Source organism: Pseudorhizobium halotolerans, from assembly GCF_902153235.2.
Taxonomy (GTDB): domain Bacteria; phylum Pseudomonadota; class Alphaproteobacteria; order Rhizobiales; family Rhizobiaceae; genus Neorhizobium; species Neorhizobium flavum.
On the sequence record NZ_CABFWE030000004.1, the window covers coordinates 223,169 to 280,839 of the forward strand.

General features: G+C 62.5%; 48 protein-coding genes and 3 tRNA genes (2 of these 51 running past the window's edge). 34 read left to right on the top strand and 17 right to left on the bottom strand.

Annotation, left to right across the window (positions count from 1 at the left end; genetic code table 11):
• Positions 1 to 1,572, top strand: the 3' portion of a protein-coding gene (locus FN060_RS04405) for an esterase-like activity of phytase family protein (RefSeq protein WP_142587023.1). It extends 618 nt beyond the left edge of the window; the window shows 1,572 of its 2,190 coding nt (coding positions 619–2,190); its start codon lies off the left edge, out of view; the stop codon is at positions 1,570 to 1,572.
• A 71-nt stretch (positions 1,573 to 1,643) separates the two neighbouring features.
• Here FN060_RS04405 and FN060_RS04410 read toward each other — a convergent pair whose 3' ends face one another.
• Positions 1,644 to 2,630, bottom strand: coding sequence for an aldo/keto reductase (locus FN060_RS04410; protein ID WP_142587024.1), 987 nt, complete (start codon positions 2,628 to 2,630; stop codon positions 1,644 to 1,646).
• 108 nt (positions 2,631 to 2,738) lie between these two features.
• Between FN060_RS04410 and FN060_RS04415 the strand changes: the two genes are divergently transcribed.
• The 3 genes from FN060_RS04415 (at position 2,739) to FN060_RS04425 (ending at position 8,523) form a co-directional block, all read left to right on the top strand.
• Positions 2,739 to 3,977 carry a metallophosphoesterase family protein gene (locus FN060_RS04415; RefSeq protein ID WP_142587025.1) on the top strand — a complete coding sequence of 413 codons (1,239 nt, stop codon included), beginning with the start codon at positions 2,739 to 2,741 and terminating at the stop codon, positions 3,975 to 3,977.
• Complete coding sequence (locus FN060_RS04420; protein WP_142587026.1) at positions 3,977 to 7,417, top strand: ATP-binding protein; 3,441 nt, start codon at positions 3,977 to 3,979, stop codon at positions 7,415 to 7,417. Before FN060_RS04415 ends, FN060_RS04420 begins: the two co-directional genes overlap by 1 nt.
• A gap of 95 nt (positions 7,418 to 7,512) precedes the next feature.
• The gene (locus tag FN060_RS04425) at positions 7,513 to 8,523 is read left to right on the top strand and encodes an NAD-dependent epimerase/dehydratase family protein (RefSeq protein ID WP_142587027.1); all 1,011 of its coding nucleotides are present in this window, start codon (positions 7,513 to 7,515) and stop codon (positions 8,521 to 8,523) included.
• Between the two features lie 207 nt (positions 8,524 to 8,730).
• Here the strand turns inward: FN060_RS04425 and FN060_RS04430 are convergent.
• Positions 8,731 to 8,806: transfer RNA gene (locus FN060_RS04430), tRNA-Val, on the bottom strand.
• Between the two features lie 258 nt (positions 8,807 to 9,064).
• On the opposite strand from FN060_RS04430, the gene FN060_RS04435 reads away from it, so the two are divergent.
• From FN060_RS04435 to dnaE, 25 genes are all read left to right on the top strand, one after another.
• Positions 9,065 to 9,141 (top strand) — tRNA-Asp (locus FN060_RS04435).
• A 61-nt stretch (positions 9,142 to 9,202) separates the two neighbouring features.
• Positions 9,203 to 9,279: transfer RNA gene (locus tag FN060_RS04440), tRNA-Asp, on the top strand.
• Between the two features lie 448 nt (positions 9,280 to 9,727).
• Positions 9,728 to 10,093 (top strand): NADH-quinone oxidoreductase subunit A, encoded by a 366-nt coding sequence (locus FN060_RS04445; RefSeq protein WP_052637905.1) that lies wholly within the window; start codon positions 9,728 to 9,730, stop codon positions 10,091 to 10,093.
• A complete protein-coding gene (locus FN060_RS04450; protein ID WP_052637906.1) occupies positions 10,084 to 10,665 on the top strand; it encodes a NuoB/complex I 20 kDa subunit family protein in 582 nt (193 codons plus the stop codon). The genes FN060_RS04445 and FN060_RS04450 overlap by 10 nt, the downstream gene beginning before the upstream one ends.
• 16 nt (positions 10,666 to 10,681) lie before the next feature.
• Complete coding sequence (locus FN060_RS04455; protein ID WP_142587028.1) at positions 10,682 to 11,284, top strand: NADH-quinone oxidoreductase subunit C; 603 nt, start codon at positions 10,682 to 10,684, stop codon at positions 11,282 to 11,284.
• A 78-nt stretch (positions 11,285 to 11,362) separates the two neighbouring features.
• On the top strand, positions 11,363 to 12,553 hold the full coding sequence (locus FN060_RS04460; RefSeq protein ID WP_142587029.1) for an NADH-quinone oxidoreductase subunit D: 1,191 nt from the start codon (positions 11,363 to 11,365) through the stop codon (positions 12,551 to 12,553).
• Between the two features lie 73 nt (positions 12,554 to 12,626).
• Entirely contained in the window at positions 12,627 to 13,574 is a 948-nt protein-coding gene (gene nuoE / locus FN060_RS04465) for an NADH-quinone oxidoreductase subunit NuoE (RefSeq protein WP_142587030.1), read from the top strand.
• Between the two features lie 87 nt (positions 13,575 to 13,661).
• Positions 13,662 to 14,966 (top strand): NADH-quinone oxidoreductase subunit NuoF, encoded by a 1,305-nt coding sequence (gene nuoF, locus FN060_RS04470; protein ID WP_077547170.1) that lies wholly within the window; start codon positions 13,662 to 13,664, stop codon positions 14,964 to 14,966.
• 5 nt (positions 14,967 to 14,971) lie between these two features.
• A complete protein-coding gene (locus FN060_RS04475; RefSeq protein WP_142587031.1) occupies positions 14,972 to 15,619 on the top strand; it encodes a 5' DNA nuclease in 648 nt (215 codons plus the stop codon).
• 53 nt (positions 15,620 to 15,672) lie between these two features.
• Positions 15,673 to 17,754, top strand: a complete 2,082-nt coding sequence (gene nuoG, locus FN060_RS04480) for an NADH-quinone oxidoreductase subunit NuoG (protein WP_142587032.1) — start codon at positions 15,673 to 15,675, stop codon at positions 17,752 to 17,754.
• A 7-nt stretch (positions 17,755 to 17,761) separates the two neighbouring features.
• Entirely contained in the window at positions 17,762 to 18,808 is a 1,047-nt protein-coding gene (gene nuoH / locus FN060_RS04485) for an NADH-quinone oxidoreductase subunit NuoH (RefSeq protein ID WP_142587033.1), read from the top strand.
• 37 nt (positions 18,809 to 18,845) lie between these two features.
• Positions 18,846 to 19,337, top strand: coding sequence for an NADH-quinone oxidoreductase subunit NuoI (gene nuoI, locus FN060_RS04490; RefSeq protein WP_052637913.1), 492 nt, complete (start codon positions 18,846 to 18,848; stop codon positions 19,335 to 19,337).
• 120 nt (positions 19,338 to 19,457) lie between these two features.
• On the top strand, positions 19,458 to 20,072 hold the full coding sequence (locus FN060_RS04495; protein ID WP_052637914.1) for an NADH-quinone oxidoreductase subunit J: 615 nt from the start codon (positions 19,458 to 19,460) through the stop codon (positions 20,070 to 20,072).
• A gap of 24 nt (positions 20,073 to 20,096) precedes the next feature.
• Positions 20,097 to 20,405, top strand: a complete 309-nt coding sequence (nuoK, locus tag FN060_RS04500) for an NADH-quinone oxidoreductase subunit NuoK (RefSeq protein ID WP_052637915.1) — start codon at positions 20,097 to 20,099, stop codon at positions 20,403 to 20,405.
• 7 nt (positions 20,406 to 20,412) lie between these two features.
• Positions 20,413 to 22,413, top strand: a complete 2,001-nt coding sequence (gene nuoL / locus FN060_RS04505) for an NADH-quinone oxidoreductase subunit L (RefSeq protein ID WP_142587034.1) — start codon at positions 20,413 to 20,415, stop codon at positions 22,411 to 22,413.
• Entirely contained in the window at positions 22,413 to 23,924 is a 1,512-nt protein-coding gene (locus tag FN060_RS04510) for an NADH-quinone oxidoreductase subunit M (protein ID WP_142587035.1), read from the top strand. Before nuoL ends, FN060_RS04510 begins: the two co-directional genes overlap by 1 nt.
• Before the next feature lie 18 nt (positions 23,925 to 23,942).
• Positions 23,943 to 25,385: an NADH-quinone oxidoreductase subunit NuoN gene (gene nuoN / locus FN060_RS04515; RefSeq protein WP_142587036.1), complete on the top strand. Its 1,443-nt coding sequence runs from the start codon at positions 23,943 to 23,945 to the stop codon at positions 25,383 to 25,385.
• A gap of 2 nt (positions 25,386 to 25,387) precedes the next feature.
• The gene (locus FN060_RS04520) at positions 25,388 to 26,158 is read left to right on the top strand and encodes a biotin--[acetyl-CoA-carboxylase] ligase (RefSeq protein WP_142587037.1); all 771 of its coding nucleotides are present in this window, start codon (positions 25,388 to 25,390) and stop codon (positions 26,156 to 26,158) included.
• A 7-nt stretch (positions 26,159 to 26,165) separates the two neighbouring features.
• Positions 26,166 to 27,833, top strand: coding sequence for a ribonuclease J (locus tag FN060_RS04525; protein WP_142587038.1), 1,668 nt, complete (start codon positions 26,166 to 26,168; stop codon positions 27,831 to 27,833).
• A gap of 9 nt (positions 27,834 to 27,842) precedes the next feature.
• Positions 27,843 to 28,247 carry a methylmalonyl-CoA epimerase gene (gene mce, locus FN060_RS04530; RefSeq protein WP_142587039.1) on the top strand — a complete coding sequence of 135 codons (405 nt, stop codon included), beginning with the start codon at positions 27,843 to 27,845 and terminating at the stop codon, positions 28,245 to 28,247.
• A gap of 76 nt (positions 28,248 to 28,323) precedes the next feature.
• Positions 28,324 to 28,593, top strand: a complete 270-nt coding sequence (locus FN060_RS04535) for a DUF1467 family protein (protein ID WP_142587040.1) — start codon at positions 28,324 to 28,326, stop codon at positions 28,591 to 28,593.
• Positions 28,594 to 29,027: 434 nt separating this feature from the next.
• Entirely contained in the window at positions 29,028 to 30,350 is a 1,323-nt protein-coding gene (proS, locus tag FN060_RS04540) for a proline--tRNA ligase (protein WP_142587041.1), read from the top strand.
• Between the two features lie 47 nt (positions 30,351 to 30,397).
• A complete protein-coding gene (locus FN060_RS04545; RefSeq protein ID WP_142587042.1) occupies positions 30,398 to 31,705 on the top strand; it encodes a lipoprotein-releasing ABC transporter permease subunit in 1,308 nt (435 codons plus the stop codon).
• Between the two features lie 13 nt (positions 31,706 to 31,718).
• The gene (locus FN060_RS04550) at positions 31,719 to 32,402 is read left to right on the top strand and encodes an ABC transporter ATP-binding protein (RefSeq protein WP_142587043.1); all 684 of its coding nucleotides are present in this window, start codon (positions 31,719 to 31,721) and stop codon (positions 32,400 to 32,402) included.
• 316 nt (positions 32,403 to 32,718) lie between these two features.
• Positions 32,719 to 36,207 (top strand): DNA polymerase III subunit alpha, encoded by a 3,489-nt coding sequence (gene dnaE / locus FN060_RS04555; protein WP_142587044.1) that lies wholly within the window; start codon positions 32,719 to 32,721, stop codon positions 36,205 to 36,207.
• A gap of 6 nt (positions 36,208 to 36,213) precedes the next feature.
• Here dnaE and FN060_RS04560 read toward each other — a convergent pair whose 3' ends face one another.
• From FN060_RS04560 to FN060_RS04570, 3 genes are all read right to left on the bottom strand, one after another.
• Positions 36,214 to 37,530 (bottom strand): L,D-transpeptidase family protein, encoded by a 1,317-nt coding sequence (locus FN060_RS04560; protein ID WP_142587045.1) that lies wholly within the window; start codon positions 37,528 to 37,530, stop codon positions 36,214 to 36,216.
• Between the two features lie 108 nt (positions 37,531 to 37,638).
• Positions 37,639 to 38,931 carry a DNA polymerase IV gene (locus tag FN060_RS04565; protein ID WP_142587046.1) on the bottom strand — a complete coding sequence of 431 codons (1,293 nt, stop codon included), beginning with the start codon at positions 38,929 to 38,931 and terminating at the stop codon, positions 37,639 to 37,641.
• Positions 38,932 to 39,022: 91 nt separating this feature from the next.
• Positions 39,023 to 39,331, bottom strand: coding sequence for a DUF3572 domain-containing protein (locus FN060_RS04570; RefSeq protein ID WP_142587047.1), 309 nt, complete (start codon positions 39,329 to 39,331; stop codon positions 39,023 to 39,025).
• 131 nt (positions 39,332 to 39,462) lie between these two features.
• Between FN060_RS04570 and FN060_RS04575 the strand changes: the two genes are divergently transcribed.
• Positions 39,463 to 39,834, top strand: coding sequence for a response regulator (locus FN060_RS04575; protein ID WP_077547187.1), 372 nt, complete (start codon positions 39,463 to 39,465; stop codon positions 39,832 to 39,834).
• A 16-nt stretch (positions 39,835 to 39,850) separates the two neighbouring features.
• Positions 39,851 to 41,221, top strand: coding sequence for a PleD family two-component system response regulator (locus tag FN060_RS04580; protein WP_142587048.1), 1,371 nt, complete (start codon positions 39,851 to 39,853; stop codon positions 41,219 to 41,221).
• 422 nt (positions 41,222 to 41,643) lie between these two features.
• Here FN060_RS04580 and rpmG read toward each other — a convergent pair whose 3' ends face one another.
• The 6 genes from rpmG to topA all read right to left on the bottom strand — a co-directional run bounded on the left by rpmG (position 41,644) and on the right by topA (position 49,231).
• Positions 41,644 to 41,811 carry a 50S ribosomal protein L33 gene (rpmG, locus tag FN060_RS04585; RefSeq protein ID WP_052637931.1) on the bottom strand — a complete coding sequence of 56 codons (168 nt, stop codon included), beginning with the start codon at positions 41,809 to 41,811 and terminating at the stop codon, positions 41,644 to 41,646.
• Between the two features lie 92 nt (positions 41,812 to 41,903).
• Entirely contained in the window at positions 41,904 to 43,088 is a 1,185-nt protein-coding gene (locus FN060_RS04590; RefSeq protein WP_142587049.1) for an MFS transporter, read from the bottom strand.
• 9 nt (positions 43,089 to 43,097) lie between these two features.
• Positions 43,098 to 43,784 carry an NUDIX hydrolase gene (locus FN060_RS04595; RefSeq protein WP_425312139.1) on the bottom strand — a complete coding sequence of 229 codons (687 nt, stop codon included), beginning with the start codon at positions 43,782 to 43,784 and terminating at the stop codon, positions 43,098 to 43,100.
• Positions 43,781 to 44,233, bottom strand: a complete 453-nt coding sequence (locus FN060_RS04600) for a DUF983 domain-containing protein (protein ID WP_142587051.1) — start codon at positions 44,231 to 44,233, stop codon at positions 43,781 to 43,783. The genes FN060_RS04595 and FN060_RS04600 overlap by 4 nt, the downstream gene beginning before the upstream one ends.
• 10 nt (positions 44,234 to 44,243) lie before the next feature.
• On the bottom strand, positions 44,244 to 46,574 hold the full coding sequence (rnr, locus tag FN060_RS04605; RefSeq protein ID WP_142587052.1) for a ribonuclease R: 2,331 nt from the start codon (positions 46,572 to 46,574) through the stop codon (positions 44,244 to 44,246).
• Positions 46,571 to 49,231, bottom strand: coding sequence for a type I DNA topoisomerase (gene topA / locus FN060_RS04610; RefSeq protein ID WP_142587131.1), 2,661 nt, complete (start codon positions 49,229 to 49,231; stop codon positions 46,571 to 46,573). Before topA ends, rnr begins: the two co-directional genes overlap by 4 nt.
• A gap of 233 nt (positions 49,232 to 49,464) precedes the next feature.
• On the opposite strand from topA, the gene FN060_RS04615 reads away from it, so the two are divergent.
• Positions 49,465 to 49,683 carry a hypothetical protein gene (locus FN060_RS04615; protein ID WP_142587053.1) on the top strand — a complete coding sequence of 73 codons (219 nt, stop codon included), beginning with the start codon at positions 49,465 to 49,467 and terminating at the stop codon, positions 49,681 to 49,683.
• On the opposite strand, the gene dprA is transcribed toward FN060_RS04615, so the two are convergent.
• Genes dprA through FN060_RS04635 form a run of 4 tightly spaced genes read right to left on the bottom strand, consistent with a single transcriptional unit; the run spans position 49,636 to position 53,647 of the window.
• Positions 49,636 to 50,787, bottom strand: a complete 1,152-nt coding sequence (gene dprA / locus FN060_RS04620; protein ID WP_142587054.1) for a DNA-processing protein DprA — start codon at positions 50,785 to 50,787, stop codon at positions 49,636 to 49,638. The genes FN060_RS04615 and dprA overlap by 48 nt on opposite strands.
• Positions 50,788 to 50,789: 2 nt before the next feature.
• Complete coding sequence (plsY, locus tag FN060_RS04625) at positions 50,790 to 51,407, bottom strand: glycerol-3-phosphate 1-O-acyltransferase PlsY (protein WP_077547194.1); 618 nt, start codon at positions 51,405 to 51,407, stop codon at positions 50,790 to 50,792.
• Positions 51,408 to 51,419: 12 nt separating this feature from the next.
• Positions 51,420 to 52,709 carry a dihydroorotase gene (locus FN060_RS04630; protein ID WP_142587055.1) on the bottom strand — a complete coding sequence of 430 codons (1,290 nt, stop codon included), beginning with the start codon at positions 52,707 to 52,709 and terminating at the stop codon, positions 51,420 to 51,422.
• Positions 52,706 to 53,647, bottom strand: a complete 942-nt coding sequence (locus FN060_RS04635) for an aspartate carbamoyltransferase catalytic subunit (protein WP_142587056.1) — start codon at positions 53,645 to 53,647, stop codon at positions 52,706 to 52,708. The genes FN060_RS04630 and FN060_RS04635 overlap by 4 nt, the downstream gene beginning before the upstream one ends.
• Positions 53,648 to 53,768: 121 nt before the next feature.
• Between FN060_RS04635 and FN060_RS04640 the strand changes: the two genes are divergently transcribed.
• The gene (locus FN060_RS04640) at positions 53,769 to 55,421 is read left to right on the top strand and encodes an acyl-CoA dehydrogenase family protein (RefSeq protein ID WP_142587057.1); all 1,653 of its coding nucleotides are present in this window, start codon (positions 53,769 to 53,771) and stop codon (positions 55,419 to 55,421) included.
• Here the strand turns inward: FN060_RS04640 and FN060_RS04645 are convergent.
• Positions 55,403 to 56,338: an AEC family transporter gene (locus tag FN060_RS04645; protein ID WP_142587133.1), complete on the bottom strand. Its 936-nt coding sequence runs from the start codon at positions 56,336 to 56,338 to the stop codon at positions 55,403 to 55,405. The genes FN060_RS04640 and FN060_RS04645 overlap by 19 nt on opposite strands.
• A gap of 156 nt (positions 56,339 to 56,494) precedes the next feature.
• Between FN060_RS04645 and FN060_RS04650 the strand changes: the two genes are divergently transcribed.
• Positions 56,495 to 57,139, top strand: coding sequence for a TetR/AcrR family transcriptional regulator (locus tag FN060_RS04650; protein ID WP_142587058.1), 645 nt, complete (start codon positions 56,495 to 56,497; stop codon positions 57,137 to 57,139).
• 82 nt (positions 57,140 to 57,221) lie between these two features.
• Here FN060_RS04650 and FN060_RS04655 read toward each other — a convergent pair whose 3' ends face one another.
• Positions 57,222 to 57,671, bottom strand: the 3' end of a protein-coding gene (locus FN060_RS04655; RefSeq protein WP_425312140.1) for a Bug family tripartite tricarboxylate transporter substrate binding protein. The gene runs 516 nt beyond the window's last position; only the last 450 of its 966 coding nucleotides appear in the window; its start codon lies beyond the right edge, outside the window; it ends in the stop codon at positions 57,222 to 57,224.

The following is a 57,671-nucleotide window of genomic DNA, read 5'->3' on the forward strand; positions in this document are numbered from 1 at the left end:
GAAGATCCTGAGCCGGAATTCGTCAACATCAATGCTGACGGCGAGATCGCCGTAACACTGCAGGAAAACAACCACATCGTCATCGTCGACAGCAGGACGGCAACGGTCAGCGGTCACTTCACCGCCGGTACGGTCGATCTCGACGGCATCGATACCAAGAGCGATGGCGCACTGGAGTTTACCGGCAGGATCGATGGCGTGCCGCGTGAGCCGGATTCGGTTAAGTGGCTGGGGACCGACCGTCTGGTCGTCGCCAATGAGGGCGACTACAAGGGCGGTTCGCGAGGCTTCACGATCTTCGACCGCTCCGGCAAGGTGCTCTATGACGCCGGTACCTCCCTGGAGCGCGAAGTCGCACGCCTCGGCCATTTCCCGGACAAGCGAGCCAAGAGCAAGGGCATAGAACCCGAAGGCATGGAAGCGGCCAAGTTCGGCGACCAGCAGTATTTCTTCGTCCTGCTGGAGCGTGCCTCCCTCATGGCGGTCTACAAGGATACAGGCGGCGAGCCGGAACTGGTGCAGCTTCTGCCGTCCGGCATTTCGCCGGAAGGTGCTGTCGCCATCCCGGCCCGTAACCTGGTCGCCTCCGCCAACGAGGTTGATCTCGGCGAGGATGGCGGTGCCCGCTCGCACGTGATGATCTACGAACTGGCTGAAGCCGAGAACGCATACCCGACCATCGTGTCCAACGACGTCGACGGCACGCCCATCGGCTGGGGCGCGCTCTCCGGTCTCGTCGGCGATGCGGAGAAGGACGGGATCCTCTATGCCGTCAGCGACAGCGTCTATGGCATGCAGCCTTCCATCTTCACCATCGATGCCAGCAGGAAACCGGCCGAGATCACCGGTGTCACCCGCATCACGCGCGGCGGCCAGCCGGCCCAGAAGCTGGACATCGAAGGCATCGCGCTCGACGGGAAGGGCGGCTTCTGGCTCGCTTCCGAGGGTGACAGTGCCAAGTTCGTCGGCCACGGCATCTACAACGTCAATGCGATGGGCGAGATCAAGTCGGAGATTGCCTTGCCTGTCGAATTGCTTGCAGGCCAGACCCGGTTCGGGCTGGAAGGGATCACGACGATCGGCGAGGGCGACGAGCTGACACTCTGGATGGCCGTCCAGCGGGAATGGAAGGACGACGAGAAGGGCACCGTCAAGCTGCTTTCCTACAAGCCGTCGTCAAAGGAGTGGGGTGCTGTGCGTTATCCGCTCGAGAAGACGGAAGAAGGCTGGGTCGGCCTGTCGGAGATGACCGCCCATGGCGACCATGTCTACATCATCGAGCGCGACAACCTGATCGGCGACAAGGCGAAGCTCAAGAAGCTCTACCGCGTCGCCATCGCCGACCTGAAGCCGGCCAAGCTCGGCGAGGCGTTGCCGCTGGTTGCCAAGGAAGAAGTCCATGACTTCATTCCGGAGCTTAAGTCTGCGACCAGCGGATATGTCGTCGACAAACTTGAAGGCTTCGCCTTCGACAAGTCGGGCAAGGCTTTTGCCGTGACGGACAATGACGGTGTTGACGATTCTTCGGGTGAGACGCTGTTCTTCCCGGTGACCATTAATGCCATCAACTGAAGGCCGCGAATAACAGAAAAGGCCGGGCTTGCCGCCCGGCCTTTTTCCATTTTCGATTTCTCCCGGCTGAGCTACCAGCGCTGGTGGACGTGCGGAGCGATGAGCCGGGCATAGATTTCCTTGGTTGCGGTGATCACGTCATCCGATATGGCCGCAAGCTTCGCGGCCGCTGCATTGGCGCGCGCTTGCTCCGCGTTGCGGGCGCCTGGAATGACGACGGTCACTGCCTCGTTCATCAGGATCCACTTGAGCGCGAAAGCGGCCATGGACGCGCCCTGCGGCACCAGCTTTCGGACCTCTTCCACCGCCTGCAGGCCCACTTCCAAGGGCACTCCGGCAAAGGTCTCGCCCACGTCGAACGCCTCGCCATGGCGGTTGAACTGGCGATGGTCGTCACTGGCGAATGTCGTGTCCCTGGTGATCTTGCCGGACAAGAGGCCGCTCGCAAGCGGCACGCGGACGATGACCGCGACGTCCTTGCGCTTTGCTTCCTTGAAAAACAGGTCGGCCGGCCGCTGGCGGAAGATGTTGTAGATGATCTGGATACTGACGACATCCGGATATTCGATCGCCTTCAGCGCCTCCTCCACCTTCTCCACGCTAACGCCGTAGTTCCTGATCTTGCCGGCCCGGCGCAGGTCGTCCAGCGCACCGAAGACCTCCGGCCGGTAGAGAACTTCCGTCGGTGGGCAGTGAAGCTGCACCAGGTCGAGGCTGTCGACGCCGAGGTTCGAGAGGCTGCGGTCGATGAAGGCTTCGAGGTTCGCCTTGGTGTAGCCGTCGGCATTATGCGGATCGAGCCGCCGCCCGGCCTTGGTGGCGATCATCGGCCGTTCGCCGCCGCGCGCCTTCAGAACACTCGATATGATCTTCTCCGAGCGTCCGTCGCCATAGACGTCAGCCGTGTCGATGAAGGTCACGCCGGCATCGAGAGCTGCTTCAAGTGCTGCCCGGCCATCGGCTTTGCTGACATCGCCCCAGGAGCCGCCGATCTGCCAGGCGCCGAACCCGACTTCGCTGACGGTGAACGATGTGCGGCCGAATGCGTGCTGTCTCATTGTCTTCCTCCGATGCCTATCCACAGGCCTGTCCGGCGGATGCTTCCGCCATGCCTGCGCTTTGCCTAAAACACCTGCTCAGGTGACACAACAAAAGCAAGCGATTCGATGTCCTCCTTTTCCTTCATCCATGCCGCCGACCTGCATCTCGGCAGCCCGTTCCAAGGGCTGGCGATGAAGGATGCCGCGGTGGCCGAAATGTTTATGGAGGCAAGTCGACGCGCCTTCACCGCCTTGGTAGACCAGGCGATAGAGCGGAACGTCGATTTTCTCCTGGTTGCCGGCGACGTCTATGATGGCGACTGGAAGGACAACAAGATCGGTCTCTTCTTCAACCGTGAGTTGGCGCGGCTCGATCGGGCGGGAATCCCCGTCTTCCTGCTGAAGGGCAATCACGATGCGGAAAGCGTCATCACCAAGACCATCACGCTGCCGCCGAATGTCCGCGAGTTCCCCGTCAACAAGCCGGGCACGTTCACGCTCGATCACCTGAAGGTCGCGCTGCACGGACAGGGCTTTGCGGAACGCTCCGCGACGGAGAACCTGGCGCTGGCCTATCCGCCGCCGCAGCCAGGCTGGTTCAACATCGGCGTCCTGCACACCTCGCTGACGGGACGCGAGCCCCATGCGCCCTACGCCCCTTGTTCGGTCAAGGACCTGCGCTCGCGCGGCTACGACTATTGGGCGCTGGGCCATGTCCATGACTACGAGGTCGTCTCGGACAACCCGCCGATCATCTTTCCCGGCAACCTGCAGGGACGCTCGGTCCGCGAGCAGGGCGCCAAGGGGGCAGTCCTTGTCTCCGTGGAGGATGGGACAGTCACCCATGGGCGGATGATCACCGACAGCGCCCGCTTTGCGCAGAAGTCGGTAGCGGTAGAACCCGAGGACGACCTGACGGCTATCCTCCGGCGCATCGAGGCGGCGCTGGAGAATATTGCGGATGAGATGGAGGGGCGGCCACTGGCGCTGCGTATCCGACTGACGGGCAGAAGCAGCTATCGTCGCGAGCTGCTTGCCCGCGCGCAGGATTTCCGGGACGAGGCGCAGGCTGCCTGCCACCGTTGCCACGAGGATGTCTGGCTGGAAAAGGTCGAGGTTCGGGTGGAGGATGCAAGCGGGACAAGGAGCGGGGGTGATCCGCAATCACTGGGGCTCGACGGGCTGCTTGCGCTCGAAACGCTGCCGGTCGAACTGCTGGCGGAGGCTGAGGCAAGGATCGCGGAGATTGCGGCGCGGCTGCCCGGCGGCCTCGGCGCACAGGACGTGGCGCTTGGGGACGACGCCGAGATCCTCCTCGCCGAGGCGCGGGATCTTCTGCTCGCGCGGGCAGGAGTATCCCGCTGATGCGCTTCGACCGTCTGGACATCCTCCGCTATGGCGCTCTCGCCGATCGAAGTCTTGTCTTTCGCCCGGATGCCCGGCTGCACATCGTCTACGGTCCGAATGAGGCAGGCAAGTCGTCCGCCCTCTCTGCAATCTCCGATTTGCTGTTCGGTTTCCCGGAGCGGACGCCCTACGGCTTCAAGAGCGACGCCGCCAGCCTTCGGATCGGCGCACTCATTTCGTCGCGTGGGGGCGCATCGCTTGAGTTCCGCCGACGCAAAGGCCGCAAGGGGACGCTTCTTGCCGCGAGCGATCCGGAGGAAGCCCTGGCCGACGACGCGCTGGCGCCTTTTCTCGGCACCCTGTCCCGCGACATCTTCGAGCGCGCCTTCGGTTTGAACTCGTCGTCACTGCGCGCCGGCGGCGACAACATGCTGAAGAGCGGCGGCGAGATCGGCAATCTGCTTTTCTCGGCCGCCTCCGGCCTCACCGGATTGGCCGACATGCGGAAGGGCCTGGAGGCCGAGGCCGAAGCGATCTACGCGCCGCGCCGCTCCCGGGACCGGCTTTTCTACCAGGTGCTCGACGCCCACGAGGAAGCGCGCAGGGCAGAGCGCGAGAACGAGCTGAAATCAGGCGACTGGAAGAAGCTGGTTGCAGAGCAGAACGACCTGGAGACCGAACTAGCCAGTGTGCTGGCGGCGCGGCAGGAGAACATCCGCCGGCTCGAGCACTTGCGCATGCTGCAACGGCTGGACCCGATCATTCGTGAAATCGATCGTGAGCGAGAACAGATTGCGCAGTACGAATGGCTGGCGCGCCAGCCGGCGGACCTCGAGCCGCAGCTTGCCTCGCTGCTTGAGCGCATGCGCGAGAACGAGGCGGCCCTCCGGCGCGGGGAGGGCGATCTTGCACGGCTCCGCGACGAGATCGCCGCCATCCATGTCGACGATGCGCTGCTTGCCGCGTCGGCCGCCATCATGTCCGCCCACTCGGACAAGGGCGTTTACGCCAAGGCGCGCGAGGACATTGCCCGTGTTCGGGGCGAGGCGGATGACTACGACCAGCGGCTTGCGGATGCGGCCCGACGTCTCGGCCTTGCCCTTTCCGACCTGGAAGGCCGTCAGCCACCCGATGCCGAGCTTGCACGCCTGCGTTCGCTGCTGGACGAGGGGACGGACCTCGACCGCATGCTACGGGATACCCGCCAGCGGATGGAAGAGCATCACGACGAATTGCGGGACATGCGAAAGGCGGCAGGGACGACGCATCTCGTTGATCCGAAACCATGGGCCGATCAACTGGCTGCGCTGCAGCCGGATCTGGTCGAACTCCAGCGCCTGGAGGCGCTACAGGTGAAGCTTGCCCGCTTTGAAGCCGATCTGGTCACTGGCACGGCTCGCCTCAATCCCCCTGTCTCCGACCTGCGGACGCTTGCTTCCGCGCCGCTGCCCGATGCAGCTGAAATCTCCGCCCACCGGCGCATGCTCGATGCGGCTCGGGTCGAGGCGCAGGAGGTCGAGGGACGTCTCGCCACCCTCGACGGAGAGGCCGCACGAGCCCGCCGCGAGATGGCGGCGCTGGAAGTCGCGGGACCCGTCGTTTCTCGGGAGGAAATCGCGACAAGCCGGGCCGAGCGCGACCGTCAGTTCGACATCGCCCGCAAGACATCCGATGCGGTCAGCTTTGATAGCCTGGCAGCCGGTATCGCGCAGGCGGACCGGCTTGCCGATGCAGCTCTTGCCGATGCCGAGCGGGTCACCCGGCATGCGCAGTTGACGCTGCGGCAGGCGGAGCTGGAACGGGAACTCACGGAGGCACGCAACGCGCTGCGCCTTGCCGAGATCGTGCTCTCCGATTCCGTGACCGCCTACGAGGATGCCTTCCGCGCGTCGGGTATCCAGCCAGCCGCGCCTGAACGCATGATCGATTGGCGCCGGGCGGTGGAGGATTGTTTCCGGCAACTCCGCGAGATCGATCTTCTCCGTGACGAGATGGAGGTGTTGCGGCTGAGGGAGGAGGTGGTGCGGCCGGCCCTCCTGTCGATTGCGGATGCAGTGGCGCTCGCAGCAGTGGCCCTCCCGACCGTGGCGCTTGGCCGTGGGCTGGAGCGCAGGTTGTCGGAGATCGGCCAGGAATGGCTGGACAGTCGCAGTAGCGAGACGAAACGGGCAATGGCAGAGGAGGCGATCGGCCGGCTTGAGGAGCGCGAACGCGAATTGATGGACAATGTCAGTGCTTGGCAGCGCAAATTCTCTGCCGCAGCCGTTGCTGTCGGTCTGTCCGAGGATGCCGATCCGCCCATGGTACTGGCCGCACTGGAGGCATGGCGCACGGTGCCGGGACTTCTTTCCGAACGCGAGAACCGCCAGCGGCGCGTTCGCGGGATGGTGCGCGATATGGAGGCCTTCGAGACATCAGTCGGCAGGGTGGTGGCCTCGGCCGCGCCCGACCTTGCCGCCATTCCCGCCGATGTTGCAGCCGGCCTGCTACATGAGCGGGTCCTGGAGGCAACGAACGAGAACAAGCGGCGCGAATCGCTGTCCGATCAGTTGGAGCGGCTTGAACTTTCCCTCGTGCGGCTGGCAGCCGAGGAGGCGGAACTTGCGACCGAGGCTGCGGCGGTGGCCGCGGACCTGGGCCGCCAGGTGTCCGAATTCCCGCAGGTGCTGGAGGATCTGCACGAGCGCCACCGCCTACAAATCGCGCTCAGGCAATGCCGCGACCGTTTCGCCGAGCATGCCGATGGAGCATCGGAGGATGAGATCCGCGTCGCCCTGGCCGATTTTGATCGCGTGGAGGCAGTGCTCGAGATCGAGCGCCTTGGACGCGAGGAGGATCAACTGATCGAACGCATGAACGGGCTCGGCATTGCCAAGGCCGACAATGAGCGCCGGCGCCGAGAATTGGAAACCGGGGTGGGCGCCGAGCGCGCCGTCTTCCAGAAGCTTGCGGCCGAAACCGAGGCCAAGGAACTTGCCCGCCGCTGGGTGGTGCTGAAGCTGGCCGCGAGCCTCCTCTCCTCCTCCATGGAGGCTTATCGTGAGCGGCAGGCGGATCCGGTGATGAAGCGGGCAGGGGAGCTGTTTTCAGTCCTGACGGGTGACCGTTTCTCGCGCCTTCTGCAGCTCTACGACGAGCAGGACGAACTGCAGCTCGCCGTCGAGCGTCAGACGGGCGAGCAGGTGCCGCTATCGGGCCTCAGCGAAGGGACCAGTGACCAGCTGTACCTCGCGCTGCGTCTCGCCTTCCTGGAGGACTATTGCCGCCGCAACGAACCTGCGCCGCTCGTTCTCGATGACATCTTCCAGACCTTCGACGACGAACGCACCGCAGCCGGCCTTCGCACGCTGGCGGCTGCAGGGGACACGCACCAGACGCTGCTCTTCACCCACCATGACAGCGTGGTGCAGGCAGCGCGCCGCGAACTGGGAGAGGGCGTTGATCTCGTAACCTTGTGAAGCCTGACGGTTGCGGCGGCGGCACAAACCTGCCTATTGGTGGCAACCGCAGATCCCGAGGGATCGGCAACACGAATGGAAAGGGTAGCGCGGGCATGCGTTATTTCATCACCGGAACCGCAGGCTTCATCGGCTTTCACCTGGCTCGCCGCCTGCTGGAACAGGGGCACGAGGTGGCCGGGTTCGACGGCATGACGGCATATTACAGTCTCCGGCTCAAGGAGGCTCGCAACGCGGCGCTGGCGCAGTTTCCGGCCTTCCAGGGCACCATCGCCATGCTCGAGGATCGCGCCGCGCTGGAGGCGGCCGTGGCAGCCGCAAATCCGGACGTAATCGTCCACCTCGCGGCCCAGGCCGGCGTGCGCTACAGCGTGGAGAACCCGAAGGCCTATCTCGATTCGAACCTCGTCGGCTCCTGGAATATTCTTGATATCGCCCGTACGATCGGCGTCGGCCACCTGATGCTCGCCTCGACCTCCTCCGTCTATGGCGCCAGCCCCACCATCCCGTTTCGGGAAACGGACAAGACGGACGAACCCCTGACCTTCTACGCTGCCAGCAAGAAGGCGGTGGAATTGATGGCGCATTCCTATGCGCATCTGTATCAAGTGCCGACGACTGCCTTCCGCTTCTTTACAGTTTACGGCCCCTGGTCTCGGCCGGACATGGCGCCATTCAAATTCGTCAAGGCGATCGTCGAGGATCGCGAGATCGAGATCTATGGCGAAGGCCAGATGAGCCGTGACTTCACCTATGTCGACGATCTGGTCGACTCGATCATCGACCTGTCGGCAATAGCGCCGTCGGAGACGAATCGGGTGGAGGGGATCGACACGTTGTCGCATCAGGCGCCGTTCCGCGCGGTCAATATCGGCGGCGGACAGCCTGTAGGGCTCCTTGATTTTATCCGGACGATAGAAGAGGCGTTGGGAAAGACGGCCAAACGAAAAATGCTGCCAATGCAGCAGGGCGACGTTCGACGCACATTTGCCAGTGCCGACCTGCTCGTCGCCCTGACCGGCCGAAAGCCTGAGATCAGGCTCGATCAAGGCATCAGGACTTTCGTGGACTGGTATCTCCAGCACCGGGAAGAGCTGGCGCTGTGAACCAATGAGCGGGCGAAATCCGGATCGCGGCCGATTGGAGACGAGAGTGTCGCGATCTGGCTGCGTGGGTGGCTAGGTGGCGCAGTCGACTGGCGCGCTAACCGGATGATGATCGGCACCGACAGCTCTCAGCTGGAACAGGTGCCAGCGACCTGATGCAGATCATTCTCTGCCTCAGAAGCGTTGTCGATGTGCAGGCTGAGGGAATGGTGGGCGATGAGAGACTCGAACTCCCGACATCCTCGGTGTAAACGAGGCGCTCTACCAACTGAGCTAATCGCCCTTTCGCGTCGCGGACCATGTCCGCCGCGTCGGTGGCCGTGATCTATGCGGATCACGCTCAAACCGCAAGAGGCTTTTGTGGAAATTCCGAAAATTTTGGCAGCTGAAGGCGACGGGCGGCGGGCGGCCGGGGAAAGGTTGACGGCTTCATCCTTTTGTCTTGAATGTTGCTTGACACCTGTTCGCGAACCTCTTAGTTAGCCGCTCAACCGAGGCGGTCGAGGCTGCTCCGGCGAGGGTCTTGACCCTTACGAAATGCGCGGGTGTAGCTCAGTTGGTTAGAGTGCCGGCCTGTCACGCCGGAGGTCGCGGGTTCGAGCCCCGTCACTCGCGCCATTCGTTTCCTCGAACTTTTCTGATATTCCTTGGAATGTCGGATCGCCGCAAGGCATCATGCGCGGGTGTAGCTCAGTCGGTTAGAGTGCCGGCCTGTCACGCCGGAGGTCGCGGGTTCGAGCCCCGTCACTCGCGCCACTTCTCTTCCCCTCTACTTTCGCTGTTCAAGCCGTTGAGGCATGGAACGATTTAGCTTCTCCTAAAATATTTCCTTGCCGCCCTTGCGGCACATGTCCAACGACTTAAGTAGGGGTACGATCCGTCGCGGCTGAGGATCGATCATTCCCTGGCTCCCGCCAACACTCTACCCGTTCCGGTTCGCCGGCACGTACCCCGTGTTTTGCTGAGATGTTTCGGTTTCTTCGTCCGGTTTTCGCCGTCTTGGCGGTGACCTTTGCTGTTCGTCAAGAGCGTCGAGCGCGCGCAGTCGCGCCTGTGCCATTTCGGTACGGAATCGCGAGTCTAAAAGTCTTGCGCCAAGGCGTGGGCTGGGGTAGTCACGGGCCGATTGCAATGCACGCTCGCTTTGCCCGCGCATTGCTGACAGAGCGCCGTCCCGCGCTCCCGGCAAGCAGGATCGATTAATATGAGTGAACTCCTCAGTTCCTACCTTCCGATCGCAATCTTCATCGGAATCTCCCTCGTGATCGGGCTGGCTCTGCTGATTGCCCCCTTCGCTGTCGCCTACAAGGCTCCCGACTCCGAAAAGCTTTCAGCCTACGAATGCGGCTTCAATGCGTTCGATGACGCCCGCATGAAGTTCGACATCCGATTCTATCTCGTGTCGATCCTGTTCATCATCTTCGATCTCGAAGTGGCCTTCCTCTTCCCCTGGGCGGTGTCCTTCGGCGAGATCGGCTGGTTCGGCTTCTGGTCGATGATGGTGTTTCTGGCCGTCCTGACGATCGGCTTCATTTATGAATGGAAGAAAGGAGCGCTGGAATGGGAGTAGTCGATACCGGCAACACCCTGGTCGCGCCGCAGCCCAAGGGCATCATCGATCCGAACACCGGCAAGCCGATCGGCAGCGATGACCGCTTCTTCGGAGAGATCAACAACGAGCTCGCCGACAAGGGCTTCCTCGTCACCTCGACGGACGAGCTGATCACCTGGGCCCGGACGGGCTCTCTCATGTGGATGACCTTCGGTCTCGCCTGCTGCGCAGTCGAGATGATGCAGATGTCCATGCCGCGCTACGATGCCGAGCGCTTCGGATTTGCGCCCCGCGCTTCACCGCGCCAGTCCGACGTGATGATCGTCGCCGGTACGCTGACCAACAAGATGGCCCCCGCGCTCCGCAAGGTCTACGACCAGATGCCGGAGCCCCGCTACGTTATCTCCATGGGTTCCTGCGCCAATGGCGGCGGCTATTACCACTATTCCTATTCCGTAGTGCGGGGCTGTGACCGCGTCGTACCGGTGGACATCTATGTGCCCGGCTGTCCCCCCACGGCCGAGGCGCTGCTTTACGGCGTGCTTCTGCTGCAGAAGAAGATCCGCCGCACCGGCACGATCGAGCGCTGAGGGCAAGGACGAGAACATGAGCGAAGCCCTGAGAGAGCTTTCATCCTACATCGCCGAAATCCATCCGGAGTTCATTCCCAGCTCGAAGATCGAGCATGGCGAACTGACGCTGGTGACGGCGCCGGAGAATATCGTCGCCCTGCTGACCTTCCTGCGCGACGACGTGCAGTGCGGCTTCGTCAACCTGATCGACATCTGCGGCGTTGACTGGCCGCAGCGCGCGAAGCGGTTCGACGTCGTCTACCACATGCTGTCGCCGCGGCAGAACACGCGTATCCGCGTGACGGTCATGGTGGGCGAGGACGAGCCGGTACCCTCGGCCTGTGCCGTCTATCCGGGCGCGGACTGGTTCGAGCGCGAAGCCTGGGACATGTACGGTATCCTCTTTACCGGGCACCCGGACCTGCGCCGCATCCTGACTGACTACGGCTTCGAGGGTCACCCGTTGCGCAAGGACTTCCCGACGACAGGCTTCGTTGAGGTTCGCTACGACGATGCTGCAAAGCGCGTCGTCTACGAGCCGGTGGAACTGCGCCAGGAGTTCCGGAGCTTCGATTTTCTTTCGCCCTGGGAAGGGACCGACTACGTCCTGCCGGGCGACGAAAAGGCGAAGGTCTGATCCACCGGCGTTTCGGGGCCGGTTGCTGCTTTTCATTCCGCCCGTTGCGGCTTGGCCGCTCGGCATGGAGCTGACAGAATGAACGAACACAACGTCCGCAACTTCAACATCAACTTCGGACCGCAGCATCCGGCGGCGCACGGCGTGCTTCGTCTGGTGCTGGAGCTTGACGGCGAAATCGTCGAGCGCGTCGATCCTCATATCGGCTTGCTGCATCGCGGCACCGAGAAGTTGATCGAGACGAAGACCTATCTCCAGGCGCTGCCCTATTTCGATCGCCTCGACTACGTCGCGCCGATGAACCAGGAGCACGCCTACTGTCTGGCGGTCGAAAAGCTGCTCGGCATCGAGGTCCCGATCCGCGGCCAGCTGATCCGCGTGCTCTATTCCGAGATCGGTCGTATCCTGTCGCACCTTCTCAACGTCACGACGCAGGCGATGGACGTCGGTGCGCTGACGCCGCCGCTATGGGGGTTCGAGGAGCGCGAGAAGCTGATGGTCTTCTATGAGCGTGCCTCCGGTTCGCGCATGCATGCCGCCTACTTCCGCCCCGGCGGCGTTCATCAGGACCTGCCGCCCGAGCTGGTGGAGGATATCGGGGCCTGGTGCGATCCCTTCCTTGGGACGCTGGATGACATCGACGACCTGCTGACCGGCAACCGCATCTTCAAGCAGCGCAACGTCGATATCGGTGTCGTCAGCCTTGATGACTGCTGGGCCTGGGGCTTCTCCGGCGTGATGGTTCGTGGTTCGGGTGCGGCTTGGGACCTGCGTAAGTCGCAGCCCTACGAGTGCTACGCGGACATGGACTTCGACATTCCGATCGGCAAGAACGGTGACTGTTTCGATCGGTACCTGATCCGCATGATCGAGATGCGCGAGTCGGTGAAGATCATGAAGCAGTGCGTCAACCGCCTGCTGGGCGATGCCAGGGTCGGTCCCGTGTCGTCGCTGGACGGCAAGGTCGTGCCGCCGAAGCGCGGCGAGATGAAGCGCTCGATGGAAGCGCTGATCCACCACTTCAAGCTCTACACGGAAGGCTATCACGTCCCGGCCGGCGAGGTGTATGCGGCTGTCGAGGCGCCGAAGGGCGAGTTCGGCGTCTACCTTGTCGCCGACGGCACCAACAAGCCGTACCGCCTCAAGATCCGGGCTCCGGGCTACGCGCACCTGCAGGCCATGGACTTCATCTGCCGCGGGCACCAGTTGGCCGACGTTTCCGCGATTCTCGGCTCGCTCGACATCGTGTTCGGTGAGGTCGATCGCTGATGGCTTCCGCAACCGCAATCACCGGCGCCGGTTTCCGGCGGCCTGCTTCCAAGACTGATAAGGCGTAAGAAGAATGTCTGTTCGTCGACTGGCCGAAGACAATGTGCAACCCGCTGCGTTCGCCTTCAACGAGGAAAACGCTGCCTGGGCTGAGGCCACCATCCGCAAGTATCCGGAAGGCCGCCAGCAGTCAGCCGTGATCCCGCTCCTCATGCGGGCGCAGGAACAGGACGGCTGGGTAACGCGCGCGGCGATCGAATTCGTCGCCGAGAAGCTCGGCATGGCCTATATCCGTGTGCTCGAGGTCGCGACCTTCTACACGCAGTTCCAGCTGAAGCCGGTCGGAACCCGGGCGCATGTGCAGGTCTGCGGCACCACGCCCTGCATGCTGCGCGGCGCCGAAGACCTCATCAAGGTCTGCAAGTCGAAGATCCATGCCGAGCCCTTTGAGCTCAACGAGGACGGCACGCTGTCCTGGGAAGAAGTCGAATGTCAGGGCGCCTGCGTCAACGCGCCGATGGTGATGATCTTCAAGGATGCCTACGAAGACCTGACGCCGACGCAGCTCGAGCACATCATCGACCGCTTTCACGCCGGCAAGCCCCACGAGATCACGCCTGGTCCGCAGATCGATCGCCAGTTTTCCGCTCCTGTCGGAGGCCCGGTGACGCTGACCGAGGAGATCAAGCCTGCGCAGAAAGATCTCGAACCCAAGCCGGAACCGGCAGAAGCCGCGTCTGCGGCAGCAGTTCCTCCGTCCGATGCCGCACGCCCAACGGACACGGCCGAAGAGGCCGATCCGTCGATCAAGACGCCGCTGACGGACAAGGAAGGATCGCAGAAGCGTGTGAAGACGGCCGAGAAGCAGCCGCTTTCGGCAACCGCATCGACACCGAAGCCGGACAAGAAGCGCGCGGGCGCTGCCGTCGAAGGTGCGCCGCCGGAGCCGGGGGCGGTTTCGGGTGATGCGAAACCGAAGCGGACACGAAAGAAGACGACGCCGGAAGGCGACGCTTCTTAAGGAATGCGAATTCTTGTGCGGCCTTCGCCTGGGCCGCGCGATGCATAACAACGGCCGGCAGGTGTCGGCGGACCGGTGGAATAGATCATGCTAAAAGATCAGGATCGCATCTTTACCAATATCTACGGCCTCAAGGACAAGTCCCTGAAGGGGGCGATGGGCCGTGGCCATTGGGATGGCACCAAGCAGATCCTCGAAAAGGGCAGGGACTGGATCATCGAGGAGATGAAGGCCTCCGGCCTGCGTGGCCGCGGTGGCGCCGGCTTCCCGACCGGCCTCAAATGGTCCTTCATGCCAAAGGAGTCCGACGGTCGCCCGCATTACCTCGTCGTCAACGCCGACGAATCCGAGCCGGGTACCTGCAAGGACCGGGACATCATGCGCCATGATCCGCACACGCTGATCGAGGGCTGCGTGATCGCGAGCTTCGCCATGGGCGCGCATGTGGCCTACATCTATGTCCGCGGCGAGTACATCCGCGAGCGCGAGGCGCTGCAGGCGGCGATCGACGAGTGCTATGATGCCGGCCTTCTCGGCAAGAACAACAAGCACGGCTGGGACATGGACATCTACGTCCATCACGGCGCCGGCGCTTATATCTGCGGCGAGGAAACGGCGCTGCTCGAGAGCCTGGAAGGCAAGAAGGGCCAGCCCCGCCTGAAGCCGCCATTCCCGGCGAACATGGGCCTCTACGGCTGCCCGACTACTGTCAACAACGTCGAATCGATCGCGGTGGCTCCGACCATCCTGCGTCGCGGCGCCGGCTGGTTCTCCTCGATTGGTCGCCCGAACAATGTCGGTACCAAGCTGTTCATGGTCTCAGGCCACGTCAACAAGCCCTGCACCTTCGAGGAGGCCATGGGCCTGTCGTTCCGGGAGATCATTGATCGCCACTGCGGCGGTATCCGCGGCGGCTGGGACAACCTCCTCGGCGTGATCCCCGGTGGCGCTTCCTGTCCGGTCGTTCGCGGCGAGGACATGGCCGATGCGATCATGGATTTCGACGGCATGCGCGAGGTGAAGTCCTCCTTCGGCACCGGCGGCATGATCGTGATGGACAAGTCGACCGACATCATCAAGGCGATCTGGCGCATTGCGGCCTTCTTCAAGCACGAAAGCTGCGGCCAGTGCACGCCCTGCCGTGAAGGCACCGGCTGGATGATGCGCGTGCTGGAGCGCATGGTGAAGGGCAATGCGCAGAAGCGCGAGATCGACATGCTGTTCCAGGTCTCCAAGCAGATCGAAGGCCACACCATCTGCGCGCTTGGCGACGCCGCAGCCTGGCCGATCCAGGGGCTGATCCGGAACTTCCGTCCGGAGATCGAGGCTCGCATCGATCGCTATACGCACAATGCCATGGCGCATGGCGCCGTCATGGAAGCAGCGGAGTAAGAAACGTGGCTAAGCCGGTGAAAGAAAAGCAGGAAGGAGCAACGACGGCAAAGCCGGCGATGGCTTCCGCCTATGCCGATTTCGCCGAGGCCATGGCCGGCAATCCGCTGGTGGCGCAGTCGACCGCAGCCATGGCCGCGGCCACCGCTGTGAGCATGAGCATTGCGGGGCAGTTCGCCGGCGCCTTCTTCGGTGCGCTCCAGGGCGCGCTTGAGGCACAGAACCGGATGACGGGCTCTCCGGAGCGCGCAGCCGAGGCTCCGCGGGAGTCGAATCCGGAGCAAGCTGCTACCGCTTCTGCACAGGAACCCGCGAAGACGCCGACGTCAACGCGGAGATCCGTTTCGGACGAGGCTGGCAGGTCTGCCGCCAAGCGGCCGGCAAAGACGCGTGAGGCGAAGCCGGCTTCGGATGCCCGCACCAAGAAGTCGGCGGTCCGCAAGCCCAAGGTGACGACAGCTGACGACCTGAAGCAGATCGCCGGTATCGGGCCTAAGCTCGAGAAGGTTCTGAAGGGGCAGGGCATCACCAGCATCGGCCAGATCGCTACCTGGTCGGATGCCGATGTCGCGAAGTTCGATGACGCGCTCGGGTTGGATGGGCGGATCGGCCGGGATGATTGGGTGGGCCAGGCCAGGAAGCTGGCGAAGTAAGGATTTTTCCCCGGCCACGGCTGCGGGATTGAGCACAGGACGTAAGTGATACGATGGCAAAGCTGAAGGTCGACGGCAAGGAAATCGAAGTCCCGGATCATTTCACGCTGTTGCAGGCGTGCGAGGAAGCCGGTGCCGAGGTTCCGCGGTTCTGTTTCCATGAACGCCTGTCGGTGGCGGGCAACTGCCGCATGTGTCTCGTCGAGGTAAAGGGCGGCCCGCCAAAGCCGGCAGCCTCCTGCGCCATGGGCGTGCGCGATATCCGCGGCGGCCCGAATGGCGAACTGCCGGAAGTCTTCACCAACACGCCGATGGTCAAGAAGGCCCGCGAAGGCGTGATGGAATTCCTGCTCATCAACCACCCGCTGGATTGCCCGATCTGCGACCAGGGGGGCGAGTGCGACCTGCAGGACCAGGCCATGGCCTTCGGCATGGACGCGTCCCGCTACACGGAAAACAAGCGTGCGGTCGAGGACAAGTATATCGGCCCGCTCGTAAAGACCGTGATGAACCGCTGCATCCACTGCACGCGCTGCGTACGATTCTCCACGGAAGTGGGCGGCGTTTCGGAGCTGGGCCTGATCGGCCGCGGCGAGGATGCCGAGATCACGACCTACCTCGAACATGCGATGACCTCGGAGCTTCAGGGCAACGTCATCGACCTCTGCCCGGTCGGCGCGCTCACCTCGCGGCCCTTCGCCTTCACCGCCCGCCCGTGGGAGCTCGGCAAGACCGAGTCGATCGACGTCATGGATGCGCTCGGCTCGGCTATCCGCGTCGACACGCGCGGCCGGGAAGTGATGCGCATCATGCCGCGCGTCAACGAACTGGTGAACGAGGAGTGGATCTCCGACAAGACCCGCTTCATCTGGGACGGCTTGAAGACCCAGCGCCTCGACCGGCCGTATGTTCGTCGGGACGGTCGTCTGCAGGCTGCAAGCTGGGGTGAGGCCTTCGCGGCGATCAAGGCTGCCGTTTCGGCGACGCCCGCAAACAAGATCGGCGCGATCGCCGGCGACCTTGCGGCCGTCGAGGAGATGTATGCGCTGAAGGAGTTGATCCGCTCCCTCGGGTCGGAGAACCTCGACTGCCGCCAGGACGGCGCAGCGCTTGATCCATCGCTCGGCCGGGCAAGCTATCTCTTCAACCCGACCATCGAGGGCATCGAGCGCGCCGGTGCGCTGCTTTTGATCGGCGCCAACCCGCGCCTGGAAGCTGCCGTTCTCAACGCCCGCATCCGCAAGCGCTGGCGTCGCGGCGACTTCCCGATCGGCGTGATCGGCGAGGGCGGCGACCTGCGCTACGAATATGAATACCTGGGCTCCGGCCCGGACAGCCTGACCGAACTCGTCAACGGCTCCGGCAGCTTCCTCGACACCCTGCGGAACGCCAAGAACCCGATGATCATCGTCGGGCAGGGCGCGCTGTCGCGTCCTGATGGTGCAGCCATTCTCGCTGCAGCGGCGAAGCTTGCCGGCTCGATCGGCGCGGTCACGGACGAGTGGAACGGCTTCGGCGTTCTTCACACCGCCGCATCGCGCGTCGGCGCTCTCGACCTCGGCTTCGTGCCCGGAGCGAAGGGCGTCAAAGCAGCCGACATGTTGACCGGCATGGATGTACTCTTCCTGCTCGGCGCCGATGAACTGGATTTCTCCCGCAAGACGGCGAAGTTCACGATCTACATCGGTAGCCACGGCGACAATGGCGCCCATCATGCAGATGTCATCCTGCCGGCGGCGACCTATACGGAAAAGTCCGGGATCTGGGTGAATACCGAAGGGCGCGTGCAGATGGGCAATCGTGCCGGGTTCCCGCCGGGGGAGGCCCGCGAGGACTGGGCGATTATCCGCGCTCTTTCCGACGTCCTCGGCAGGAAGCTGCCATTTGATTCGCTCCTTGCGCTTCGCGCGCAGCTCTATGCAGCCTACCCGCATTTCGCCGATCTGGACGAGATCGCCGCCGGCAACGTCGCTGATGTGGCCACACTGGGGCAAAAAGCCGGTGAGATGAGCAAGTCGGCATTTGCGTCCCCGATCAAAGACTTCTATTTGACGAACCCGATTGCACGGGCATCGGCCGTGATGGCCGAGTGCTCGGCCCTTGCCCGCAACAACTTCCAGGCTGCGGCGGAGTAACAGGAATATGGACGATACCTTTTTCTCGACCTACGCATGGCCGGCACTGGTGATGATCGGGCAGTCGCTGCTCGTTCTCGTCTGCCTCCTGGTCTTCATCGCCTATATTCTCTATGCCGACCGCAAGATCTGGGCCGCAGTCCAGCTGCGTCGGGGACCGAACGTCGTTGGTCCTTGGGGTCTGTTCCAGTCCTTCGCCGACCTCCTGAAGTTCGTCTTCAAGGAGCCAATCATTCCGTCGGGCGCCAACAAGGGCGTCTTCCTGATCGCTCCACTGGTGGCGGTGACCCTGGCGCTCGCCACTTGGGCCGTGATCCCGTTCAACGAGAACTGGGTGATCGCCAACATCAATGTCGGCATTCTCTATGTGTTCGCGATCTCCTCGCTCGAGGTCTACGGCGTGATCATGTCGGGCTGGGCATCGAACTCGAAGTATCCCTTCCTCGGTGCGCTCCGCTCGGCCGCGCAGATGGTGTCCTACGAAGTCTCGATCGGCTTCGTCATCGTCACGGTGCTCCTCTGCGTCGGCTCGCTCAACCTGTCGGACATGGTGTTTGCGCAGAAGGACGGCCTCGGCACGATGATGGGCCTGCCGAACTCCTTCCTCGACTGGCACTGGCTGCCCCTCTTCCCGATGTTCATCATCTTCATCATTTCCGGCCTTGCGGAGACAAACCGTCCGCCCTTCGACCTTCCGGAAGCGGAATCGGAGCTCGTGGCCGGCTACATGGTCGAGTATTCCTCGGCGCCGTACATGATGCTGATGCTCGGCGAGTATGCGGCGATCCTGCTGATCTGCTCGCTGACGACGATCCTTTTCCTCGGGGGGTGGCTGCCGCCTGTCGACATCTGGATCCTCAACTGGGTCCCGGGCATCGTCTGGTTCATCCTGAAGGTCATCTTCATCTTCTTCATCTACTCGATGGTGAAGGCCTTCGTGCCCCGCTACCGCTACGACCAGCTGATGCGGCTGGGCTGGAAGATCTTCCTCCCGCTCTCGCTCGCCATGGTCGTCATCACAGCATTCGTGCTCAAGCTGATGGGATGGGCCTGATGGTCCGCTCCCAGCTGAGCCTCACTGGAGAATAACGATGGCAAGTCTGACACAGGCCGTCAGTTCGCTCTTCCTGAAGGAGTTTGTCGGCGCCTTCTTCCTGTCGATGCGCTACTTCTTCAAGCCGAAGGCGACGGTGAACTACCCGTTCGAGAAGAACCCCGTTTCGCCCCGCTTCCGCGGCGAGCATGCACTTCGCCGCTATCCGAATGGCGAAGAGCGCTGCATCGCCTGCAAGCTGTGCGAGGCGATCTGTCCCGCGCAAGCCATCACCATCGAGGCAGGTCCCCGTCGCAATGACGGCACCCGCCGGACGGTGCGCTACGACATCGACATGGTGAAGTGCATCTATTGCGGCTTCTGCCAGGAAGCATGCCCGGTGGACGCGATCGTCGAGGGCCCGAACTTCGAATTTTCGACCGAGACACGCGAAGAGCTCTACTACGACAAGGCGCGGCTTCTGGAGAACGGCGACCGTTGGGAGCGAGAGATCGCTCGTAACATGGCGCAGGATGCACCCTACCGCTGACACGGTAGTCACCCCCGATGCGGGTGGAGCATAGGACAGATTACTTCCCGGTACGCTGATGCGGCCGGATCAAGCGGGGAGGGGCGGGCTCTTCCTCGATGAAGACGAAAAGGCACCACGATGGCTCTGCAGGCTGTTTTCTTCTATCTCTTTGCGTTCGTCGCGGTGGCGTCGGCGTTCATGGTCATCTCCTCGCGCAATCCCGTGCATTCGGTGCTCTTCCTGATCCTCGTGTTCTTCAACGCAGCCGGTCTGTTTCTGCTGACGGGCGCCGAGTTCCTGGCGATGATCCTGCTGGTGGTCTACATCGGCGCGGTCGCGGTGCTCTTCCTCTTCGTCGTCATGATGCTCGACATCGATTTTGCTGAGTTGCGCGCAGGTGTGCTGCAATATGCACCGGTCGGCATTCTGGTTGGCCTGATCGTCGCTGCGGAACTGATCGTGGTCATCGGCGGTAGCGTGTTGACGCCGCAGGCGGCCGAGGCCATCACCATGCCGATCCCGAACCCGGCGGAGCGGACGAACACGGCAGCACTGGGGGACGTGCTATACACGAACTACGTCTACTTCTTCCAGATCGCCGGTTTGGTGCTCCTGGTCGCCATGATCGGAGCCATCGTGCTGACGCTCCGCCACCGCACGCATATCAAGCGCCAGGATATCTCCAGGCAGGTCGCCCGTAAGCCCGAGACCGCTGTTGAAGTGGTCAAGGTTAAGTCGGGCCAGGGCCTCTGAGGTAGGCGAAGAAGGAATTTGGACATGGAAATCGGTCTCTCCCATTACCTGACGGTCAGCGCCATCCTCTTCATCCTGGGCGTGTTCGGCATCTTCCTGAACCGCAAGAACGTCATCATCATCCTGATGTCGATCGAGCTGATCCTGCTCTCGGTCAACCTCAACATGGTGGCCTTCTCCTCCTACCTGAACGACATCGTCGGCCAGGTCTTCGCATTGTTCATTCTGACCGTTGCAGCCGCCGAAGCAGCCATCGGTCTTGCAATTCTCGTCGTCTTCTACCGCAACCGCGGTTCGATCGCCGTCGAAGACGTCAACGTGATGAAGGGCTGATCGGGTCATGATCTACAAGGCAATCGTCTTCCTTCCCCTGATCGGCTTCCTGATCGCCGGCCTGTTCGGCCGTTCGATCGGCGCCAAGGCTTCGGAATACGTCACCAGCGGCCTGATGGTGATCGTCGCGATCCTGTCCTGGATCGTCTTCTTCAACGTGGCGATGGCCCATGGCGAAGGCCATGAGGTCATCAAGGTCGAGGTGATGCGCTGGATCCAGTCCGGCGGCATCGACATCGAGTGGGCCTTCCGGATCGACACGCTGACCGCCGTGATGTTCGTCGTCGTCAACACCGTCTCGACGCTCGTCCATATCTACTCGATCGGCTACATGCACCACGACCCGCATCGGCCGCGCTTCTTCGCCTACCTGTCGCTCTTCACATTCGCCATGCTGATGCTGGTGACTGCGGACAACCTGGCGCAGATGTTCTTCGGCTGGGAAGGGGTGGGTCTCGCCTCCTACCTGCTGATCGGCTTCTGGTACAAGAAGCCGTCGGCATCGGCTGCGGCCATGAAGGCCTTCATCGTCAACCGCGTCGGCGACTTCGGCTTCCTGCTTGGTATTGCCGGCATCTTCATGCTGTTCGGCTCGATCAACTTTGAGACGATCTTCGCGACCGCCGCCAGCTACCTGCCGGCAGAAGGTGCTGCCGAGGGCGGCGAGGTGATCGCCAATATCTTCGGCCTCGAACTGACGCGCTACGGTGCACTGACCATCGTCTGCCTGCTGCTCTTCATGGGCGCCATGGGCAAGTCGGCGCAGTTCCTGCTGCACACCTGGCTGCCGGACGCTATGGAGGGCCCGACCCCGGTCTCGGCTCTCATCCATGCCGCGACCATGGTCACTGCCGGCGTCTTCCTTGTTGCCCGCATGTCGCCGCTCTTCGAACTGTCGCCGGATGCGCTGCTGTTCGTCACCATCATCGGTGCGATTACGGCCTTCTTCGCGGCAACCGTCGGCCTCGTGCAGAACGACATCAAGCGCGTTATTGCCTATTCGACCTGCTCGCAGCTCGGTTACATGTTCGTGGCGCTTGGGGTAGGGGCCTATGGCGCGGCGATCTTCCACCTCTTCACGCACGCTTTCTTCAAGGCCCTGCTGTTCCTCGGTGCCGGCTCGGTGATCCACGCCGTCGATGGCGAGCAGGACATGCGCTACATGGGTGGGCTGCGCAAGCACATCCCGGTCACCTTCTGGATGATGACGATCGGAACGCTGGCGCTCACCGGCGTCGGCATCCCGGGTACGATGCTCGGCTTTGCCGGCTTCTTCTCCAAGGACGTGATCATCGAGTCGGCCTATGCCTCCCATTCGGCAGCATCCGGCTTTGCTTTCACGCTGCTGGTCATTGCCGCGCTGTTCACGAGCTTCTACTCCTGGCGCCTCGCCTTCCTGACCTTCTTCGGCAAGCCGCGCGCCTCGGCCGATGTGATGCATCATGTTCATGAGTCACCGCAGGTGATGCTGGTGCCGCTCTATATCCTCGGCATCGGCGCTGTCGCCGCCGGCTTCCTGTTCGAAGGCTACTTCTTCGGCCATGAATATGCCGAGTTCTGGAAGGGGGCGCTGTTCACGCTTCCGGAGAACGAGATCCTCGAGGAGTTCCACCACGTGCCGCTGCTGGTGAAGTGGAGCCCGTTTATTGCAATGGCTCTTGGCTTCGTCACAGCCTGGTACTTCTACATCAAGTCGCCGGAGACGCCGCGCCGCCTGGCGGAGTCGCAGAAGGTGCTCTACGAGTTCCTGCTCAACAAGTGGTACTTCGACGAGATCTACGACTTCCTGTTCGTCCGCTCGGCCAAGGCACTCGGACGCTTCCTCTGGAAGAAGGGTGACATCGGCGTCATCGACACCTACGGCCCGAACGGCGTGGCCGCCCGAGTTGTCGACGTGACCCGCAGTGTCGTTCGCCTGCAGTCCGGCTACCTCTATCACTATGCGTTTGCGATGCTGATCGGCGTCGCCGCCCTCGTCACTTGGATGATGCTCGGGAGCTCTATGTAATGACCGACTGGCCAATTCTCTCGACGGTCACCTTCCTGCCGCTCGTCGGCGTGTTTCTCCTCCTGCTGACGCGCGAGGACAGCACCTATGGGCGCCGAAACATCCTGAACGTCTCCCTTCTGACGACGGTCTTCACCTTCGTCGTGTCGCTCTTCATCTGGATCGGTTTTGACAATTCGAACCCGGGATTCCAGATGGTGGAGAAGAGCCCCTGGCTCGGGACCGGCATCTCCTACCACCTGGGCGTCGACGGCATCTCGATGCTGTTCGTCATCCTGACGACGTTCCTCATGCCCTTCTGCGTGCTTGCCAGCTGGCATTCGGTCGAGAAGCGCCTGAAGGAGTACATGATCGCCTTCCTGCTGCTGGAAGTCGTCATGATCGGCGTCTTCGTGTCGCTCGACATCGTCCTCTTCTACGTCTTCTTTGAAGCGACGCTGATCCCGATGTTCGTCATCATCGGTGTCTGGGGCGGCAAGGATCGCGTCTACGCCTCCTACAAGTTCTTCCTCTATACACTCGCCGGTTCGGTGCTGATGATGCTGGCCATCATGGCCATGTACTGGCAGGCAGGTACGACCGACATCGTCGAACTGCTGAAGTACAACTTCCCCGCCAACCTGCAGACTTGGCTATGGCTCGCTGCCTTCGCCGCGTTCGCGGTCAAGATGCCGATGTGGCCGGTTCATACCTGGCTTCCCGATGCGCACGTCCAGGCACCAACCGCAGGTTCGGTCATCCTGGCCGGGGTCATGCTGAAGCTCGGCGGCTACGGTTTCATCCGCATCTCGCTCGCCATGTTCCCGCTGGCCTCGGACTACTTCGCTCCCTTCGTCTTCACGCTTTCGATCCTGGCGATCATCTACACCTCGCTGGTGGCGATGATGCAGGACGACATCAAGAAGCTGATCGCCTATTCCTCCGTCGCCCACATGGGCTTCGTGACCATGGGCATTTTCGCCGCCAACATGCAGGGCGTGCAGGGCGCAATCTTCCAGATGCTGTCGCACGGTATCGTCTCGGGCGCGCTCTTCCTTTGCGTCGGCGTCATCTATGACCGCCTGCATACGCGCGAGATCGCGGCCTATGGCGGGCTGGTCAACAACATGCCGAAATATGCAGTTGCCTTCATGGTCTTCACCATGGCCAATGTCGGCCTGCCAGGCACTTCCGGCTTCATCGGCGAATTCCTGACGGTGATCGGGGTCTTCCAGGTCAATACCTGGGTGGCTCTCTTCGCGGCGACCGGCGTGATCCTTTCGGCGTGCTATGCGCTCTGGCTCTATCGTCGGGTGATCTGGGGTGCGCTGGAAAAGGAAAGCCTGAAGGGTCTCATGGATCTCACGACCCGCGAGAAGCTGATCCTCTACCCGCTGGTGGCGCTGACCATCTTCTACGGCGTCTATCCGGCTCCGATCTTCGATGCGACGGCCGCATCGGTGGATCTGCTTGTGAACAATTACGCCGCCGCCCTGCAGGCTGCGCAAGACCTTGCACTGACCGTGCACTGAGACAGGACATAATCGGACATGAGCTCTGAACTCTTCCTCGCAAGCCTGCAACTATCCATGCCGGAGATCATCCTGGCGGTGGGTGCGCTCGCGCTCCTGATGATCGGCGTCTTTTCGGGCGACCGCTCAGCGCCGACGGTGACGGGCCTTGCCGTTGCACTGCTCATTGCCGCAGGTCTCTGGCTGGTTCTGGCGCCGGGTGAGGGCGAGGCCTATGGTGGCGCATTCCTGCTCGATCCCTTCGCGCGCTTCATGAAGGTCGTTGCCCTGATCGGCTCGGTCACGGCCATGATCATGACCGTCGGCCATGCTCGCTCGGAACAGCTCGATCGCTTCGAATTCCCGGTCCTGATGGTTCTCGCCACACTCGGGATGATGCTGCTGATTTCCGCCAACGACCTCTTGGCGCTCTATCTCGGCCTCGAGTTGATGTCGCTGTCGCTCTATGTCTGTGCCGCCATCAACCGTGACAGCCTTCGCTCGACGGAATCTGGCCTGAAGTACTTCGTGCTCGGCTCGCTCTCCTCCGGCATGCTGCTGTACGGCTGCTCGCTGGTCTACGGCTTCACCGGCAATACCGGGTTCGACGAGATCGCCGCCGTCCTGTCGGCCGAAACTCGTTCATTGGGCCTCGTCTTCGGCCTCGTCTTCGTGCTGGCCGGCGTCTGCTTCAAGATCTCTGCCGTTCCCTTCCACATGTGGACGCCAGACGTCTACGAGGGTGCTCCGACCCCGGTAACGGCCTTCTTCGCCGCCGGTCCGAAGGTCGCGGCCATGGCCATCCTCGTGCGCGTCGTCTCCGAGGCCTTCATGCCGATCGTTGCCGACTGGCAGCAGATCCTCGTCTTCGTCTCGATCGCATCGATGCTGCTTGGCTCCTTCGCCGCTATCGGCCAGCGCAACATCAAGCGCCTGATGGCTTACTCCTCGATTGGCCACATGGGCTTCGCGCTGGTGGGCCTTGCCGCGGGCACAGAAACGGGCGTTTCGGGCGTCATCCTCTACATGCTCATCTACATGGTCATGACGCTTGGCACCTTCGCCTGCATTATGGCCATGCGCCGCAAGGAGGGCGAGAACGTCGAGAACGTCGATGACTTAGCCGGTCTTGCCTCGACCAAGCCCTTCATGGCGGTTGTCCTGACGGCGCTGATGTTTTCCATGGCCGGCATCCCACCGCTTGCCGGATTCTTCGCAAAGTACTTCGTGTTCATCGCGGCTATCGAGGCGAAGCTCTACGCGCTCGCGATCATCGGCGTGCTGACATCCGTGGTCGGCGCCTATTATTACCTGCGCATCGTCAAGCTGATGTGGTTCGATGAAGCGACGGGAGAGTTTGCGCGGATTGCCGGCGAGCTTCGCCTGGTCTTCGGTCTGTCGGGCCTCTTTGTCACCGCCTATGTCCTCTTCGGCGGACCGGTCGGCAACGCGGCAAATGCCGCGGCGAAGTCCTTCTTCTGAGGATGGCGAGATCATCGGGACGCTTCTCGATGGAGGCGTTCCGCCACGAGACCCTCGGCGACGTCGGCTCCACCAACACCGAATGTCTTGCCCGTGCAAGGGCAGGGGACCCCGGCGGCCTTTGGCTGACGGCAAAGCGCCAAACCAGCGGCCGCGGACGGCGCGGCAGGACCTGGACGTCCGAAGCCGGCAACCTCTATGCCTCGCTTCTACTCGTCGATCCGGCGCCGATGGAGCGACTGGGTTCGCTTCCCCTCGCTGTTGCGCTCGCGGTCCATGCGACCATCAGGGCCGTCCTGCCGCCGGGCGCCGATCCGGTCGAGGTCAAGTGGCCGAACGACATCCTGATCGGGCGCCGGAAGACCTGCGGCATCCTGATCGAGGCTGAGAAACTGCTCGATGGAAGGCAGGCGCTCGTCATCGGGATCGGGATCAATATCCGACACATGCCTGAAGGTGCGGCCTATCCCGTCACACGCCTGGAAGATCACGGTTGTCATGCCTCTCCTGAGGAGGTGTTTGCGCATCTTTTCAATCGGATGGCAGAGGTTCTGGAATCATGGGATGAGGGCCGAGGCGTGGCGGAGATAAGCCGGCGCTGGCTGGATGCCGCATGCGGAATCGGCGAGGCCGTCACGGTGAACCTTCCCGACCGCTCGCTTTCCGGCAGGTTTGCAGGCATTGACGCGCAAGGGCTGCTGCAGCTCGAAACCCGCAGCGGACAGGTTTTGTCGATTGCCGCCGGTGATGTATTCTTCGCAAGAACGGAATAAGGACGTTATGGCTAGACAGGAAGAACTGGTGTTTTTGCCGCTCGGCGGTGTCGGCGAGATCGGCATGAACCTGGCGCTCTATGGCTACGGCTCGCCCGGCAAACGCCAGTGGATCATGGTCGATTGCGGCGTGACGTTCGCCGGTCCGGAGTTGCCGGGTGTCGACCTCATCCTGCCGGACATCCGCTTTCTCGCCAAGGAGCGCGAGAACCTCAAGGCGATCATCATCACGCATGCCCACGAAGATCACTACGGTGCATTGAACGACCTGTGGCCGGGCCTCAACGTCCCGGTCTATGCCTCGGGCTTCACCGCAGGCCTGCTGGAGGCGAAGCGCAATTTCGAGGGTAGCCGAGCCGATATTCCCGTGACGCCCTTCAAGGCCGGTGACCGGATTTCCGTGGGGCCCTTCGATATTGAGGCGCTGGCGGTCAATCACTCCATTCCCGAGCCGATGTCTCTGGTGATTCGCACGCCGCTTGGAAACCTCGTCCATACCGGTGACTGGAAGATCGATCACGCGCCCTCGCTCGGGCCGCTGACGGACGAGGCCCGCTTTCGCGCCGTTGGAGACGAAGGCGTGCTCGCCTTGATGTGCGATTCAACCAATGCCAACCGCGAAGGCATCTCTCCGTCCGAGGAGGAAGTCTCCGAAGGCCTGCGGAAGATCATCGAGAACGCCGAGGGGAGGGTGGCGATCACCACTTTCTCGTCGAATGTCGGCCGCATACGGTCCATCGCCCATGCCGCCCATGCGGCGGGCCGCGAGGTCCTGCTGCTCGGCAGTTCCATGAAGCGGGTCGTAAACGTCGCTCGGGATATCGGCCTGATGGAGGGGATAAAGCCCTTCATTGCCGAAGACGAGTATGGCTACATTCCCCGCGACAAGGTCGTGGTGGTCCTGACTGGAAGCCAGGGCGAACCCCGGGCGGCGCTTGCCAAGATCGCCCGGGACGAGATGCGCAATGTATCGCTGGCGGCTGGTGATACTGTCGTCTTCTCGTCGCGGACGATCCCCGGCAACGAAAAGCCAATCCTGGAGATCATGAATGGCCTGATCGACCAGGGCGTGCATATCATCACCGATGCCGATGCGCTGGTGCACGTGTCCGGGCATCCGCGCCGCAACGAGCTCGTGAAGATGTACGAGTGGACGCGCCCGCAGATCCTGGTCCCGGTTCATGGAGAAGCAGCGCACCTGACCGCGCAGGCGGAACTGGGTGCGCAGTCTGGGATTCCGAACATCCCGCGCGTGCGCAACGGCGACATGCTGCGGATTGCGCCGGGCCCTGCCGAGGTCATCGATCAGGTGCCGCATGGGCGTATCTTCAAGGACGGAAAGCTGATCGGCGACCTGGAAGAGATGGGCATCGGCGACCGGCGCAAGCTGGCCTATGTAGGCCATGTCTCCGTCAACGTGCTGCTGGACAGCCGCTTCGATTTCCTCGGTGATCCGGATCTTGTTGCTTTCGGTTTGCCGGAGTTCGACGAGGAGGGCGAGGATATGGAGGATACACTGTACGACGCCGTGCTCGGTGCGGTGGAGAGCATCCCGCGCGCCCGCCGCAAGGACCTTGAGACATTGCGCGAAGCGATCCGCCGGGCCGTACGCGCGGCCGCCAACGAGGCGTGGGGCAAGAAGCCGGTGGTCACGGTTTTCGTCAACAAGGTCTAGGAGGACGTCATGCTCGGTCGGGTCAACCACATCGCCATTGCTGTGCCGGACCTGGCGCAGGCGACGGCAACCTACCGGGATGTGCTCGGTGCGCGCGTTTCGCCGCCCCAGGCGCTTGCGGAGCACGGGGTGACGGTGGTCTTCGTCGAACTGGAAAACACCAAGGTCGAACTGCTGGAGCCGCTGGGCGCCGACTCGCCGATAACCGCCTTCCTGGAGAAGTCGCCGTCAGGAGGCATGCACCACATCTGCTATGAAGTGGACGATATCCTGGCTGCCCGTGATCAGCTCAAGGCGAGTGGCCTCCGCGTGCTGGGAGACGGCAATCCAAAGATCGGGGCGCATGGAAAGCCGGTGCTTTTCCTGCACCCGAAGGACCTCAACGGGACGCTGGTAGAGCTCGAGGAGGTGTGACACTCCGTCCGTCCCGGCAGGTTTGAGGTCGCTGGGGTTTGTCGCTATAAGCGCAAGGCCCACAGGGAAGCCCCGGATGTCGTTTCTTTCATTCTTCGCCGTCTACTTCATCATCTGGTGGATCACGCTTTTCGCCGTGCTTCCGCTCGGCATGCGCTCGCAGGGTGACGAAGGGGACGTGACTCTGGGGACGGTGGAGAGTGCGCCGGCGCAGTTTCGCGCAGGGCGCGTCCTTCTTCTGACGACGGTAATATCGGCGGCAATCTACGCGGCCTGGTTCGCAGCCTCGAACTATTTTGGGATCAGCCTCGGCAATCTTCCTCGGGTCGTTCCGGAATTCGGATAGGACCCAGGATGCGAGCAAAAAAAAACAAGGCCGTGAGGCCTTGTTTCCAGTTTCGCGTGATCCTTACCGTTTCCGGGGCTGCGACAAGCGCGCCTAAGATCTGATCCTCCCAAGACTTGACCGCGAGGTCGGCAAGAATTTGATCTCCTTGCCTCTTTTATGGGCTGAAGCTAGCCCAAAGAATGGGCCTTGTCACCTGCTTTTTTTGCATTTTTGCTACACTGGAACATTATTTTCTTGTTGACGAAAGTGTCGCAGCTTTGTCACAAATCCGCTCTTCCAGTGTACATTTTCGATCGGCGAGGGCCTCCCTTCAACTTGAGGGGACGGACCTGCGAGCGGGTTTCCATGGCCCGGCGAAACCGCTATGAACGCAGCCAACCAGCTTCAAAAACGCGATTCCCGGTGGGGACGTCGAAACCTCGGAACATTCCATGCGCCTATCCCGCTACTTTATGCCGATCCTGAAGGAAAACCCCAAGGAAGCGGAAATCGTTTCTCACCGTCTGATGCTGCGGGCCGGGATGATCCGCCAGCAGAGCCAGGGCATCTATTCCTGGCTGCCGCTCGGCAAGCGTGTCCTCGACAAGGTCAACAGGATCATTCGCGAAGAGCAGGACCGCTCCGGCGCAATCGAGCTGCTGATGCCGACGCTGCAGTCAGCCGAACTCTGGCAGGAGAGCGGCCGCTACGACGACTACGGCAAGGAAATGCTGCGCATCAAGGACCGGCAGGAACGGCCGCTCCTCTACGGTCCGACGAACGAGGAGATGATCACCGACATCTTTCGCTCCTACATCAAGTCCTACAAGAACCTGCCGCTGAACCTCTACCACATCCAGCTCAAGTTCCGGGACGAGATCCGCCCCCGCTTCGGCACCATGCGTTCGCGCGAGTTCCTGATGAAGGATGCATACTCCTTCGATCTGACGCAGCAGGACGCGATCCACTCCTATAACAAAATGTTCGTCGCCTATCTGCGCACGTTCGCACGGCTGGGGCTGCGGGCCATCCCGATGCGCGCCGATACCGGTCCGATCGGCGGCAATCATAGCCACGAATTCATCATCCTCGCCGAAACGGGCGAGTCGGAAGTCTTCAGCCACAAGGACTTCGTTAATTTCGAAATTCCGTCCGAAGACACTGATTTCGACGACGTCGCTGGGCTGCAGGCCATATTCGACAAGTGGACCTCGGTCTACGCAGCGACGTCGGAAATGCACGATGCCGCGGCGTTCGATGCGATCCCGGAAAGTGACCGCCTGTCCGCGCGCGGTATCGAGGTTGGCCACATCTTCTATTTCGGCACGAAGTATTCCGAGCCTATGGGGGCCAAGGTGCAGGGGCCGGATGGCAAGGAGCATCCCGTACACATGGGTTCCTACGGCATCGGCCCGACGCGCCTTGTTCCCGCCATCATCGAAGCCTCGCATGACGAGAGCGGAATCATCTGGCCGGCCTCCGTCGCACCGTTCGATGTCGTGGTCATCAACATGAAGCCGGGCGACGAAGCCTGCGACCGGCTTTCGGAGAACCTCTACGCAGGCCTGGGCAAGGCCGGCAAGGATGTCCTCTATGATGATACGGATGACCGCGCCGGCACCAAGTTCGCGACGGCGGACCTGATCGGCGTGCCGGTCCAGGTCATCATCGGCCCGCGTTCGGCGGCGAGCGGCGAAGTCGAGGTCAAGGACCGCAAGACCGGCGCCCGCGAGGTGATGACGCTGGAAGCTGCAATGAACAGGCTGGCCGGCTAAGGGCGCTGCAGCCCGAAGGACGACGAGTGGAGGCTAGGGACGGAAGAATGGCGAGCGTGACCGCAGAGGGACAGACGAACAGCGAAGGCCGCGGGCCGTCTGCCGGTCCGTTTTCCGCCTTCGAACGCATGGTGGCGTGGCGCTACCTGCGCTCCCGGCGGAAGGAGGCGTTCATTTCGGTGATCGCCGGCTTCTCGTTCATCGGCATCATGCTGGGCGTAGCCACGCTGATCATCGTCATGGCGGTGATGAACGGTTTCCGTACCGAACTGATCTCGCGCATCCTCGGAATCAACGGTCACATGATCGTGCAGCCGGTGGACGGGCCCTTTACCGACTACGCCGACCTTACGGCGAAGTTCCAGGGCGTGCCGGGTGTGCGGATTGCGCTACCGCTGGTGGAGGGCCAGACACTCGCCTCTGGTCGCGCCGGTGCCGGCTCCGGGGCATTGGTACGCGGCGTTCGGCCGGAAGACCTCGAGAAACTGAGCGAGGTCGCGACCAACATCCGGCAGGGCGACATCATCGGCTTTGCTTCGGGGCAGGGCGTTCTGGTCGGCTCCCGGCTTGCTGCATCGCTAGGGATCAATGCCGGCGATGACATCACCCTCATCTCACCCGAAGGCGATGTGACGCCGATGGGTGTCAATCCAAGGGTCAAATCCTACCCGGTATCAGGCGTCTTCGAAATCGGCATGTCTGAATACGACGCGACGATGATCTTCATGCCGCTGGAGGAGGCGCAGCTCTATTTCAATGCCGACGGGCTGGTGCAGTCGATCGAGCTCTTCGTCAACGATCCCGAAGGTGTAGACGGGTTGCGGCCGCTGGTGGAAGCCGCCGCCGGTCGCCAGATCCACATCACCGACTGGCGTCAGCGGAACCAGACCTTCTTTTCGGCGCTGCAGGTCGAGCGGAACGTCATGTTCATGATCCTCACGCTGATCGTGCTGGTGGCAGCGCTCAACATCATCTCCGGGCTCATCATGCTGGTGAAGGACAAGGGAAGCGACATCGCCATCCTGCGCACCATGGGCGCAAGTTCCGGCTCGGTGATGCGGATCTTCTTCATGACCGGGGCCGCGATCGGAACCGTCGGAACGCTCGCCGGCGTCGTTCTCGGCGTCATCGTGTGCCTCAACATAGAATCCATCCGGCAGTTCTTCTCCTGGCTGTCGGGCACGGTGCTCTTCGATCCCGAACTCTACTTCCTCAGCCAGCTTCCGGCTGAGATGAGCTTCAGCGAGACTTTGTCGGTGGTGCTGATGGCACTGACGCTCTCTTTCATTGCCACCATATTCCCCGCCTGGCGGGCCTCGCGGCTCGATCCGGTGCAGGCCCTCCGATACGAATAGGACCCTATCCCTCATGGCAGGCAAGACAGTCCTGAAGCTCTCCGGTGTCGAAAGACAATACGGCCAGGGCGAAACCACGCTCTCCATCCTGAAGGGTGTGGATTTCGAACTGCACAGTGGCGAGATCGTCGCTCTCGTGGCACCGTCAGGAACGGGAAAATCTACGCTTCTGCATCTGGCGGGACTGCTGGAGCATCCGGATGCAGGTGAGGTTTTCGTCGGCGGCCATGCCTGCAATGGATTGCCGGATGATGATCGCACCGCCATCCGCCGCAGCGAGATCGGCTTCGTGTACCAGTTTCACCACCTGCTCCCAGAGTTCACGGCGCTCGAGAACATCATGATGCCGCAACTGATTGCGGGGCTTCCCGAGCGGGAGGCCAGGGAGCGGGCAAGCCAGCTTCTCGACTACATGCGCATCGGCCACCGTGGCGAACACCGCCCGGCCGAATTGTCCGGCGGCGAACAGCAGCGCGTGGCGATCGCCCGTGCCGTCGCCAATGCCCCTCGCGTCCTGCTGGCCGACGAACCGACCGGCAACCTCGATCCCGAAACGGCCTCATACGTTTTCGATGCCCTGGAAGCGCTTGTGAAGCAGTCGGGGCTTGCCGCCCTGATCGCCACCCACAACCATGATCTCGCCGCCCGGATGGATCGTCGGGTAACGATCGACGGCGGCAAGGTCGTCGGCTTCTAACTCCTCTCTTAACCCTCTGTTTACCGAGGCTGCCGGCGACGGTGGCCTTTTCTGTTCTTGTTCCGTTTTCCTCTTGACGAGGAGTACAAAAAAGGAACAAAATAACAACATAGAGGAACAGGGGAGACGACCATGACTGATCTCATTCGGGACATTGCCGCATTCGCTTCCATAGCAACCTTCGTCGCGAGCATTTCCATGCTCATGCTGGCCATTTAAGCGAGCCGCAGGAATATCCGTTGACGACGTAAGTCCGAACTGGACTTGGAACGCTCCGCGCCGGAAAATCACCTGATTCATGAGGTGAGAGACAGCGATGGCCGAGCAGATGGAAACCACTGGTGCAACGAACGGAGAGCATTCGCCTCGGTTCGTTCATCTCCGGGTTCATTCCGCCTATTCGCTGCTCGAAGGCGCATTGCCCCTCAAGAAGATTCTTGCAAAGGCTGTGGCCGATGGTCAGCCGGCGATAGCCGTCACGGACACCAACAACCTCTTCGTCGCGCTGGAATTCGCGCAGAAAGCGGTCGGTGAGGGTCTTCAGCCAATCATCGGGTGCCAGGTCTCCATCGACATGGAAGATCAGGCCGACGATCGTCGTAGCAACCAGATGACGAAGCTGCCGGCGATCGTGCTTCTGGCATCGACGGCTGACGGCTACGAGCGGCTGGTGGACCTCGTCAGTCGCGCCTATCTCGGGGGCGAGGGCCATGCCAGCACGCATATCCGCCGCTCCTGGCTTGAGGATACCGGGACGGAAGGACTGATCGCGTTGACCGGGGCGTCCGGCGGTCCGGTCGACGTCGCGCTGCGCGAAGGCAATTCCGCTCAGGCGAGATCGCGGCTCCTCAGCCTCAGGGAGGCGTTCGTCGATCGGCTCTACGTGGAACTGCAGCGCCATGGTGCCTATGACCGTCGCCACGAGCACAAGATCATCAGCCTTGCCTACGAGTTCGCTCTGCCACTGGTCGCCACCAACGAAGCCTTCTTCCCGTCGCGCGACGATTATGACGCCCACGACGCTCTGATGGCGGTGGCCCACAATGCGATCGTGTCCGACGACAGCCGCTTCCGGCTGACCCCGGACCACTATCTGAAGAGCCGTGCCGAGATGGCGGCACTCTTCGCCGATCTGCCGGAAGCGCTGGACAACACGGTAGAAATCGCCCGGCGCTGTTCCTTCATCCTCGACACCCGCAAGCCAATCCTGCCGCGTTTCACCGGTGCGACGGCTGATCCGGAGGAAGCCGAACGGGCCGAGGCAGAGGAACTGCGACGGCAATCGGTGGAGGGCCTCGAACGGCGAATGGAGGCGCTCGGCCTCAGCCCCGGCTATACGGAGCAGGACTACCGCGAGCGCCTGGACTTCGAGCTGAGCGTCATCGAGAGGATGAAGTTCCCGGGCTACTTCCTGATCGTCTCGGACTTCATCAAGTGGGCGAAGCAGAACAACATTCCCGTCGGTCCGGGCCGTGGATCGGGCGCGGGTTCGCTGGTCGCCTATGCGCTGACGATCACGGACGTCGATCCGCTGCGCTTCTCGCTGCTGTTCGAGCGCTTCCTCAACCCGGAACGCGTCTCGATGCCCGACTTCGACATCGACTTCTGCCAGGACCGGCGCGAAGAGGTGATCCGCTACGTCCAGCAGAAATACGGCCGTGAGCAAGTGGCCCAGATCATTACATTCGGATCGCTGCAGGCCCGCGCGGCGCTGCGCGACGTAGGCCGGGTGCTCGAAATGCCATACGGCCAGGTCGACAGGATCTGCAAGCTGGTGCCGAACAATCCAGCCAATCCGACACCGCTCTCCAAGGCGATCGAGGAGGAGCCCAAGCTGCAGGAAGAGGCCGAGAAGGAGCCCGTGGTCGCACGCCTTCTCGACATCGCCCAGAAGATCGAGGGACTTTATCGGCACGCCTCGACGCACGCCGCCGGCATCGTGATCGGCGACCGGCCGCTTTCCAAGCTCGTGCCGATGTACCGCGATCCGCGCTCCGACATGCCGGTCACCCAGTTCAACATGAAATGGGTCGAACAGGCGGGCCTGGTGAAGTTCGACTTCCTCGGGCTGAAGACGCTGACCGTGTTGAAAACTGCGGTCGACTACGTTGCCAAACGCGGCATCCACGTGGACCTCGCCTCGATACCGCTGGATGACGAGAAGACCTACGAAATGCTCTCCCGCGGCGAGACGATCGGCGTGTTCCAGGTGGAAAGTGCCGGCATGCGCAAGGCGCTGATCGGCATGCGGCCGGACTGCATCGAGGACATCATCGCGCTCGTTGCGCTCTATCGCCCCGGTCCGATGGAGAACATTCCGGTCTACAATGCCCGCAAGCACGGCGAAGAGGAGATCGAATCGATCCATCCGAAGATCGACTACCTCCTGAAGGAAACCCAGGGCGTTATCGTCTACCAGGAACAGGTGATGCAGATCGCCCAGGTCCTGTCAGGCTACTCGCTCGGCGAAGCGGACCTTCTGCGCCGCGCCATGGGCAAGAAGATCAAGGAGGAGATGGACAAGCAGCGTGCACGTTTCGTCGATGGTGCCATCAAGAATGGCGTGTCGAAGCCGCAGGCTGACTTGATCTTCGACCTGCTCGCCAAGTTCGCCAACTACGGCTTCAACAAGTCGCACGCCGCCGCCTACGCCATCGTCTCCTACCAGACGGCCTTCATGAAGGCGCACTATCCGGCCGAGTTCCTGGCCGCGTCGATGACCTTCGATATGGCGAACACCGAGAAGCTGAACGACTTCCGGCAGGATGCAGCCCGTCTCGGCATTACGGTCGTGCCGCCATCGGTGCAGACTTCGTTCCGCCGTTTCGAGACCGACGACAACAAGATCTTCTACGCCTTGGCGGCCATCAAAGGTGTCGGCGAGGCCGCGGTCGATCACATCGTCGAGGTTAGGGGCGACAAGCCTTTCGCCTCGATCGAGGACTTCTGCCTACGGATCGACCCGAAGCAGATCAACCGCCGCGTGCTGGAAAGCCTCATTTGCGCCGGCGCCTTCGATTGCTTCGGGCGGGATCGGGCAGAGATGATTGCTGGCCTCGATCGCATCATCGGCTACGCGCAGCGCGCGCAGGAAAACAAGACGAGTGGCCAGTCTGACATGTTCGGATCATCCTCCGCAGCAGGTCCTGAAACGTTGATTTTCCCGCCTTTCTCGCCCTGGGTTCCTTCGGAGAAGCTGATGCGGGAGTACCAGGTTCTCGGCTTCTACCTGTCCGCCCACCCGCTCGATTCCTATGGCGATGTACTGGCGAAGATGCGCGTCCAGAACTTTGCGGAATTCTCCGCCGCCGTGAAAAAGGGCGCGACTGCCGGGCGGCTTGCCGGGACTGTGACCGGACGCCAGGAGCGCAAGACCCGTACCGGCAACAAGATGGGGATCGTCACCTTTTCCGACGCCTCGGGTCAGTTCGAGGCCGTGCTCTTCTCCGAGGCGCTGGCGCAGTACCGCGACCTTCTGGAGCCCGGCAAATCCCTGGTGATCACCGTGCAGGCCGACGAGCGTCCGGAGGGCATCGGTTTGCGTATCCAGACCGCCGCTTCGCTTGAGGAGCAGTCGGTGCGAATGCAGAAGGCGCTGCGCGTCTATGTGAGGGATTCAGGTCCCCTGAAGACGGTGACGCGGCACCTCAATGCAAGAGGGGACGGGTTGGTCTCCTTCATCGTCATCAAGGACGATGGTCAGCGTGAGATCGAGGTGGAGCTCGCGGAGAAGTTCCGGATTTCGCCGGAGATTGCCGCCGCCCTTAGGGCGGCGCCGGGAGTCTTGGAGGTCGAACTCGTATAGCGACGCTCAGTAGAGGCCGATGCCGTTGCGATAGACGCGCCGCGGCTTCTGCCGCACCTTCTGCGGTTTTTCGACTGCTGGCCGTGCTTCAGCCACCTTCGCCTCGGAGCGCGTGAGGGTGATGAAGTCGGTGCCTTTGCCCGTCTCCGGACCCAGACCTTCGTCCGTTATGGTCAGGGAGCTTCCATCGGCAAGCAGCGTCGCGATGCGCTCTCGTATGTCGTCCGGGATCTCCAGGCGATCGAGCGCGCCGGGTGCCGAAGAGGCCGAGGCGTCGAGACTGATGTTCATTCGCTGCCGCTCTTTCGGGGTCAGGAGGTTCGGCAGAGTGAGTACATGCCAGTCGGCCCGCTCGCTGCCACGATCAACATTGCTCGCGGTGAAGAAGTGCGTGCCGAGAGGGATCTCCGGGTTCTTCAGGCCGATCGGCGCCTCGAACAGCGGCGCAAAGTTGCGGCGTACCAGCAGTTGCGCAGCCGGCGGCTCCCGCTTGCCGGAGGAGCGATAGAGCGCCGACAGGAAGTCGTCGGTCAACGCCGATCCCGCGGGGAGGTTCTTCCACCGCTTGAAGCCTGCGATTGCCGCCTGGGTTTTGGTGCCGATAAGACCGTCGGGCGCGCCGGCATCGAAGCCGAGATCGTTCAGCATCGCCTGGACGTCGAACACCGTCTCCCGCAATTCGCGCCTCTTGATGAGCATTTTTACAGGTGTGGTGTCCTGCGGTTCGATCGAGCCGGTCAAGGTCGGGTCGGTGGTCTGGCTCGCCAAGGCCACCTCATAGGCTTCCGACGTCTGGCGCTTCACGGTCGGCCGCAATTCGATGTCCGACATCAGTGGTTCGGCGGGCAGGGGCTTGAGCGGGAGGAAGAGGTTGGCGTGAGCGATCGGCATCGGTGCCACCGGCGCGTCCGAGACGATCACGTGGAAACCGCGCTCCGTCATCCCGAAAAGCGTCTTTGCGTAACCGGAAGGCAGGCGGATGCAGCCGTGTGAGGCCGGGTAGTTCGGCACGTGGCCTTCGTGGAGAGCGATGCCAGACCACGTCAGTCTCTGCATGAATGGCATCGGTGCGTTCGAATAGATGTTCGACTCGTGGTAGCGGCGCTTTTCCAGGATCGAGAAGATTCCGCTCGGTGTCGAATGGCCGGCTTTGCCAGTCGAGACGCGCGTGGTCGAGACCACTTTGTCACCGTCGTAGACGGTCATCGACTGGTTGTTCTTGGAGACGACGATCTGCAGCGTGTGGGCGAGTTCGGCAAAGGCGGGATGGGAGAGCATGGTGGCGGACATCAGTCCGAGACCAAACGCGAGACGACGCAGCATGGACAACCTCTTTACGCAATACTGAGCGGCGAGATTAGCAGCTTCGAATTAAGGAAGATTTGCCGAACATTGTAACGATTGGCAGTCGCTATGCCGTCCGATCACATGTCAGTGACCTCGGCGGCGCTCACCGAATGTGTAGCCGGTTTCCACGGCGGCTTTTCCGAACTTGTCGCGGAGCCGGTCCATGGCGGCCTCCGCTGCGGCGCGACGGACGGCGTCGCGGTCCACGAGGTCTGGAGGATCTGCCGTTTCCGGATCGCAAAGGTCAGTCACGCCAATGCCGATGAGGCGGAAGCGCGTGCCGTCGGTTTCGGGTTGCAGCAGTGAGAGACCCGTGCGGAAGATGCGATCCGCCAGCTGTGTGGGGTCCTCGAGGCGGCGGTTGCGCGTGCGGCTTTTGAAGTCGGCGGTCTTGAGTTTCAGGACTACCGTCTGGCCGGCGATGGAGTGTTTCTTCAGCCGAGACGAGACCTTCTCGGAGAGGCGGCGGAGGATCGGGACGAGGTCCTCCTGGCGGGAGATGTCGTCGAAGAATGTGGTCTCGGCCGAAACGCTCTTCGCCGGATCATTGGGGTGGACCGTCCGGTCGTCGATGCCGCGCGCGAGGCGATAGAGGCGCTGTCCCATGGAGCCGTAGCGCCGCATGAGATCACCTTCCTCCATTGTCTGCAACTGCCCGATCGTCCGGATGCCGTCGGCTTCGAGGGTGCCATTGAAGGCCTTGCCGACGCCCCAGATCGTCGTCACCGGCCGTGGAGCGAGGAACGCCAGGGCCTCCTCCCGCCCGACGACGGAGAAGCCCCGTGGCTTTTGCAGGTCGGATCCGACCTTGGCCAGGAACTTGCAGTAGGAGAGCCCGATCGAGATGCTGATGCCGATCTCTGCGGCGATGCGGTTGGCGAGTTTGGCAAGCGTGCGTGCCGGCGGGTCGTGATGCAGCCGCTCCGTGCCGGCGAGGTCGAGAAAGGCCTCGTCAATCGAAAGTGGCTGAACGAGCGGCGTCAACTCCAGCATCATCTGCCGTACCTCGCAGCCGACCCGTGCGTACTTTTCCATGTTCGGGCGGATGACGACGGCATCCGGGCACGCCTCCAGTGCCTTGAACATCGGCATTGCTGATCGCACCCCGTTGATGCGCGCAATGTAGCAGGCCGTGGAGACAACGCCCCGCTTTCCTCCACCAATGATGACTGGCTTGTCTGCGAGATCTGGATTGTCTCGTTTCTCGACGGCCGCATAGAAGGCGTCGCAGTCGATATGCGCGATCGTCAGGTCGTAAAGTTCAGAATGATATAATAACCGTGGACTTCCGCATTTATTGCAGCGGCGCAGTTCTGCCTTCTGCTCGGTGAGGCAGTCGCGACAGAAGCCGGATTTCGTCTCGGGCGAATGCGTCATGGATGGAACAGAAGTTGAACATCCGCAATCTATGTCTGGCCGAGCAGAATCTCAACGTCGCTCTTTGTCCGTCCACATCGGAACGGGCTTCTCAGTACTGGCCGGAATCAAGGCCGGGCTTTGAAAAGTGGCGCCAGGCGGCCGCCACCGCCTCCGGCTTCGTCCCGCTTGCTTCGCAAAAGGCGAGGAGCGTGGGCTCATGGGCCATGACGAAATCGAGCATCCCGGCGAGGAAATCTGGATCGTCCACTGCCTGGCGAAGTTGCCCTGCCTCCAGCCCCGACAGGGCAAGGAAGCGCCCCAGCATGTCCGGTTCGGAGGCAAGCCAGCCGAGAACGGCCACGGCCGTCTGCTCCGCGGCGTCCCGCCCGACTGGAACGTTTTTGGGATCGTTTCGCATTGCCCGGAAATGGTTACCTCTTTTTCAACCAAATGGCCGTACCGTTGAACGCTGTGACGGAGATGGAATCGGCCGTGCGCGAGCTTATATCCTGAAATAGGGCTTGCAAGGCAGGATCAGGGACGGGGTACATGCCCAAACGGGTCATGATTGTCGAAGACAACGAGCTGAACATGAAGCTCTTCCGCGATCTGATCGAGGCTTGCGGCTATGAAACCATCCAGACGCGGAACGGCATGGAGGCGATGGAACTCGCCCGCAAGCATCGCCCAGACCTCATCCTGATGGACATCCAGCTTCCTGAAGTCTCCGGCCTCGAGGTCACGAAGTGGCTCAAGGAAGACGATGAATTGCATATCATCCCAGTCATAGCCGTGACCGCCTTCGCGATGAAGGGCGACGAAGAACGCATCCGCCAGGGTGGCTGCGAAGCCTATGTGTCGAAGCCGATATCGGTTCCCAAGTTCATCGAGACCATCAAGACATATCTGGGCGACGCATGAGACCGGAGCACACGACATGACCGCGCGTATCCTGGTGGTTGACGATGTGCCCGCCAATCTCAAGCTGCTCGAGGCCCGGCTGGTTGCTGAATATTTCGATGTCCTGACGGCCGAGGACGGTTTCAAGGCGCTGGCGATCTGCGAGCATACGCATGTCGACCTCATCCTGCTCGACATCATGATGCCCGGCCTCAGCGGCTTCGAGGTTTGCGAGCGGCTGAAGGCAGATCCCCGCTTCGCGCATATTCCCATCGTCATGGTGACGGCGCTGGACCAGCCGGCCGATCGCGTTCGTGGGCTCAAGGCCGGCGCGGACGATTTCCTGACGAAACCGGTCAATGATCTTCAGCTCATTTCGCGCGTGAAGAGCCTCGTGCGGCTGAAGACCTTGAGCGACGAGTTGCGCATTCGTGCCGACACTGCCCAGAACGTCGGCCTCGAGGAGATGCTGAAAGGCACCGACGGCCGGGACGAGCCGGGACAGGTGCTGCTGGTAGACAGCCGCGGCAATTCGCAAGAGCGTTTCATCAAGGCGCTGAAGCCGATCGCAGAGGTCATGGCGATGTCGGACCCGCAGGCGGCATTGTTCGAGGCAGCGGAAAACAGCTTCGATCTCGTGATCGTCAACGCCAATTTCGACGGCTATGATCCGCTACGCCTCTGCTCGCAACTGAGGTCGTTGGAACGGACACGCTTTCTGCCACTGCTCATCGTCACCGAGCAGGGTGAGGAGGATCTGATCGTCCGGGCCCTGGACCTCGGCGTCAACGACTACATCATGCGCCCGGTCGACCCGAACGAGCTCGTTGCCCGCTGCCTCACGCAGATCAAGCGCAAACGCTACAACGATCGTCTTCGCGTCAGTGTTCAGCAGACGATCGAACTGGCGGTCACCGACGCGCTGACCGGGTTGCACAATCGCCGCTACCTCGACAATCATTTGAAGACGCTGTTCAATCGTGCCGCGGCTCGAGGGCGGGCACTGTCCGTCTGCATCACCGACATCGATCGCTTCAAGACGATCAACGATACCTATGGCCATGACGCCGGAGACGACATACTCCGGCAGTTCGCGGCACGTATTCGCTCGACCGTCAGGGGCGCGGATCTCGCCTGCCGGTACGGCGGGGAGGAGTTCGTGGTGGTGATGCCGGACACCGATGCCGCAGCGGCTGGCATGATCGCTGAAAGGCTGCGCGGGCTGATCGAGAACCAGCCCTTCGTCATTCGCTCGACGGGGCAGGCCATCAGCGTCACTGCTTCGCTTGGTATCGCTTCCAACGAGGCTGCGGCAGAGACCCCGGAACAGCTTCTGAAGCAAGCGGACAGGGCACTCTACGAGGCGAAGAACAGCGGCAGGAACAGGGTGGTTGCAGCCGCAGCCTGAAGCGAGTTTTGGCAGGGTTGCGCAGGAAGTTCTGATTTCTCGCCAAAGAAATACCAGAGAAACAGACCAGTTGAATCTCCGCTATTCATTGAATGGCGCGCCGCCACTACGCCTGATTTTAACCAACATTGGAACTCGCTTATGGAATCGGCAAGATTCGGTTGATTTCCTTGGTGGTTTGCGCGATTTTTAGAGACGAAAGATACCCCATGATGCTCAGGTCCGCCGCATCTCCTGGGTCGTGGGGTCGGTCGATCGATTGCATGTCTCGGTTCCTCGTGCCGTATTGCAGTCGGTCGACCCCCAATAAAAAAGCACCGCTTTCAGGGGAAGCGGTGCTTTTTTATTGGCTTGGAGCACGAGACAACAAAAAAGGCGCGTCGCCCTGCGGCGCGCGCCTCGTTCTGCCGGATGCCAGGATCTTACTTGATCTTGGTTTCCTTGAACTCGACATGCTTCTTGGCAATCGGGTCGTACTTGGTCTTGGACATCTTGTCCGTGAAGGTACGGCTGTTCTTCTTGGTCACGTAGAAGAAACCGGTGTCCGCCGTCGACAGCAGCTTGATCTTGATGGTCGTAGCTTTCGCCATGGTGTTCTGCCTTTAGGAAAAATGAAGCCGCGGACGGCCGGATGGTGTCCACGGCGAAATCTGGCGCGAAACTACAAATCGCGCCCGAAAAGTCAAGTCCGTTTCGGTCTAAAAAGGAACCGTCCTATCGACAGCATGACATAAAGGCCGAAGAAGGAGGCGAGCGCCCAGGCGAAACCGTTGTTGCCGGTGATGTCGATCGCAGCGCCGATCGCCTGTGGCCCGGCCACGGTGCCGACGGCGTAGCAGAAGACGAAGGCTGCATTGGCGGCGGCGAGGTCGGCCCCGGTGAGTCGCGAGCCGAGATGGGCAAGGCCCACAGTATAGAGGCCGGAGACGCAACCGCCCCAGAACAGCAGGACGACTGCCGTCAGCAGCCAGTCCTCGATCAGCAACGGCAGGAGCAGCGAGCCGACGAGGCCCGTCAGCGCCATGAGCGCGAGAAGCGGCCGCCGGTCGCGAAGGCGGTCGGAATACATGCCCAGCGGGATCTGGAAGACCATGTTGCCGATGCCCATCACGGTGAGGAGCAGAGCTGCCTGCGCCTCGCTGAAGCCCTCCCGCACGGCGTAGATTGGAAACAGCGAAAGTCCGCCCGCTTCGACCGCGCCGAAGACGAAAACAGCCGCTGTCGCCGTGGGCACAAGGAAGATATAGCGCAGGAAGTGACGCTCGGGCTTCTCGTCCAGAACGGGACTCTCATTCCGCGCGATATAGATTGGAATTGCCGCGATCAGGATGGCGCCGGCACCGATGAGGAAAGGCCGGATTCCGTCGCTACCGATGGCCGAAAACAGGAGCGGGCCCATCGCGAACCCCACCGCCAGAACTGTGGCATAGATACCGAGTACGAGGCCTCTGCGGCGGGGCGGGGCGGCTGCATTGATCCAGAACTCGGACAGGATGAACAGCGTTGTGGTTGCCCCGTGGAATGCGAACCGCAGGGGAAACCACATCCAGAACGCGCTGGCATAGTAGAAGCCGAGAGCGCTGACGGCAGACACGATCACCGCCCACAGCATGGTCCGGGCGACGCCGAAATCATGGGCGAGCCGAGTGGTGATCGGTGCGGCGATCATGGCCGCGACACCCGCCATGGCCGAATTCAGCCCGATCATGGTCGATGAGATGCCGCGTTTCTCGAGGATTATGCTGAGGAGGGGGAGGCCAAGGCCAATGGCGATCCCCACGGCGCTGATTGCGGAGATTGCCGCGAAAAGCGACGGCCAGTGTATCTCCTCGACATGGCCGTTGAGGTCATTCTGTGGACGGGACATCTTGTGCCTCTAGAGCTCGGTCCGGACGAACCGTCCATGGCGCATGAAGTAATAGGGTACGGGCAGTCCATAGGGGAGGGCAGGATCGCTCTCAAGCAGCAATTTCACATCCTCCAGCACCGCGCGGGTGATCTGCGGCACCTTGAGCTCGGCAAGGTCGGAAAAACCCACCCAGCGCAGATCCTGCAGTTCTTCGGTATCCTGAAGCGGAGCCGGGGCGATGCCGGCTTCGTCGGCAGGCAGCAGAAAGAAGCGTGTATCGAAGCGTCTTACATTCCCGGGTGGCGTTACCGCACGCGCCACGTAACGCAGGGGCACGAGGTCGGCCGCGTCGCCGGCGCTCAACCCCGTCTCCTCACGCAGTTCGCGGAGCGCCGCCAGTGCAAGGGCGCGCACGGTCGACGGTCCGGTGCGTGCTGCCGTTCCAGAGAGAAGCCGCTTCGCGACAAGCGGGTGAAGGTCACGCTGGTAAGGCAGGGTGTAGTCGTGGCGGTCCCGCCGGCCGCCCGGAAAGACGTAGACGTCGGGCATGAAAGCGTGGCCGCCACCTCTCCGTCCCATCAGGAAGCGGGGTGTGCCCTGGCGTCGGTCTAGCAGGATGATGGTGCTTGCATCCTTCGGACGCAGCTTCTCCGTGTTCTTCCGCAACGGCTCGTCGATCGCGAACGGTGCGGGCGCGACCACAGCCGGTTTCAAGGATGTCGGTCTCCGTGATCCGCAGCGAGCCGCTCTCCTGCCTCGCCGCCGAAGCCGTGCATGCGGTACGCCCATTGCAGTCCGATGACGCCGCCCTTGATCGGCTGGATGGTCAGCAGCGCCGCCAGGACTGCGAGCGGGATCCAGATCGCCAGATGGATCCAGGGAGAGAGCGGGAATACCATGTCCGCCATCATGTAGCCGGTCATCAGAACATGGCCGACCACGAAGATGACGAGGTAGGCCGGCAGGTCGTCCGCCCTGTGGTGGTGGATCTCTTCCCCGCAGACCGAACATTCGTCCACCGGCTTGAGGAAGGCCCGGAACAGGCGCCCGCTCCCGCAATTGGGGCAGGTACCCTTCATGCCGCGCCCGATGGACCGCGCTAGGGGGCGCTCTTCCTGGTGCGTTCCTCCGAACCGGACCGGCTGCTCGGCTTCTCTTAGCATATGCTTGCTCCTATCGGCCGCGCGGAGGTCGGGTGCCGGCCTTCGCGCGCCGCTGATGACGATCTCTTCGCCCGGATTTGTGGAAAGACCGTGTCGCTGTTGGCATTTTCCGGCCTTCGCTCAGCATTTCGAAACGCAGGGCACCGGCGAGGGGGATCGCTTCGGCCAGTCGTACCTCGACTGCATCCCCAAGCTGATAGCCAAGCCCGGACTTCTCGCCGGTCAGCGCCTGATGGGCTTCGTCGTATATGAAATAGTCCGTGCCGAGCGTCGAGATCGGCACGAAGCCGTCTGCTCCGTATTCCGGCAGGGTGATGAACAGGCCGGCCTTCGTGACGCCGGAGACGCGGCCCTCGAATTCCTCGCCGATGCGTTCACTGAGGTGATGGGCGATCAGCCGGTTGACGGTGTCGCGCTCCGCCGCCATCGCCCTTCGCTCGAAGGTCGAGATCTCGGCGGCGATATCGTCGAGGATCGCCTCCTCCTCCGGCGTGATGCCGCCTTCGCCCAGCCCGAGGGAGCCGACCAGTGCGCGATGCACGATCAGGTCGGCATAACGACGGATCGGCGACGTGAAGTGGGCGTACTTCATCAGGTTCAGCCCGAAGTGGCCGATGTTCTCGGGGCTGTAGATCGCCTGGCTCTGCGAGCGCAGAACCATCTCGTTGACCATCGTCTGGTGCGGGGTATCGAGGGCCCGGGCGAGGATGCCGTTGAAGGAATTCGCCCGCAGCTGCCCGCCCTTTGCCATGGAGAGGCCGATCGTTGCCAGGAACTCCCGCAGGGTTTCCTGCTTCGATAGCGCCGGCGCATCATGGACGCGGTAAACGAGCGGCTGGCGTTTCTTCTCCAGCGTTTCCGCGGCTGCGACGTTCGCCTGGATCATCATCTCTTCGATGAGCTTGTGGGCATCCAGCCGCTCGGGGATGAAGACGCGGTCGACGGTGCCGTCGGCCTTGAGGATGATCTTCCGCTCCGGCATGTCGAGCTCGAGCGGCTGCCGCCGGTCGCGCCCGCGCTTCAGCGTCGCATAGGCATGCCACAGAGGTTTCAGGATCGGCTCGAGCAGCGGTCCCGTCTTGTCGTCGGGCTTGCCGTCGATGGCAGCCTGGGCCTGCTGGTAGGAAAGCTTCGCCGCGCTCTTCATCATGATGCGATGGAAGGTGTGGCCGGCCTTGCGGCCCTCCTTCGAGAAGACCATCCGCACCGCGATGGCGGGCCGGTCCTCACCCTCGCGGAGCGAGCAGAGGTTGTTGGAGATGCGTTCCGGAAGCATGGGGACGACCCGATCCGGGAAGTAGACTGAATTCCCGCGCTTCAGCGCCTCGCGGTCGAGCGCGGAGCCGGTGCGCACATACCAGGAGACGTCGGCGATCGCGACGGTGACGATCACGCCGCCCGGATTGTCCGGCGAAGTGTCCGCCTCGGCATGGACGGCGTCGTCATGATCCTTCGCATCGGCCGGATCGATGGTGATGAGCGGCACGTAGCGCCAGTCCTCGCGCTTCGCCATGGTCGCGGGACCTGCCGCCTCTGCCTCGTCGATGACCGCCTGCGGGAAGACATGGGGAATGCCATGGGCATAGATGGCGATCATCGAGATCGCTTTCTCGGAGCCGACGGACCCGACGACCGAGAGGACGCGGGCGCGCGGCAGGCCGAACCGACCGCTGCGGGCAACCTCGACCTCGACGAGGTCGCCGTCCTTCGCATCGCCCATGCCGTCGCGTTCGATCAGCATCTCCTCGCCCCGCCGGTCGATCGGCATGAGGCGCGTCTCGTCCTCCATCATCCGGATCACGCCGAGAGACGCGCCACGACGGCGGTCGATGATCTTGATGACGCGGGCCGTATAGGCCGGACCGCTGCGGTCCTTGTTGGAGAAGATCTTGGCGAGCACTCTGTCGTTCAGTCCGGCGGCCGGCGTCTTGCCCCTCCGGTCAGCCGTCTGGCGGATCAGGACAGCCGGTGCCGCCCCTTGGTCTTCCGGCCATTCGGCGGGGCGCCCGATCAGTTCTCCGTCCTTGTCGCGGGTGGTGATGTCGAGCACCGTGACCGGCGGCAGGGCGCCGGGGCGCGACAGGGACTTCCGGCTCTTCTTCAGGAGGCCCTCGTCCTCCAGCGCCCGGAGCAAGTCCTTCAATTCCACCCGTGCCTCGCCCTTGAGGCCGAAGGCCTTGGCGATTTCGCGCTTGGAGGCGCGATCGGGATTGTCGGCGATGAATTCGAGCAGGATTTCCCGCGGCGGCACCGCTCCGTGGATGATGACCGGTCCGCCGGAGGAGGGAGCGTTCGCCTTATGGCTTCTGGGCGCGGATCTTTCCCGAGGTTCTCTTGTCACGTTCCGGTCTTCTTCGCCTTGCTGGCAGTTTTCGCTGCGGCCTTGGGCTTGGTTGCAGCCTTTGGTTTCGCGGCGGTTTTCTTCGCTCCTGCTGTCGACGCCTTCGCCTTGGTGGCTTTCGCCTTGCCCGCGCCTGCCTTGCCACCCTTCTCGACGATCAGCGCCATCGCTTCTTCCAACGTCACCGCCTGCGGGTCCTTGCCCTTCGGAAGCGTGGCATTGACCTTGCCCCAGTTCACGTAAGGGCCGTAGCGGCCGTCACGAACGGTGATGGCGCCGCCGGTCGGGTGATCGCCCAACGTCTTCAGCGCCGCCGGCGTTCCACGCCCGCGACCGCCGGGGCCCTTGCTCTGCTTCTCGGCAAGGACCGTAACGGCCCGGTTGAGACCGATGGTGAAGACGTCCTCGACGCTTTCAAGGTTGGCATAGCTGCCGTCGTGCAGCAGAAACGGCCCATAGCGGCCGATGCCGGCCGAGATCATCTTGCCGCTTTCGGGATGCTTGCCGATGTCCCGCGGCAGGCTGATGAGCGCGAGTGCCTTCTCGTGGTCGATGTCCTCCGGCTTCCAGCCCTTCGGCAGCGACGATCGCTTGGCATCCTTGCCTTCGCCGCGCTGGATATAGGGCCCAAAGCGGCCGGAGCGGAGCGTCAGGTCCTCGCCGGTATGCGGATCGGCGCCCAGCGACTTCGGCTCGTTGAGCCCGCTTGCCTCCGCCTCGGCGCCGTCCTGGGAGAGCTGGCGCGTGTAGTTGCATTCCGGATAGTTGGAGCAGCCGACGAAGGCGCCATACTTGCCGAGCTTCAGCGAGAGCTTGCCGGTGCCGCAGACCTGGCAGGTCCGCGGGTCGCTGCCGTCCTCGCGCTTCGGGAAGACCAGCGGCGCCAGCGCCTCGTTCAGCGCATCGAGCACGTTGGTGACGCGCAGTTCCTTCGTGTCCTCGATCTGGGCAAAGAAATCCTGCCAGAAATCCCGCAGGACTTGCTTCCAGTCGAGTTCTCCGGCCGAAATCCGGTCGAGCTTTTCCTCGAGATCTGCCGTGAAGTCGTACTCCACATACTTGGTGAAGAAGTTCTCCAGGAAAGCCGTCACCAGTCGGCCTTTGGCCTGCGGGATGAGCTTGCGCTTTTCCGTTGTCACGTATTCCCGGTCGCTCAGGGTCTTCAGCGTTGCTGCGTAAGTGGATGGGCGGCCGATACCAAGTTCTTCCATCTTCTTGATCAGCGACGCTTCCGAGTAGCGCGGCGGCGGCTCCGTGAAATGCTGGCTGGCATTCACCTTGTTCTTGTCGAGTTTTTCGCGGGCGTTGATCTCCGGCAGGCGGCCGTCCTCGTCGTCGTCCTCGCCTTTGTCGCCCTCTTCGCGCTGATCCATGTAGGCGCCGAGGAAGCCGTCGAAGCGGATGACGGAACCCACAGCGCGCAGGCCGGCTTTCTCGCCCTTGTTATCCGCCAGGATTTCGACCGTCGTCCGCTCGATCTCGGCAGAAGCCATCTGGCTGGCAATGCCGCGCTTCCAGATCAGTTCGTAGAGACGCGCTTGGTCCGCGTCGAGATGGCGGCGCACCTTCTCCGGGGTGCGGTTGAAGTCAGTGGGTCGGATCGCTTCGTGGGCTTCCTGGGCGTTCTTTGCCTTGGTGGAATAGAAGCGGGGCTTCTCGGGGACGTATCGATCGCCGAACTGCTCCTGGACAGCGCGCCGCGCACCGTCGATCGCTTCCGGCGCCATCTGTACGCCGTCGGTACGCATATAGGTAATGAGACCGACCGTCTCGCCGCCGATGTCTACGCCCTCATAGAGCTTCTGTGCCACCTGCATCGTTCGCGAGGCATTGAAGCCGAGATTGGAGGAGGCGGCCTGCTGCAACGTGGATGTCGTGAAGGGCGGACCTGGATTGCGCTTGACCGGCTTTGCCTCGACGCTCTCGACCACGTAGCTCGCGTCTTCGAGCAGGGTCTTGAGGCGGTTGGCGTCGTCTCCGGTCTTGATCGAGCGGTTCTGCAGCCGCTTGCCGTCGGCGGAGACCAGTCGAGCCTCGAACTGATCGCCCCGCGGGGTGCTGAGCAGTGCGGAGATATTCCAGTACTCTTCCGAAACGAAGCGTTCGATTTCGGCTTCGCGGTCGCAGACGAGGCGGAGGGCGACGGATTGCACCCGGCCCGCCGAGCGGGCGCCAGGCAGCTTGCGCCAAAGGACCGGCGACAGGTTGAAGCCGACGAGGTAGTCGAGGGCGCGGCGGGCGAGATAGGCGTCCACCAGCGGGGCATCGATATCCCGCGGCGCGGCCATGGCATCAAGGACCGCCTTCTTGGTGATGGCGTTGAAGACGACGCGCTTGACGGGCTTGTCCCCCAGCACGCGCCTCTTCTTGAGAAGATCGAGAACGTGCCAGGAAATGGCCTCGCCTTCGCGATCAGGGTCGGTCGCGAGGAACAGGCCGTCGGATCCCTTGACCGCGTCGGCAATGTCCTTGATGCGCTTCTGTGATGCGCTGTCGACCTCCCAGGACATCTCGAAGTCCTGGTCTGGAAGAACCGATCCGTCTTTGGCGGGCAGGTCGCGAACATGACCAAAGGATGCGAGAACCTTGTAGCCGGGCCCGAGATACTTGTTGATGGTCTTGGCCTTGGCCGGAGATTCGACGACGACAACGTTCATGGAGTTTCTCTGCATGGTGCATTTCCGGACGCCGGGACAGGTTCCCGACCGGATGTTGGTTCCGACATGGATGGCGTTTGAGCCGTGGTCAAGTGCTGAAGCCAATTTAAGCACTACAACGCAATGCAACCTGGAGGAGATTGTACTTAAGGTTGCAATCCAAGATAAATGCTTTATCCTGTCTCCATCAAAGGTAGTTCATCCGCTGGATGGCAGGGGCAACGGGATCAACCATGCGTTCGGATCGTGCCGGTTTGGAGGACAAGGAGGCGATCGCCTACATCCGTCAGATGCTGGGTGAACTGCATCAGGTTGCACGCCAGGAAGGGGCGGACATGCTCTGCTACCTGATCGAGATGGCTTATGTCGAAGCGGGCGATGTCCATGCGGGCCGACGACCACGTTCAGTCGCTCATGGAGAGAGAGACAAGACCTCCGGCATGACGATGTAGCCGCCCCGCAAGATCAAGCTCCAGAAGCACAAGATAGACGGCTGACGCGGACAAGCCTGTATGTCGGATGATGTCGTCGACCTCGACCGGGCTCGGGCCGAGGGATGAGATGATCGTCGCCCGATCGCTGTCGTCGGGCGGAAGAAGCGCCGCGGCGCCGTCATCATCGCCCGTTTCCTCGATCATCCTTTCACTGCTGCCTTCGAGCCGTGCGAGAGGAGCCAGCGCCTCGAGGACATCTTCGGACGACGTGGTAACGATCGCGCCTTCCTTCAGCAGTGCATTCGTGCCGTGGCATCGCGGATCCAGTGGCGATCCGGGGACCGCAAAGACAAGTCGACCAAAATCTCCCGCCATTCTTGCAGTAATAAGCGAACCCGACCTCTGCGCGGCCTCGACGACAACGACCCCATGCGAAATGCCCGCGATCAGCCTGTTCCGGCGCGGGAAGTCGCGCGCCCGCGGCTCCCATCCGAAAGGCATTTCGCTGACGGCAAGTCCTTCACCCGCGACGATCTCATTCAGGAGCGGCACATTTTCGGGCGGATAGGGCTGATCCAGTCCTCCGGCGAGCACTGCGATCGTGCCCGTTTCCATGCTCGCCCGGTGGGCGGCAGTGTCGATGCCGCGGGCAAGTCCGGAGGTGATGGCGTAGCCGACGCGGCCGACGTCGCGGGCGATCATCGCTGCGAACTTCGCACCGCTGATCGAGGCATTGCGAGAGCCGACGATCCCGACCGACGGCCTCAACGCCACCGGCGAATGTCCCATCACCGCAAGAAGCGGTGGGGCGCCATCGATCTGCCTGAGCGCCGGCGGATAATCGGGCTCGCCTATGCCGACGAAGCGGGCACCATGGCGGCGGGCCGCATCCAGTTCCCGTTCTGCCTCCTCCACCGACGCGATGCGGATGGCGCGGGAGGCGCCGCCGCGGCTGGAAAGTTCGGGGAGCATAGTGAGCGCCGCTTCCGCCGAGCCGAAGTGATTTATGAGGTCGCGGAAGGTGGACGGACCGACATTGTCGCTGCGGATGAGGCGGAGCCAGGCGATCCTTTGCCTGTCGGTGAGCGCAATCCCATGTCGTCTTGCGCCGCCGTCAGGCATCGCTATCCCTTCTGGCCGATCTTGCCTTCCGTGCCCGCCAGAAGCCTCTTGATATTGGTCTCGTGCCGCCACCAGGAAACTGCCGTCATGATCGCCATGACAAGGGCAACCTTCTCGCTGCCTACTATCCACAATGCAACCGGAATCACAAGAGTTGCAACCAGCGCGGACAGTGACGAATACTTGCTGATGAATGCGACGGTCAGCCAGACGACAGCGAAGACCAGCACCCAGACCGGAGCAACCCCCAGCAGCATGCCGATATAGGTCGCCACGCCCTTGCCGCCCTTGAAGCCCAACCAGACGGGGAAGAGGTGGCCGAGAAAGGCGCCGAAGCCGGCCAGCAGCCCCGCTTCCGGTCCGGCGATATAGTAGCCGGCGAGTGCGGCAGCGGTTGCCTTCAGCGCGTCAAGGAGGAGTGTCGCGGCCGCGAGCTTCTTGTTGCCGGTACGCAGCACGTTGGTCGCACCGATATTGCCCGATCCGATGGAGCGGATATCGCCAAGGCCTGCCATCCGTGTCAGCAGCAGACCAAAGGGGATGGAGCCGAGGAGGTAGCCGAGGGCAAGGGACGCGATCGCAACGCCTGCGCCGATCTGCCAGTTCAGAAGTTCATTCACCGGCTCGCCTCCTCACAGCGAATGGACGCATTTGCCACCCACATAGGTCGCGATCGCGCGGCCGGAAAAGCGGGCATCTTCGAAGGGCGTGTTCTTCGACCGGGACAGCAGAGCATCCTTCGAGACGATCCATGGCTCGTCGAGGTCGATCAGCGTGATGTCGGCTCTCGCGCCCGGCTTCAGCGTGCCGGCATCGAGCCCGAAGATCTGCGCCGGGCGCGTCGACATCGCGTCGATCAGGCGCATGAGAGAGACGTGGCCCGAGTGATGCAGGCGCAGCGCCGCGGCCAGCATTGTCTCGAGGCCCACGGCTCCGTCGGCGGCATCGGCAAAGGGAAGGCGTTTCGTATCCACGTCCTGCGGATCGTGGGACGAGACGATGATGTCGATCGTCCCGTCGGCCAGCGCCTCGACCATGGCGGTCCGATCGTCTTCCGTGCGCAGCGGCGGCGAGAGCTTGAAGAAGGTCCGGTACTCGCCGATGTCGTTCTCGTTGAGGCAGAGGTGATTGATCGAGATGCCGCAAGTTACGTTTGCGCCGCGTCTGCGGGCGGTCCGGATCGCCTCGGCCGATTCCGTCACGGAGATCTTCGCGGCATGATACTTCGCCCGGGTCAGGCCGGCCATCCTGAGGTCGCGTTCGAGGGGAATGATTTCCGCTTCCTTCGGCACACCGGCGAGCCCAAGCCAGCTGGCGAACAGGCCCTCGTTCATGACGCCGTTGCCGATATAGGTTTCCCGGGGCTCGAGTGCGACGACGGCGCCGTATTCTCGTGCATAGGTCATGGCCCGGCGCAGCACGAGCGTGTCCGGCAGCGCATGGCGGCCATTGGTGAAGGCGACGGCACCCGCCTGCTGCAGCAGGCCGATCTCGGTCATTTCATCGCCGTGGAGCCCCTTCGTCAGGGCCGCGGCAGGGTGCACGTTGACGATCGCCGTGTCGCGCGCAGTCTTCTTCACAAACTCGACGAGCGCGATGTCGTCGAGAACAGGATCGGTGTCGGGCATCATGATGAAGGATGTGACACCACCCGCAGCAGCGGCGCGGCTGGCCGACTCGATCGTCTCGCGGTGTTCTGCCCCAGGCTCGCCGACGAAGACACGCGCATCCACCAGGCCGGGAACGGCCAGAAGCCCCTTGCAGTCGCGAATTTCGGCACCATCCGGTGCACCCTGGTTGTGAGCCTCGGCGCCTGCGGCAAGAATGCGCCCATCATCGCCGATGATGATGGATCCCATCTCGTCCAGATTGCGGGACGGGTCGATGATGCGGGCATTGTTCAGGACGAGGGAGCGCGTCATGTCCGCGGCCCCTGGTTTTGCGAGAGAAGCAGCGTCTCCATCACCGCCATGCGCACGGCAACCCCCATTTCAACCTGTTGCTCGATCACGCTCTGCGGGCCGTCCGCGACCTCCGAAGCAATCTCCACCCCGCGGTTCATCGGACCGGGATGCATGACAAGAGCATCCTCCTTGGCAGCTTTCAGCTTCTCGGCGTTCAGGCCGTAGAAATGGAAGTATTCGCGGACCGAGGGAACGAAGGAACCCGCCATGCGCTCGCGCTGGAGGCGCAGCATCATCACGACGTCGGCGTCTTTCAAGCCTTCCTCCATCGAGTGGAAGACTTCGGCGCCCATTTGCGCGATGCCCGAGGGGAGGAGAGTTGCCGGCGCAACAACGCGGACGCGCGCTCCCATGGCGTTCAAGAGCAGGATGTTGGAGCGGGCCACCCGCGAATGCAGGACGTCGCCGCAGATGGCGACGATGATGCGCGACAGCTTGCCCTTCGCGCGGCGGATCGTCAGCGCGTCGAGCAGCGCCTGCGTCGGGTGCTCGTGCTGGCCATCGCCCGCGTTCACGACCGAACATGCGACCTTCTGCGCCAGAAGGGCTGCCGCGCCGGCCGAGGAATGCCGCAGCACCAGCACGTCGGGGTGCATGGCGTTCAGCGTCATCGCCGTGTCGATCAGCGTCTCGCCTTTCTTAACTGATGAATTGCCTACGGACATGTTCATCACGTCGGCACCCAGCCGCTTGCCGGCGAGTTCGAAGGAAGATTGCGTGCGCGTGGAGGCTTCGAAGAACAGGTTGATCTGGGTCAGGCCCCGCAGCGTCGAGGTCTTCTTTTCCCGCTGCCGGCTGATCTGGACGGCTTCGTCGGCCTTGTCCAGAAGATAGGTGATATCCTGTTCGGTGAGGCCCTTGATGCCAAGGAGGTGGCGGTGAGGGAAGAAGACCATGAGGCGTCTCCGCTTGCGTTCGGGCGTCTATAATGACTGACCGGGAAACCGGCAAGCGAAGGGGTGGGAAAAGTCCGTTCATCCTCATGCATTTTTCAGAGAAACGGGCTAGAAGCCAAGCATGACACAGAATAGCCGGACCGAACAAAAGCTTGCCGAACTGAACCAGCCCCAGCCCTGGTCCGGCATCAATGCCTATCGATCTGACCCGCTGATCGTTGATCTGACCGCCGGTCTGCACCGCAGCCTGCGCGAGGAGTTCGATTCGCTCGGCCACTACGCCACTTCGCCGGAGGCACAGGAACTGGCGCGGATGGCGAACGAAAGTCCGCCGAAGCTTCGCACCCACGGACCCCGCGGTGAGCGGCTGGATGTCGTGGAGTTCCACCCGGCCTGGCACGCGCTAATGCGTCGCTCCATGTCCATCGGGCTGCACTCGTCGGTCTGGGAGAGCATCGCGGACGCCAAGGGGAGCGAGCACAAGGCGCGGGCTACACGCTTCTACCTGACGGCGCAGCTCGAATGCGGCCACCTCTGCCCGCTGACGATGACCAGCGCCTCCGTCGCTGCCCTCATGGCCTCGCCGCGTGTCCAGAAGGAATGGGCACCGAAGATCCTGTCGAGGAAATACGACTCATCAAACCGGCCGGCGCTGCAGAAGAATGCCATCACCCTCGGCATGGGCATGACCGAGAAGCAGGGCGGCACGGACGTGCGGGCCAATCGCTCGACCGCAGAGCGCGTAGGTGAGGGCATCTATCGTCTTTCCGGGCACAAGTGGTTCATGTCCGCGCCTATGAGCGACGCCTTCGTGATGCTGGCGAAGACCAACGAGGGCATTGGCTGCTTCCTCGTTCCGCGCTTGCTGGAGGACGGCTCGGCCAACGGGCTGCAGTTCCAGCGCCTGAAGGACAAGCTCGGCAACCGTTCCAACGCCTCCTCCGAGGTCGAGTTCACCGATGCTTTTGGCTACCTGCTGGGCGAACCTGGCGCCGGGATACGCACCATCCTCGACATGGTCACCCTGACGAGGCTCGACTGCGCCTTGGCTTCGGCGGGCATCATGCGTGCTTCGCTGGCCGAAGCAGTGCATCACTGCCGCGGCCGCAGCGTCTTCGGCAAGAACCTCATCGACCAGCCGCTGATGACGCGGGTTCTGGCCGACATGGCCCTTGATGTTGCTGCGGCCACGGCACTCGCCTTCCGGCTCGCCGACGCCTTTGATCGCGCGGCCAGCAGCCCGGCAGACGCAGCCTTCGCCCGCGTCATGACGCCGGTCATCAAGTATTGGAACTGCAAGATCGCGCCGTCGCTGATCTACGAGGCGATGGAGTGCCTCGGCGGCAATGGATACGTCGAGGAGCGTCCGGTGGCGCGGCATTACCGGGAGGCACCGGTCAACGCGATCTGGGAAGGCTCCGGCAACGTCATGGCGCTCGACGTGCTGCGCGTCCTGTCGCGTGGCAAGGACCTTTTCGATCTCGTTCTCGCAGGGTTCGAGCGCGACCTCGGTGCCTCAGGCCGCAAGACGATCGAGGTCCTGCGGGCAGCGATGGCACTCTGCGAGACGGACGAGGGTGCGGCGCGCCTTCTGGTCGAGCAACTGGCGCTTGCCGCCGGTGCCGCCGAACTGGCGCGGCTCGGCGCCGGCAAGATTGCGGACGCCTTTCTGGAAACGCGTCTCGCCGGCGGGTGGCGCTCGACCTATGGCATGCTCGACGCCCGCTTCGATGCGTCCTACATCGTTGACCTTCTCTATCCGGCAGCGAACTGACCGGCCGCCATCAGCACAAGCGGAATGGTGAGGAAGGAGAAGACGGTCTGTACCGTCGCCGTCGCCGCGTAAAGCTCGGCATCACCCCCCATCTTCTTGGCGAGGATATAGCCGTTCATGGCCGTCGGCACCCCGGCACTCAAACCGAGCAGCGTGAGCGCAGGCCCAGTAACCCCGGCCATCAGCGCGGCTCCGATCATCACGACGGGAAAGAAGGCGAGTTTCAGCGCCGTCGAGAACAGCACCAGCGGGTGCGGTTTCAGGGCATCCGAGACACGCAGGCCAGCTCCCACGGCGATGAGCCCCAGACTCAGCGCCGCCCGCGCCACGAGGTCGATGGTGGTCATCAAAGGTGCGTAGATCGGGATACCGAGCTGGTTGACGAGGACGCCGAGCAGGCAACTGATGATCATCGGGTTGGTGATGATCCGCAAGGCAAAGGTGCCATAGCCCATCTGCGCGCCGGAGAACCTCAACAGCACGCCGACATTGATGAAGTTGATCGGCAGAATGATGGCCGCCATCACCAGTGCCACGACGGTCAGCCCATAGTCTCCCGCGATCTTCTGGGCGATAGCGAGCGCTATGAAGGCGTTCCACCTGGTGGCCGTCTGGAAGACGGAACTGAAGGCAGAGGCGGGGACTCCGAGCCATCTCAAGACCGGCCAGAGCGCCAGCACGAGCCCGCACATCGCCACCACAGCCCCGACAGCCGTAAATCCGATTGCGCCGATCTCCATGCTCGAAAAATCGGCGGTTGCCAGCGTGTGGAACAGCAGGGCCGGGAACAGGACGTAATAGCCGCATTGTTCAAGCCCCTCCCAGAAGGTCCCGTTGATGAGCGGACTGCGCTTCAGCGCAACGCCGAGCAGGACCAGGAGGAAGATCGGCAGGATACTCTCGAAGATGATCAGCATGAGGGCCAGTTCGGAGGGTGTCGGCAAGAAGGCACCGAGGCTTATCTGCCGGTTGGCGCGGATGCAATGCTACGGTTTCTGTGAATGGAGAAAGAGCGCTCATTGTGCGGTGCTGCCGGGCCGCTTATCGGCAGACAACGAGTTGGAGTGCCGGTCATGCTTGCAGTACAGGAAGCTTTCGTTGATCCCCTGCCGGAGAAGCGCGTCAAGAACCGCGCGCAGACCGAGGCAGCGATCTTCCATGCTGCGCGTGACCTCTTGGCGGAGGAGGGCTTCCAGGGGTTCGGCATCAATGCGATCGCCAGGCGCGCCGGCTGCGACAAGCAGTTGATCTATCGCTATTACGGCGGCCTGGACGGTCTTCTCGATGCCATCGGTGCCGATCTGGGCGACTGGGTGAAGGAACGGATCCCCGAAGACACGGGTGGAATGTTCGTTCTGACCTATGGTGACCTGATGGAGCGGCTGTCGCTTCTCTACATGGATGCCCTGCGTAACGATCCGCTCGTCTGCAAGATCATTGCCTGGGAAGTCTCCAAGGACACGCCGCAGGTCCGCCGCCTTGCCGAGGCGCGCTCCAGGGCGCTGGCGAAATGGCTCGACCGGATGCGGGGCAGCCTTTCGGCGCCGAAGGGCGTGGATGCGCCGACGGCCAACGGCATTCTGTTTGCCGCCATCCAGCATCTGGTGATCTCGTCGGTGGTAACGGGTGAATTTGCGGGCTTGCCGCTTCGAAGCGACAAGGACTGGGACAAGGTCGCAGCGTCCATTCGCCGTCTGGTGCGAGGCATCTACGGTTGAAAAAAATGACCCGGAAGAGGATTGATATCCATCTCCCGGGCCAGGTCGAGACGGTGGCCGCCACACCGTCTCCTGGGAAAGCTCACTGCTTCGGGATGCCGGCCTTCTCGATGACGGCGCCCCACTTCTCGATGTCGGCCGCGAGCCGGTCGCCGATTTCCTGAGGCGTGCTCGAACGTGCTTCAACGCCAAGCTCGGCAAAACGCTTCTGGACCGCCGGGTCGGCCAGCACCTCGACGAGCGCCGCATTCAGCTTCTCCACCACTTCAGGAGGCGTGCCCGTTGGTGCAAAGATTGCGTTCCACGAGGTGACGTCGAAGCCTTCGACGCCCTGTTCCTGCGCCGTTGCGAGCTCGGGCAGCAGTTTCGAGCGCTCGGGACCGGAAGAGGCCAGCGCCACCGCCTGTCCCTGTTCCAGCGCCGCCTTCAGCGCCGTCTGGCTATCGACGATCATGTCGAGTTCGTCGCCGAGGAGTGCGACCAGGAGATCCGGCGTCGCCTTGTAAGGAACGATGGTGAAGTCGATCCCGGC

Excerpts from the sequence above, each read along its gene's own strand:
- FN060_RS04635 (WP_142587056.1), bottom strand. The coding sequence starts at position 53,647 with ATGGTCTTCTTCCCTCACCGCCACCTCCTTGGCATCAAGGGCCTCACC.
- nuoN (WP_142587036.1), top strand. The coding sequence starts at position 23,943 with ATGAGCTCTGAACTCTTCCTCGCAAGCCTGCAACTATCCATGCCGGAG.
- FN060_RS04630 (WP_142587055.1), bottom strand. The coding sequence starts at position 52,709 with ATGACGCGCTCCCTCGTCCTGAACAATGCCCGCATCATCGACCCGTCC.
- FN060_RS04650 (WP_142587058.1), top strand. The coding sequence starts at position 56,495 with ATGCTTGCAGTACAGGAAGCTTTCGTTGATCCCCTGCCGGAGAAGCGC.
- nuoG (WP_142587032.1), top strand. The coding sequence starts at position 15,673 with ATGGCAAAGCTGAAGGTCGACGGCAAGGAAATCGAAGTCCCGGATCAT.
- FN060_RS04535 (WP_142587040.1), top strand. The coding sequence starts at position 28,324 with ATGTCGTTTCTTTCATTCTTCGCCGTCTACTTCATCATCTGGTGGATC.
- FN060_RS04645 (WP_142587133.1), bottom strand. The coding sequence starts at position 56,338 with ATGCTGATCATCTTCGAGAGTATCCTGCCGATCTTCCTCCTGGTCCTG.
- FN060_RS04615 (WP_142587053.1), top strand. The coding sequence starts at position 49,465 with ATGCGTTCGGATCGTGCCGGTTTGGAGGACAAGGAGGCGATCGCCTAC.
- FN060_RS04460 (WP_142587029.1), top strand. The coding sequence starts at position 11,363 with ATGAACGAACACAACGTCCGCAACTTCAACATCAACTTCGGACCGCAG.
- topA (WP_142587131.1), bottom strand. The coding sequence starts at position 49,231 with ATGAACGTTGTCGTCGTCGAATCTCCGGCCAAGGCCAAGACCATCAAC.
- FN060_RS04525 (WP_142587038.1), top strand. The coding sequence starts at position 26,166 with ATGGCTAGACAGGAAGAACTGGTGTTTTTGCCGCTCGGCGGTGTCGGC.
- nuoK (WP_052637915.1), top strand. The coding sequence starts at position 20,097 with ATGGAAATCGGTCTCTCCCATTACCTGACGGTCAGCGCCATCCTCTTC.
- FN060_RS04425 (WP_142587027.1), top strand. The coding sequence starts at position 7,513 with ATGCGTTATTTCATCACCGGAACCGCAGGCTTCATCGGCTTTCACCTG.
- FN060_RS04590 (WP_142587049.1), bottom strand. The coding sequence starts at position 43,088 with ATGTCCCGTCCACAGAATGACCTCAACGGCCATGTCGAGGAGATACAC.
- FN060_RS04570 (WP_142587047.1), bottom strand. The coding sequence starts at position 39,331 with ATGCGAAACGATCCCAAAAACGTTCCAGTCGGGCGGGACGCCGCGGAG.
- rpmG (WP_052637931.1), bottom strand. The coding sequence starts at position 41,811 with ATGGCGAAAGCTACGACCATCAAGATCAAGCTGCTGTCGACGGCGGAC.
- FN060_RS04550 (WP_142587043.1), top strand. The coding sequence starts at position 31,719 with ATGGCAGGCAAGACAGTCCTGAAGCTCTCCGGTGTCGAAAGACAATAC.
- FN060_RS04580 (WP_142587048.1), top strand. The coding sequence starts at position 39,851 with ATGACCGCGCGTATCCTGGTGGTTGACGATGTGCCCGCCAATCTCAAG.
- FN060_RS04565 (WP_142587046.1), bottom strand. The coding sequence starts at position 38,931 with ATGACGCATTCGCCCGAGACGAAATCCGGCTTCTGTCGCGACTGCCTC.
- FN060_RS04420 (WP_142587026.1), top strand. The coding sequence starts at position 3,977 with ATGCGCTTCGACCGTCTGGACATCCTCCGCTATGGCGCTCTCGCCGAT.
- proS (WP_142587041.1), top strand. The coding sequence starts at position 29,028 with ATGCGCCTATCCCGCTACTTTATGCCGATCCTGAAGGAAAACCCCAAG.
- FN060_RS04410 (WP_142587024.1), bottom strand. The coding sequence starts at position 2,630 with ATGAGACAGCACGCATTCGGCCGCACATCGTTCACCGTCAGCGAAGTC.
- mce (WP_142587039.1), top strand. The coding sequence starts at position 27,843 with ATGCTCGGTCGGGTCAACCACATCGCCATTGCTGTGCCGGACCTGGCG.
- dnaE (WP_142587044.1), top strand. The coding sequence starts at position 32,719 with ATGGCCGAGCAGATGGAAACCACTGGTGCAACGAACGGAGAGCATTCG.
- dprA (WP_142587054.1), bottom strand. The coding sequence starts at position 50,787 with ATGCCTGACGGCGGCGCAAGACGACATGGGATTGCGCTCACCGACAGG.
- FN060_RS04575 (WP_077547187.1), top strand. The coding sequence starts at position 39,463 with ATGCCCAAACGGGTCATGATTGTCGAAGACAACGAGCTGAACATGAAG.
- nuoI (WP_052637913.1), top strand. The coding sequence starts at position 18,846 with ATGGCAAGTCTGACACAGGCCGTCAGTTCGCTCTTCCTGAAGGAGTTT.
- FN060_RS04640 (WP_142587057.1), top strand. The coding sequence starts at position 53,769 with ATGACACAGAATAGCCGGACCGAACAAAAGCTTGCCGAACTGAACCAG.
- nuoE (WP_142587030.1), top strand. The coding sequence starts at position 12,627 with ATGTCTGTTCGTCGACTGGCCGAAGACAATGTGCAACCCGCTGCGTTC.
- FN060_RS04545 (WP_142587042.1), top strand. The coding sequence starts at position 30,398 with ATGGCGAGCGTGACCGCAGAGGGACAGACGAACAGCGAAGGCCGCGGG.
- FN060_RS04415 (WP_142587025.1), top strand. The coding sequence starts at position 2,739 with ATGTCCTCCTTTTCCTTCATCCATGCCGCCGACCTGCATCTCGGCAGC.
- nuoF (WP_077547170.1), top strand. The coding sequence starts at position 13,662 with ATGCTAAAAGATCAGGATCGCATCTTTACCAATATCTACGGCCTCAAG.
- FN060_RS04450 (WP_052637906.1), top strand. The coding sequence starts at position 10,084 with ATGGGAGTAGTCGATACCGGCAACACCCTGGTCGCGCCGCAGCCCAAG.
- FN060_RS04445 (WP_052637905.1), top strand. The coding sequence starts at position 9,728 with ATGAGTGAACTCCTCAGTTCCTACCTTCCGATCGCAATCTTCATCGGA.
- FN060_RS04495 (WP_052637914.1), top strand. The coding sequence starts at position 19,458 with ATGGCTCTGCAGGCTGTTTTCTTCTATCTCTTTGCGTTCGTCGCGGTG.
- nuoL (WP_142587034.1), top strand. The coding sequence starts at position 20,413 with ATGATCTACAAGGCAATCGTCTTCCTTCCCCTGATCGGCTTCCTGATC.
- FN060_RS04455 (WP_142587028.1), top strand. The coding sequence starts at position 10,682 with ATGAGCGAAGCCCTGAGAGAGCTTTCATCCTACATCGCCGAAATCCAT.
- FN060_RS04520 (WP_142587037.1), top strand. The coding sequence starts at position 25,388 with ATGGCGAGATCATCGGGACGCTTCTCGATGGAGGCGTTCCGCCACGAG.
- FN060_RS04510 (WP_142587035.1), top strand. The coding sequence starts at position 22,413 with ATGACCGACTGGCCAATTCTCTCGACGGTCACCTTCCTGCCGCTCGTC.
- FN060_RS04560 (WP_142587045.1), bottom strand. The coding sequence starts at position 37,530 with ATGCTGCGTCGTCTCGCGTTTGGTCTCGGACTGATGTCCGCCACCATG.
- FN060_RS04600 (WP_142587051.1), bottom strand. The coding sequence starts at position 44,233 with ATGCTAAGAGAAGCCGAGCAGCCGGTCCGGTTCGGAGGAACGCACCAG.
- nuoH (WP_142587033.1), top strand. The coding sequence starts at position 17,762 with ATGGACGATACCTTTTTCTCGACCTACGCATGGCCGGCACTGGTGATG.